Source organism: Erwinia typographi, from assembly GCF_000773975.1.
Classification (GTDB): Bacteria; Pseudomonadota; Gammaproteobacteria; order Enterobacterales; family Enterobacteriaceae; genus Erwinia; species Erwinia typographi.
In genome coordinates this window covers 1-56544 of sequence record NZ_JRUQ01000038.1, presented here as the reverse complement: position 1 = coordinate 56544, position 56544 = coordinate 1, and the positions used below count along the sequence as shown (strand labels likewise).

At 55.0% G+C, this 56544-nt stretch carries 55 protein-coding genes and 1 riboswitch; of the genes, 30 read left to right on the top strand and 25 right to left on the bottom strand.

The annotated features are described in order from the left end of the window. Nucleotides 1–152 precede the first annotated feature (152 nt). The 4 genes from NG99_RS12470 to NG99_RS12455 all read right to left on the bottom strand — a co-directional run bounded on the left by NG99_RS12470 (nucleotide 153) and on the right by NG99_RS12455 (nucleotide 3560). On the bottom strand, nucleotides 153–1088 hold the full coding sequence (locus NG99_RS12470; RefSeq protein WP_034893026.1) for an ABC transporter substrate-binding protein: 936 nt from the start codon (nucleotides 1086–1088) through the stop codon (nucleotides 153–155). Between the two features lie 25 nt (nucleotides 1089–1113). Continuing rightward, nucleotides 1114–1881: an ABC transporter permease gene (locus NG99_RS12465; RefSeq protein ID WP_034893023.1), complete on the bottom strand. Its 768-nt coding sequence runs from the start codon at nucleotides 1879–1881 to the stop codon at nucleotides 1114–1116. After that, complete coding sequence (locus NG99_RS12460; RefSeq protein WP_084110512.1) at nucleotides 1878–2627, bottom strand: ABC transporter ATP-binding protein; 750 nt, start codon at nucleotides 2625–2627, stop codon at nucleotides 1878–1880. The genes NG99_RS12465 and NG99_RS12460 overlap by 4 nt, the downstream gene beginning before the upstream one ends. A gap of 163 nt (nucleotides 2628–2790) precedes the next feature. After that, nucleotides 2791–2895, bottom strand: a riboswitch (TPP riboswitch). Nucleotides 2896–2942: 47 nt separating this feature from the next. After that, entirely contained in the window at nucleotides 2943–3560 is a 618-nt protein-coding gene (locus NG99_RS12455) for a TetR/AcrR family transcriptional regulator (protein ID WP_034893021.1), read from the bottom strand. Nucleotides 3561–3720: 160 nt separating this feature from the next. Between NG99_RS12455 and NG99_RS12450 the strand changes: the two genes are divergently transcribed. Both NG99_RS12450 and NG99_RS12445 read left to right on the top strand, forming a co-directional pair. Further along, entirely contained in the window at nucleotides 3721–4926 is a 1206-nt protein-coding gene (locus NG99_RS12450; RefSeq protein ID WP_034893018.1) for an MFS transporter, read from the top strand. Nucleotides 4927–4985: 59 nt separating this feature from the next. Further along, nucleotides 4986–5948 carry an alpha/beta fold hydrolase gene (locus NG99_RS12445; RefSeq protein WP_034893015.1) on the top strand — a complete coding sequence of 321 codons (963 nt, stop codon included), beginning with the start codon at nucleotides 4986–4988 and terminating at the stop codon, nucleotides 5946–5948. A gap of 18 nt (nucleotides 5949–5966) precedes the next feature. Here the strand turns inward: NG99_RS12445 and NG99_RS29950 are convergent, their stop codons facing one another. Continuing rightward, entirely contained in the window at nucleotides 5967–6719 is a 753-nt protein-coding gene (locus tag NG99_RS29950; RefSeq protein WP_232298290.1) for an SgrR family transcriptional regulator, read from the bottom strand. A gap of 18 nt (nucleotides 6720–6737) precedes the next feature. Further along, nucleotides 6738–7643 (bottom strand): SgrR family transcriptional regulator, encoded by a 906-nt coding sequence (locus tag NG99_RS29945; RefSeq protein WP_232298288.1) that lies wholly within the window; start codon nucleotides 7641–7643, stop codon nucleotides 6738–6740. A 253-nt stretch (nucleotides 7644–7896) separates the two neighbouring features. Here NG99_RS29945 and ptsG point away from each other — a divergent pair, with 253 nt between their 5' ends. Continuing rightward, entirely contained in the window at nucleotides 7897–9447 is a 1551-nt protein-coding gene (ptsG, locus tag NG99_RS12435) for a glucose-specific PTS transporter subunit IIBC (RefSeq protein WP_052130684.1), read from the top strand. Nucleotides 9448–9542: 95 nt separating this feature from the next. Here ptsG and tkt read toward each other — a convergent pair whose 3' ends face one another. Both tkt and NG99_RS12425 read right to left on the bottom strand, forming a co-directional pair. Next, entirely contained in the window at nucleotides 9543–11540 is a 1998-nt protein-coding gene (tkt, locus tag NG99_RS12430; protein WP_034893012.1) for a transketolase, read from the bottom strand. Between the two features lie 26 nt (nucleotides 11541–11566). Further along, nucleotides 11567–12007 (bottom strand): PTS sugar transporter subunit IIA, encoded by a 441-nt coding sequence (locus NG99_RS12425; protein WP_034893009.1) that lies wholly within the window; start codon nucleotides 12005–12007, stop codon nucleotides 11567–11569. A 222-nt stretch (nucleotides 12008–12229) separates the two neighbouring features. Here NG99_RS12425 and NG99_RS12420 point away from each other — a divergent pair, with 222 nt between their 5' ends. Next, the gene (locus NG99_RS12420) at nucleotides 12230–12967 is read left to right on the top strand and encodes a GntR family transcriptional regulator (RefSeq protein WP_034893006.1); all 738 of its coding nucleotides are present in this window, start codon (nucleotides 12230–12232) and stop codon (nucleotides 12965–12967) included. A gap of 60 nt (nucleotides 12968–13027) precedes the next feature. On the opposite strand, the gene NG99_RS12415 is transcribed toward NG99_RS12420, so the two are convergent. From NG99_RS12415 to NG99_RS12390, 7 genes are all read right to left on the bottom strand, one after another. Continuing rightward, the gene (locus NG99_RS12415) at nucleotides 13028–14059 is read right to left on the bottom strand and encodes a zinc-dependent alcohol dehydrogenase (protein ID WP_034893004.1); all 1032 of its coding nucleotides are present in this window, start codon (nucleotides 14057–14059) and stop codon (nucleotides 13028–13030) included. Nucleotides 14060–14102: 43 nt separating this feature from the next. Then, nucleotides 14103–15584: a PTS mannitol transporter subunit IICB gene (locus NG99_RS12410; RefSeq protein WP_034893001.1), complete on the bottom strand. Its 1482-nt coding sequence runs from the start codon at nucleotides 15582–15584 to the stop codon at nucleotides 14103–14105. 501 nt (nucleotides 15585–16085) lie between these two features. Further along, entirely contained in the window at nucleotides 16086–16880 is a 795-nt protein-coding gene (locus NG99_RS27615) for an alpha/beta hydrolase (RefSeq protein WP_052130683.1), read from the bottom strand. Nucleotides 16881–16889: 9 nt separating this feature from the next. Then, nucleotides 16890–17720 carry a sugar phosphate isomerase/epimerase family protein gene (locus NG99_RS12400; RefSeq protein WP_198138767.1) on the bottom strand — a complete coding sequence of 277 codons (831 nt, stop codon included), beginning with the start codon at nucleotides 17718–17720 and terminating at the stop codon, nucleotides 16890–16892. Next, the gene (locus NG99_RS12395; protein WP_034892995.1) at nucleotides 17717–18793 is read right to left on the bottom strand and encodes a Gfo/Idh/MocA family protein; all 1077 of its coding nucleotides are present in this window, start codon (nucleotides 18791–18793) and stop codon (nucleotides 17717–17719) included. Before NG99_RS12395 ends, NG99_RS12400 begins: the two co-directional genes overlap by 4 nt. A 10-nt stretch (nucleotides 18794–18803) precedes the next feature. Continuing rightward, nucleotides 18804–19004, bottom strand: a complete 201-nt coding sequence (locus NG99_RS29235; RefSeq protein ID WP_157032623.1) for a hypothetical protein — start codon at nucleotides 19002–19004, stop codon at nucleotides 18804–18806. 120 nt (nucleotides 19005–19124) lie between these two features. Continuing rightward, nucleotides 19125–19880: an SDR family oxidoreductase gene (locus tag NG99_RS12390; RefSeq protein WP_034892993.1), complete on the bottom strand. Its 756-nt coding sequence runs from the start codon at nucleotides 19878–19880 to the stop codon at nucleotides 19125–19127. A 68-nt stretch (nucleotides 19881–19948) separates the two neighbouring features. On the opposite strand from NG99_RS12390, the gene NG99_RS12385 reads away from it, so the two are divergent. Together NG99_RS12385 and NG99_RS12380 are read left to right on the top strand one after the other, a co-directional pair. After that, the gene (locus NG99_RS12385; RefSeq protein WP_034892990.1) at nucleotides 19949–20131 is read left to right on the top strand and encodes a hypothetical protein; all 183 of its coding nucleotides are present in this window, start codon (nucleotides 19949–19951) and stop codon (nucleotides 20129–20131) included. Nucleotides 20132–20201: 70 nt separating this feature from the next. Then, nucleotides 20202–20795: a TetR/AcrR family transcriptional regulator gene (locus NG99_RS12380; protein WP_034892987.1), complete on the top strand. Its 594-nt coding sequence runs from the start codon at nucleotides 20202–20204 to the stop codon at nucleotides 20793–20795. 72 nt (nucleotides 20796–20867) lie between these two features. Here the strand turns inward: NG99_RS12380 and NG99_RS12375 are convergent, their stop codons facing one another. Beyond that, nucleotides 20868–21500: a nuclear transport factor 2 family protein gene (locus NG99_RS12375; protein ID WP_072017589.1), complete on the bottom strand. Its 633-nt coding sequence runs from the start codon at nucleotides 21498–21500 to the stop codon at nucleotides 20868–20870. 113 nt (nucleotides 21501–21613) lie between these two features. Here NG99_RS12375 and NG99_RS12370 point away from each other — a divergent pair, with 113 nt between their 5' ends. Further along, nucleotides 21614–22522, top strand: a complete 909-nt coding sequence (locus NG99_RS12370; protein WP_034892985.1) for a LysR family transcriptional regulator — start codon at nucleotides 21614–21616, stop codon at nucleotides 22520–22522. 248 nt (nucleotides 22523–22770) lie between these two features. Then, on the top strand, nucleotides 22771–23403 hold the full coding sequence (locus NG99_RS12365) for a TetR/AcrR family transcriptional regulator (protein ID WP_034892983.1): 633 nt from the start codon (nucleotides 22771–22773) through the stop codon (nucleotides 23401–23403). A gap of 398 nt (nucleotides 23404–23801) precedes the next feature. Here the strand turns inward: NG99_RS12365 and NG99_RS12360 are convergent, their stop codons facing one another. The 5 genes from NG99_RS12360 to NG99_RS12340 form a co-directional block, all read right to left on the bottom strand. Continuing rightward, on the bottom strand, nucleotides 23802–24407 hold the full coding sequence (locus NG99_RS12360) for a PqiC family protein (protein ID WP_034892980.1): 606 nt from the start codon (nucleotides 24405–24407) through the stop codon (nucleotides 23802–23804). Continuing rightward, nucleotides 24407–26053 (bottom strand): PqiB family protein, encoded by a 1647-nt coding sequence (locus NG99_RS12355; protein ID WP_034892977.1) that lies wholly within the window; start codon nucleotides 26051–26053, stop codon nucleotides 24407–24409. The genes NG99_RS12360 and NG99_RS12355 overlap by 1 nt, the downstream gene beginning before the upstream one ends. After that, a complete protein-coding gene (locus tag NG99_RS12350) occupies nucleotides 26050–26670 on the bottom strand; it encodes a paraquat-inducible protein A (protein ID WP_034892974.1) in 621 nt (206 codons plus the stop codon). Before NG99_RS12350 ends, NG99_RS12355 begins: the two co-directional genes overlap by 4 nt. Next, on the bottom strand, nucleotides 26663–27289 hold the full coding sequence (locus tag NG99_RS12345; RefSeq protein WP_034892971.1) for a paraquat-inducible protein A: 627 nt from the start codon (nucleotides 27287–27289) through the stop codon (nucleotides 26663–26665). The genes NG99_RS12350 and NG99_RS12345 overlap by 8 nt, the downstream gene beginning before the upstream one ends. Before the next feature lie 140 nt (nucleotides 27290–27429). Then, on the bottom strand, nucleotides 27430–28092 hold the full coding sequence (locus NG99_RS12340) for a DUF3313 domain-containing protein (RefSeq protein WP_034892968.1): 663 nt from the start codon (nucleotides 28090–28092) through the stop codon (nucleotides 27430–27432). Between the two features lie 237 nt (nucleotides 28093–28329). Between NG99_RS12340 and NG99_RS12335 the strand changes: the two genes are divergently transcribed. After that, the gene (locus NG99_RS12335) at nucleotides 28330–28974 is read left to right on the top strand and encodes a TetR/AcrR family transcriptional regulator C-terminal domain-containing protein (RefSeq protein WP_052130682.1); all 645 of its coding nucleotides are present in this window, start codon (nucleotides 28330–28332) and stop codon (nucleotides 28972–28974) included. Between the two features lie 8 nt (nucleotides 28975–28982). On the opposite strand, the gene NG99_RS12330 is transcribed toward NG99_RS12335, so the two are convergent. Beyond that, the gene (locus NG99_RS12330) at nucleotides 28983–29603 is read right to left on the bottom strand and encodes a GntR family transcriptional regulator (protein WP_232298280.1); all 621 of its coding nucleotides are present in this window, start codon (nucleotides 29601–29603) and stop codon (nucleotides 28983–28985) included. Nucleotides 29604–29891: 288 nt separating this feature from the next. Here NG99_RS12330 and NG99_RS12325 point away from each other — a divergent pair, with 288 nt between their 5' ends. The 15 genes from NG99_RS12325 to NG99_RS12255 all read left to right on the top strand — a co-directional run bounded on the left by NG99_RS12325 (nucleotide 29892) and on the right by NG99_RS12255 (nucleotide 47101). Beyond that, entirely contained in the window at nucleotides 29892–31262 is a 1371-nt protein-coding gene (locus NG99_RS12325) for an MmgE/PrpD family protein (protein WP_034892963.1), read from the top strand. A gap of 23 nt (nucleotides 31263–31285) precedes the next feature. Next, nucleotides 31286–32608: an MmgE/PrpD family protein gene (locus NG99_RS12320; RefSeq protein WP_034892960.1), complete on the top strand. Its 1323-nt coding sequence runs from the start codon at nucleotides 31286–31288 to the stop codon at nucleotides 32606–32608. Between the two features lie 11 nt (nucleotides 32609–32619). Continuing rightward, nucleotides 32620–33381 (top strand): sulfite exporter TauE/SafE family protein, encoded by a 762-nt coding sequence (locus tag NG99_RS12315; protein ID WP_034892957.1) that lies wholly within the window; start codon nucleotides 32620–32622, stop codon nucleotides 33379–33381. Nucleotides 33382–33417: 36 nt separating this feature from the next. Further along, a complete protein-coding gene (locus tag NG99_RS12310) occupies nucleotides 33418–34467 on the top strand; it encodes an amino acid ABC transporter substrate-binding protein (protein WP_034892954.1) in 1050 nt (349 codons plus the stop codon). 60 nt (nucleotides 34468–34527) lie between these two features. Continuing rightward, nucleotides 34528–35748, top strand: coding sequence for an amino acid ABC transporter permease (locus NG99_RS12305; RefSeq protein ID WP_034892951.1), 1221 nt, complete (start codon nucleotides 34528–34530; stop codon nucleotides 35746–35748). 9 nt (nucleotides 35749–35757) lie between these two features. Then, nucleotides 35758–36822, top strand: a complete 1065-nt coding sequence (locus NG99_RS12300; RefSeq protein ID WP_034892948.1) for an amino acid ABC transporter permease — start codon at nucleotides 35758–35760, stop codon at nucleotides 36820–36822. Further along, complete coding sequence (locus NG99_RS12295) at nucleotides 36822–37565, top strand: amino acid ABC transporter ATP-binding protein (RefSeq protein ID WP_052130681.1); 744 nt, start codon at nucleotides 36822–36824, stop codon at nucleotides 37563–37565. The genes NG99_RS12300 and NG99_RS12295 overlap by 1 nt, the downstream gene beginning before the upstream one ends. Nucleotides 37566–38110: 545 nt before the next feature. Beyond that, a complete protein-coding gene (locus tag NG99_RS12290; RefSeq protein WP_052130680.1) occupies nucleotides 38111–39319 on the top strand; it encodes an acyl-CoA dehydrogenase family protein in 1209 nt (402 codons plus the stop codon). Continuing rightward, entirely contained in the window at nucleotides 39319–40704 is a 1386-nt protein-coding gene (locus NG99_RS12285; protein WP_034892942.1) for an NtaA/DmoA family FMN-dependent monooxygenase, read from the top strand. Before NG99_RS12290 ends, NG99_RS12285 begins: the two co-directional genes overlap by 1 nt. A 26-nt stretch (nucleotides 40705–40730) precedes the next feature. Further along, entirely contained in the window at nucleotides 40731–42035 is a 1305-nt protein-coding gene (locus tag NG99_RS12280; RefSeq protein ID WP_034892939.1) for an extracellular solute-binding protein, read from the top strand. Further along, complete coding sequence (locus tag NG99_RS12275) at nucleotides 42032–42916, top strand: carbohydrate ABC transporter permease (RefSeq protein WP_198138766.1); 885 nt, start codon at nucleotides 42032–42034, stop codon at nucleotides 42914–42916. The genes NG99_RS12280 and NG99_RS12275 overlap by 4 nt, the downstream gene beginning before the upstream one ends. Then, a complete protein-coding gene (locus tag NG99_RS12270; RefSeq protein WP_052130679.1) occupies nucleotides 42871–43758 on the top strand; it encodes a carbohydrate ABC transporter permease in 888 nt (295 codons plus the stop codon). The genes NG99_RS12275 and NG99_RS12270 overlap by 46 nt, the downstream gene beginning before the upstream one ends. A 26-nt stretch (nucleotides 43759–43784) precedes the next feature. Next, nucleotides 43785–44855 carry an aldo/keto reductase gene (locus NG99_RS12265; RefSeq protein ID WP_034892933.1) on the top strand — a complete coding sequence of 357 codons (1071 nt, stop codon included), beginning with the start codon at nucleotides 43785–43787 and terminating at the stop codon, nucleotides 44853–44855. 12 nt (nucleotides 44856–44867) lie between these two features. Further along, nucleotides 44868–45995 (top strand): N-methyl-L-tryptophan oxidase, encoded by a 1128-nt coding sequence (gene solA, locus NG99_RS12260; protein WP_034892930.1) that lies wholly within the window; start codon nucleotides 44868–44870, stop codon nucleotides 45993–45995. A gap of 14 nt (nucleotides 45996–46009) precedes the next feature. Beyond that, nucleotides 46010–47101: an ABC transporter ATP-binding protein gene (locus NG99_RS12255; RefSeq protein ID WP_034892927.1), complete on the top strand. Its 1092-nt coding sequence runs from the start codon at nucleotides 46010–46012 to the stop codon at nucleotides 47099–47101. A 189-nt stretch (nucleotides 47102–47290) separates the two neighbouring features. On the opposite strand, the gene NG99_RS12250 is transcribed toward NG99_RS12255, so the two are convergent. Next, nucleotides 47291–47692 (bottom strand): RidA family protein, encoded by a 402-nt coding sequence (locus NG99_RS12250; RefSeq protein ID WP_034892924.1) that lies wholly within the window; start codon nucleotides 47690–47692, stop codon nucleotides 47291–47293. A 144-nt stretch (nucleotides 47693–47836) separates the two neighbouring features. On the opposite strand from NG99_RS12250, the gene NG99_RS12245 reads away from it, so the two are divergent. The 3 genes from NG99_RS12245 (at nucleotide 47837) to NG99_RS12235 (ending at nucleotide 50923) form a co-directional block, all read left to right on the top strand. Then, nucleotides 47837–48442, top strand: a complete 606-nt coding sequence (locus NG99_RS12245) for a TetR/AcrR family transcriptional regulator (RefSeq protein ID WP_034892922.1) — start codon at nucleotides 47837–47839, stop codon at nucleotides 48440–48442. 297 nt (nucleotides 48443–48739) lie between these two features. Beyond that, nucleotides 48740–49822: a mechanosensitive ion channel family protein gene (locus NG99_RS12240; protein WP_034892919.1), complete on the top strand. Its 1083-nt coding sequence runs from the start codon at nucleotides 48740–48742 to the stop codon at nucleotides 49820–49822. 360 nt (nucleotides 49823–50182) lie between these two features. Further along, complete coding sequence (locus tag NG99_RS12235) at nucleotides 50183–50923, top strand: SDR family oxidoreductase (RefSeq protein WP_034893166.1); 741 nt, start codon at nucleotides 50183–50185, stop codon at nucleotides 50921–50923. Nucleotides 50924–51130: 207 nt separating this feature from the next. Here NG99_RS12235 and NG99_RS12230 read toward each other — a convergent pair whose 3' ends face one another. Next, complete coding sequence (locus NG99_RS12230) at nucleotides 51131–52372, bottom strand: LVIVD repeat-containing protein (RefSeq protein WP_034892916.1); 1242 nt, start codon at nucleotides 52370–52372, stop codon at nucleotides 51131–51133. 8 nt (nucleotides 52373–52380) lie between these two features. Beyond that, nucleotides 52381–53445, bottom strand: coding sequence for a sugar ABC transporter substrate-binding protein (locus NG99_RS12225; protein WP_034892914.1), 1065 nt, complete (start codon nucleotides 53443–53445; stop codon nucleotides 52381–52383). A 201-nt stretch (nucleotides 53446–53646) separates the two neighbouring features. Between NG99_RS12225 and NG99_RS12220 the strand changes: the two genes are divergently transcribed. The 3 genes from NG99_RS12220 to NG99_RS12215 all read left to right on the top strand — a co-directional run bounded on the left by NG99_RS12220 (nucleotide 53647) and on the right by NG99_RS12215 (nucleotide 56216). After that, nucleotides 53647–54735, top strand: a complete 1089-nt coding sequence (locus NG99_RS12220; protein ID WP_034892913.1) for an oxidoreductase — start codon at nucleotides 53647–53649, stop codon at nucleotides 54733–54735. 284 nt (nucleotides 54736–55019) lie between these two features. Continuing rightward, complete coding sequence (locus tag NG99_RS29710; RefSeq protein WP_198138765.1) at nucleotides 55020–55175, top strand: hypothetical protein; 156 nt, start codon at nucleotides 55020–55022, stop codon at nucleotides 55173–55175. 48 nt (nucleotides 55176–55223) lie between these two features. After that, nucleotides 55224–56216: a hypothetical protein gene (locus NG99_RS12215; RefSeq protein WP_084110511.1), complete on the top strand. Its 993-nt coding sequence runs from the start codon at nucleotides 55224–55226 to the stop codon at nucleotides 56214–56216. The last annotated feature ends 328 nt before the right edge of the window (nucleotides 56217–56544 follow it).

Sequence of the window (56544 nt, the reverse complement as noted above, 5' to 3'; positions counted from 1 at the left end):
CTGCGATGGACCTGTACAGAGGGATCCAGTATGGCATAAGTTGCTGGCAAGTCAGCAGAGCGGGGCCGCTTTTCAGGATAATGCCATCTACGGTAGTCTAATCAGCACCTTAAAATGGCCTGGGGCACCGCCCTGCGCTGGGCCGATCTGTTTTAATTCAGCTCCGTCGCGTAGGCTTCAACCGGCGTTATCTTGTTAATCAGCTGGTGATCAAACATGAACTGTTCGTAAGCCTGATAGCGCGGCTTATCCAGATGGGCCGGATCGCGGGCGAACAGCGGCAGGGTCTTCAGCCAGGCGGCCTTATTTAACGGGGTATTCAGCTCTGGACGATCGCTGGCGAATTTATTCCAGCTCTCCTGCGGATGGGCGCGCAGCCAGGCGCTGCCTTCTTTCAACGCGGCGAGAAATTTCCTGATTTTGGGGTCGCCGACCTTATCGCGATTAGCGACGATAATCAGTTCGTCGTAGGCAGGAACGCCATAATCCTCGACGTTAAACACCACCGGGTCTTTGCCGCGCTGCTTCAGCTCCAGCGCTTCAATATTACGAAAGCCGCCGATCACCGCGTCCACCTGGCCCGTCATCAGCGCGCTGGTTAGCTGGAAATTGACGTTTACCAGCTTCACCCGATCCGCCTTGACGTTCTGGTGATTAAGCATGGTTGCCAGCGTTGCCTGCTCAATTCCGCTGACAGAATAGCCGATCTTTTTGCCTTTCAGATCGGCTGGCGAGGTGACGTTTTTATCCAGCGTCATCACCGTATTCAGCGGCGAATCGATCAGCGTGCCGACGCGCATCAGCGGCAGGCCCTGGTCGGCAAAGAAGTGTAGCTGCGGCTGATAGGTAATTGCCAGGTCGGCCTGCTTAGCGGCCACCAGTCTGGGCGGAAGCGCCGGATCGGAAGGCGCGACAATCTTCACATCCAGCCCCGCCGCTTTAAACGCGCCAATCTGCTGCGCGACCAGGATGGGCGCGTGATCGGGATTGATATACCAGTCCAGCACCAGCGTCAGCGGCTCGGAAGCTTGAACGGTGCTGGTGATTGCACTGCAAAACAGCAGTCCACAGAGGCTTTTTTTGAACATGTTGGTCCCTTAATTGAAGGCGGTGTTATTGAGGTTCCGGCGACCAGTCGATCAGACGCCGCACCAGGGCATCTACCGTTAGCCAGAGCAGTACGGTCATCACGACCAGAATAAAAAGCGCCGCAAAGCAGACGTCGGTCTGCATACGCGCATTGGCATTAAGCATCACGTAGCCCAGACCTTCGCCCGAGCCAACCCATTCACCGATAATTGCGCCAATAGGAGCAACGGCTGCCGCCATGCGCAGCCCTGAGCCAAAAGATGGAAGGGCTGCCATTAACCTGACGTGGCGCAGCAGCGACCAGCGGGAGGCACCCATCGTGCGGGCCAGATCGAGATACTCGTTGCCGCTTCGCCGCAGGCCATCGAACAGGGTTGAGGTCACCGGGAAAAAAATAATCAGCACGGCCATCGCGACCCTGGCGCTAATACCAAAGCCGAACCACAGCACCAGCAGCGGGGCCAGAGCAAAGACGGGAATGGCCTGGCTGGTCAGCACCACCGGCATCAGCCAGCGCTGCAAGCGGGGTGAAAACATCATGCTCAGGGCCAGCAGAGCGCCAAGCAGCACACCGGTAACCAGCCCAAGGCCGATCTCTGCCGCGGTGACCAGCGTATGCGTCGCGAGGTAAGCGCGGCCATCCCACAGGGCTTCTGCCACCGACAGAGGAGAAGGCAGTAAAAAAGCGGGGATGCCGCTGCGGGTGATAAGCCACCAGACGGCGATCGCTCCAGCGAAAATTGTCACAGCGCGACGGCAGCGTGAGAACGAGTTTTCCGTTGAAATCTTCATCCGGCCGCCCTGACCAGCTGCCGTAACAGCTCACCCTGACTCTGCAATAACAGCCGATCGTCGGGGGCTCTGGGCGGTAACCCGGCAATCTGGTGTGAGTCATCTATGGCGGTAGAGGAGAGCACCAGCAGCCGGTGGCTCAGGCGGCAGGCCTCCATCGGATCGTGAGTGATCAGCAAAACGGTGCAGCCGGCCAGCAGCTCTGCCGCTAAAGTCTGAATGCGGGTACGGGTGAGGGTGTCCAGTGCGGAAAAGGGCTCATCCATCAGCACTATTGGCTGGCGTTGGTAGAGCGTGCGGGCAAGGGCCGCGCGCTGACGCATCCCGCCGGAAAGGGCCGCAGGGCGAGCGTGGACATGCTCCGCTAACCCCACCCGTTTCAGCAGGTCGCCCGCCCATGCCCGATCTGGCTTCTCGCCACGCAGCCGCGAGGAGAGGGTGACGTTCTCGCCAACGGTCAGCCAGGGGAACAGCAGATCCTTTTGCCCCATCCAGGCAATGCGTTGCCCGACGGGCTGCCCATCGCTACCGGTCACGCTGCCCGAGTCCGGCCTGGCGAGTCCGGCGACGATCTTCAGCAGGCTGGTTTTGCCGACGCCGCTGGCGCCCAGCAGGGCGGTGAATTCGCCGCCAGCAAGGGTAAAACTCAGGTTTTCGAAAACCGTGCGCGGGCCGTAACGCAGCGTCAAATCCCGTATCTGAATTCCCGGAGCCGGCTCGCCCAAAGCAAAATCCCGATCGCTCACGCTGCACGCTCCCTGCTCAGCGGCGTCGGCAAAGCGCAGCCAGCTTTCGCCTGTTGGCGGCGCGGCGGGTTACATCGGCGGAAAAAAAAGAAATCAGACATGGGACCTCCAGAAAGTGAGTGGAGATCCGGGCGTGCAGAGGTATGAACAGGCAATCACTGAGGCGTTATTGCCAACCCGTCCCTTCGCTGGCATGACCCAGATCAGGTTCAAAGGGTTCGGCAAACCGCGCCATCTCAGCCCATACAGGACACCCCTCGGAGCAGCCTGTTATACGATATTTACTTTTTGATTACAACCCGCGCCCGCAAGGGCTTACGGCGTCACGCGCGAAACATCCCATAGCCTCATCATTTGAGCAATAGCCCGTTCAGTGTCCGCCAGCGGAATCCCATCCCGCGCCAGCGTCGATATTCCCAGCAGGAAACTGTCAAAGCTGACCGCCAGGGCAGGCGTGTGCGCAGTATCCTGCAATTCGCCTGATGCGATGCCCCGCTTAACGCAGTGTCCTATTCCCTCACGGGTACGGCGGCGGGACTCTTCGAGCGGTTTCAGGATAGGCCTGGTTTCCTCAGAGCAGGCAGACATCACGCTGAGCGCAACCATGCAGCCACGCGGATGACCGGCGCCATACTGCATCCGGGCTGAGTTGAGCAGTGCCGTCTCCAGCGCCTGTCTGGGGGGTAACGCTGGGTCCCACAGTGGCTCTGTAACCCTGGCATGTGTTTTCAGATAACAGCTCACCGCTTCGTTAAAAAGCGCTTCCTTCGAGCCAAAGGCGGCATAAAAGCTGGGGGCGGTGATCCCTTTGCCTATCGACGCTTTTAGCTGTGCGAGCGAAGTGGCGTCGTAGCCTTTTTCCCAGAAAAGGTGCATTGCTCCGATCACCGCTTCATCCCGGTCAAATTGTCTTGGTCGGCCTGTTCTCATCATCTGTTCCTCCGTCTTTTATACTAATCGATACATAATTAATTGACAAGCTGGAGAGCGGCAATGCAACATATGTATCGATCGGTATATAAGTGCGTAAATCGGGTGACATCGTACCTGTAGCACTCCCCACAGACTCTTAAACTGACTGACAGGCTGAATTATGCAAGCACAGCACCAACACGGAGAAGCTCAACGACTGCCGGTATTTGCCCTGCTGGCACTGGCGATGACGGGCTTTATCTGCATACTGACCGAAACCATTCCCGCCGGATTGCTGCCGGAAATCAGCAGCGGGCTCGCGGTTTCACCCTCTCTGGCCGGGCAACTGGTGACGGCCTATGCCGCCGGTTCGCTGCTGGCGGCGATCCCCCTCACTCTGCTGACCCGAACCTGGTCACGGCGGGCTGTTCTGCTGAGCACCGTGTGCGGATTCCTGGTTTTTAATACGCTGACCGCCGTGTCCTCAAACATAGCCATTACATTAGTCGCGCGATTTCTTGCCGGCGCTTCAGCAGGTCTGGCGTGGAGTCTGCTGGCCGGATATGCGCGGCGAATGGTCGTTCCATCACTGCAGGGGCGGGCTCTGGCGCTTGCCATGGTTGGCACCCCCATCGCTCTGTCTCTTGGCGTACCGGCTGGCACATGGCTGGGGGCGCTGCTGGGATGGCGCCTCACTTTCGCGCTAATGTCGGGGCTGTCAGTGATCCTTATTGGCTGGATAATGCTGGCCGTGCCGAATTACCCAGGCCAGTCTGCTGGGCAAGAAATGCCGCTCCGGTCGGTGTTACTGATCCCCGGCGTACGGTCAGTGCTCGGCGTCGTTCTGACATGGATGCTGGCACACAACATCCTCTACACCTACATCGCACCGTTTATCGCGCCTGCCGGGCTTGCCGCCAGGGTTGACCTGGTGCTGCTGGTCTTTGGTCTGGCAGCCCTGTGCGGAATTTTTATCACCGGCAGGATCATTGATACCCATCTGCGCCAGGCGGTGCTGCTGTCACTGTCCGTTTTCGCCGTCGTGTCGCTCGTTTTTGGCCTGGGCGCGACGTCCCCGCTGGTGATTTATCTGGGGATAGCCGTCTGGGGGCTGACCTTTGGCGGCGCGGCAACTCTGCTCCAGACGGCGCTGGCGGACGCCGCTGGCGAGTATGCCGATGTGGCGCTGTCGATGAACGTGGTGACCTGGAATGGCGCGATCGCTCTTGGCGGCCTGACCGGGGGATTACTGCTGGAACACGCCGGGACCTGGTCCTTCCCGTGGGCGCTCCTCGTCCTGCTATTGGCCGCAGTTGCGATTGTTGTGCGAGGCGAGCAGGGCTTTCCGGCAGCCAGCAGCCGTTCTGGTCAGTCGACGAGCAACTAACTATCTTCCCAGGCTACGGCATCCGCTCGTAGTCTTTATCTCTCTGAATGGAGTAAAAAATGACACTTGTGAAAAAAATGCTCTGCGGCGCGCTGCTCAGCACTGCGATGGTTTCTGCCGCCTCGATAGCTGCGGCCCCGGCGGATGAATTCCCTGTTCCTGCGGGCTTCAGCAGTGAGTACAAAAGGGTGGACGGCGTGAAACTGCACTATGTTAAAGGCGGTAAGGGGCCGTTAGTGTATCTGGTGCATGGATTTGGGCAGTCGTGGTACGAATGGCACCAGTTGATGCCCGAACTGGCCGCCAGGCACACGGTGGTGGCCGTCGACCTGCCAGGGTTGGGACTGTCGCAGCCTCCCGCCACCTCTTACAGCGGTGAGGACGTAGCAAACACTCTTTATAAGCTTGCCGATTCCCTGCGTGGAGACCAAAAGTTCACGCTGGTCGCTCATGATATTGGCATCTGGAATACTTATCCTATGGCGGTTAAGCACCAGGATAAAATTGACCGGCTTATCTACATGGAGGCCCCGATCCCCGATCGGCGCATGTATGATTTCCCCGCATTTTCTCCAGAAGGAGAGTCGCTGGTCTGGCACTTCAGCTTTTTTGCCGCAAAAAATCAGCTCGCTGAAACGCTGATTAAAGGGCATGAGAAGTTTTTCCTCACGCATTTCATCCTGGAGCACGCCACGAATAAGGCCGCTTTCACGCCCGCGCTGCTGGACAGGTATGCCAAATCCTATGCAAAACCCCACACGCTCACCGCCTCATTTGAATATTACCGGGCGCTGAACACCTCGATTGAGCAAAACAGGAAGCTGGCGCAAACCAAACTTACTCTGCCGGTGATGGCGATTGGCGGCGGCGGACACGGTGGCATGGGGCAATTTCAGGTTGATCAAATGAAGGATTACGCAACTAAGGTAGAAGGTCACGTATTGGCAGGCTGCGGGCACTGGCTGCCGGAAGAATGTCCACGAGAGCTCAACCCGCTGGTGGTCAATTTTATCAACAAATAGCGTGCCGATTGCCTTCTTCTACAGCCACAGCTGGCTGAAGTCGGGCCATCCTAACATGCTGAGATCTCGCCAGGTGAATGAGTTCTCACCGGCATACTCTATCCAGTGATGAAAAAGCGGGATGATCCAGCGCTGATGAGTTAATTGATGAAAGTAGTCAGCAATATGCTCACGCGCGCTATCATCGCTTTCATTTAATAACTGTACGATCATCTGCTGCCGCAGCTGTGACTCATGCGGCGGCAGGTGGTTAAATGTCGAGGTCGAGGTTAGCCAGTCAAGAACGGCAGGGATAGTAAGGGTTTCCAGCATGAAATTTGTCAGCCAGATATCCGCTGGCTCCAGTTTCTGCATGGCAAATTCTTCGAACGAATAGACTCGTACCGTGCACTGATAATAGTAATCTCCCACTGTAGCGGCTATGGCATGTGCCAGCTCCACTAATTCAGGCTGTCCATAGGTGGCGATAGTCACCTGACGGCGACTGATGAACGGAGCGGTGATATTGCCAAAATCCACTCTGCGGTGGTTCCATGCGGGAAGCAAACCCTGGGCGATGGAGAGGGCGCTGCCATACTCTTCTGGTAACTGACTGCGATTGAGCAGCGTCATTGGTTGTATTATCTGATTGAGAAAACGTCTTCCCTCCTCGCTGGCGAAAATACCGTTGCTGTCAGTAACGATAAAGCAGCTCCCATTTTCCAGCTTGCGTTCCCGAAGCGGCCGCGTATCGGTAGACAGCTCGCCGTGCAGGATGGGAATAAAATTCATGCTGATATTTTCAGGCACCTAGGTAAAAATATTTATTTCGTTAAGCATTGGTCGTGCCTGATGATAATATTCATTGCGGCGTAAGGTCAGATAGCTGCCCTGATGTCGCTGGATGCAAAAGGGACCGCTACAGCGCATTTGTCCCTCATGCAGATCAAAAATTAAAGCTGGCTGCGTTGCCAGTAAACAGTCCAGCCTTTTCATGGGGACGGAAGTTTCAATCACCAGACGGTAAATATCTTCGTCATAAATTTGAGTCAAATTGCTGAACAGATCGGAAAACCACGGACTCTGGATGGCGGCGTTAAGGCTCCGCGCTATTAATGGCGCCGTCATCGGGGTGCCATCTGAGAAGTAGGCCGTCGGTTTTATATAGAATACCCAGCGGGTCGCTTGCTCGTTATGCGTCCAGTAGTGCGCGATGTCAGGAACGATCTTTCCCTGAGCGGTATCATAATGCGTGAGTCCACTAAGACATTGGCGAATAAGATGCCGTTCCGTTCTTCGCAGTGGATGAAGGGGATTCAGAATATCAATATCCCGATAAAAAGGGATGCGAACGCGTTTCTGACTGTTGTTTTCCTGAACCCCAAAGCGATACTGAATAATACGGTTAAGGGCCTGCTTTTCGTTGCCGATAAATTTTATTGCCTCCCCATTATCCAGCAGGGCCATCCTCTCCTCAATATGTTGGTTAATCAACCGGTCAGGGGCGTTGAGTAAGCGTAAATTGGAGTGTTTTCCTCTGCCTCGCTGCGGCTGCCAGTCGATCCATCTTTCATCGTGCATTCGTTGCAACAGGATACGTGCATTTCTTACTGAGCAATTAAATATGCCCGCAATAGCGTTCACCTGAACGGAGGTGTTCTGGTCGAGACCAAATCTTGCGTACAGTTTGCGAAAATGCTCTTCAATATTGGACATCTGATGACTACCCTGAAATGTGTAGTTTTTCCTATTTTATCGATGATTTCGCTAATATGCTGTGATTCTGTTCAAATAATTTCCGGTTTTAAACGTAAACAGGAAGCGCTGTGCCGCGATTTTTGCTCTTTTTTAACTCTGGTTCGCAACAGACAATTAACCTGGCCGCTAACTTGAATGATGACCTCAAGCTAAGGCGGATAACCGATAAATAATATCGAGGCTATTACTAACGTGTACCAGGGGTTAAAGCATGTCAAAATTAAATATTTTGCAGAAGCTACAAGGTATAGGTCGCTCATTGATGATTCCGATCGCCATGCTGCCTGCTGCAGGGATTTTACTTGCTTTTGGCACCAGCCTGCAGGACCCAAATGTTGTGGCGCAAATTCCTTTTTTGGGAACAGCCTGGTTAGTGCACATTTTAACGTTACTCTCTGAAGCCGGCGGGATCATATTTGCCAATCTTCCGTTATTGTTTGCCGTCGGTGTAGCGGTTGGCCTGTCAAACGATCAGGGAATTGCTGGCCTGTCAGCCATTGTTGGCTTTCTCATTATGAATGTGACCATTGGCCAGTATCTTGGTATAACCGCGGATGCCGTGGCAAATAACCATGATTATACTCTGGCACTGGGCATACCCTCATTACAAACGGGTGTGTTTGGCGGCATTGTTATTGGGATAATATCCTCTGTTCTTTACAAAAGATATTTTACTATTAATTTACCTTCGTGGCTGGAGTTTTTCTCCGGTAAACGATTTGTGCCGATCATTACCTCATTTGCGGCGGTATTTGTTGGGATTGCCATGGCGCTAATCTGGCCGCCCATCCAGCACGCGATTAATGGGCTGTCCAACAGTATGATGAACTCAGGTCTTGGGCTTTCGGCTTTCCTGTTCGGCTTTATCGAGCGTTTACTGATTCCCTTTGGTCTGAATCACGTCTGGTGGCCCACCTTCTGGCTACAGTTTGGGGAGTATGTCAATAAAGCCGGGCAGGCCGTTCACGGCGATCAGCTTATTTTCTTTGCACAGTTAAAAGATCAGGTTCCCATTACTGCTGGCGCGTTTATGGCTGGTCTGACGCCGTTGAAAATGTTTTGCATACCGGCCGTCGCTTTAGCCATTTATCGCTGCGCCAACGAGGAAAATAAAAGCCGGGTGAAGGGGATTATGCTGTCCGGCGCCATTACCTCAATTGTTTGTGGGATTACTGAACCGATTGAATTTTCCTTTCTGTTTGTGGCGCCCGTGCTTTTTGGTATCCATGCAGTATTGGCCGGGGTGGTTTTCCTGCTGATGGAATTACTCAGCGTTCATATTGGACTGTCATTCTCCGGCGGATTGATAGATTACATCTTCTTCGGCATTTTACCGAGAGGGCATAACTGGTATATGGTCTTCCCTGTTGGCATTCTGATGGGCTCTATTTACTACCTATTATTTACCCTGGCAATAAAACGCTGGAATTTACTGACTCCCGGTCGGGAAAAGCCTGAAGTCGGTGACGATAAGGTTTCCTCCTCCCAGTCTGATGATTTAATTACAGGGATCATTATCGCCTATGGCGGCCTTGATAATATGCGGAGTATTGAAGCCTGTATGTCACGACTGCGCATTGATGTTATTGATAAAAGTATCATCGATAAAAATACACTAAAACGATTGGGGGCGGCTGGCATTGTCGAAGTAGGAAACAATATACAGAGTGTGTTTGGCATGAAGTCAGACCGCCTGAAAGAAAGTATTCGTGCGGTAAAAAACCAGCAGGAAAACTCCGTGAGTGGAATAGTGAATTATTAATGGGGTGTATAGGGAATAAGACAAACAGAAAAGGGGTTTATAACCCCTTTTCACTGAATAGCATTTTTACTCTTAACTCACCGACTGCACTGTCGCTATGAGGCAAGAAGCGCTTTTGCCCGTTCAAGTACGTGCTCTTTGCTGAAGCCAAAGTGCTCAAACAGCACCGCGGCAGGCGCTGATTCGCCGAAGGTCTGCATGCCGATAACCTCCCCGTCGAGTCCGGTATAACGCTGCCAGAAGCCTTCGATACTGGCTTCCACAGCCAGGCGCTTACGAAGGTGCTGCGGTAAAACCGCATCCTTATACGCCTGTTCCTGCTGGTCAAAGCGTTCAGTGCACGGCATTGACACGACCCGTACCCGGCGGCCTTCACGATTCAGTTCGCCAGCAGCATATACCGCCAGCTCGATTTCCGATCCCGCTGACAGAATAATCAGTTCTGGCTCTCCCTCCGGCTCAAGCAAAATATAGCCGCCGCGGCGGACATCCTTTAATTGCTGCTCGCTGCGCGGCTGCTGGGCAAGAGGTTGACGGGTCATAATCAGTGCCGAGGGGCCATCAGATCGCTCAATCGCCTGCTGCCAGCCGATAGCCGCTTCTACCTGATCGCATCCGCGCCACGTTTCCATATTGGGCGTCAGGCGTAATGAGGCCAGCTGCTCGACCGGCTGATGAGTCGGGCCATCTTCGCCGAGCCCGACAGAATCATGAGTATAAACAAAGATCGAGTGCGCTTTCATTAAGGCCGCCATGCGCACGGCATTGCGGGCGTACTCCATAAACATCAGGAAAGTGCCGCCATACGGTAACAAGCCTCCATGCAGCGCTATCCCATTCATTATCGCCGACATGCCAAATTCGCGTACGCCATAGGAGAGATAATTGCCCGCTGGATTTTGATCGGAGAAATCGACCGACAGCTGATGGCGGGTCAGATTGGACGGAGACAGGTCTGCCGAACCGCCAAATAACTCCGGCAGCGAGCGGGCAAAGTAGCTGAGACATTTCTGGCTGACCTGGCGGGTGGCCAGGCTGGCCGGATGAGCCTGAAGGTCCTTTATCCAGGCATTGACCTCTTCGTGCCAGCCCTGAGGCAGCTTTCCTTCCATGCGGCGGGTAAATTCTTTCGCCAGCTCTGGATAATCACGCGCATAAGCAGCAAATTTTTCGTTCCATTCTGCCTCTACTTTCACGCCGGTCTGTTTTGCATCCCACGCCCGGTAGATTTCATCTGGAATAACAAAGGGTTCGTAGGGCCAGCGCAATTCTTTACGCACCAGGGCGACTTCATCCGCACCGAGCGCCGACCCGTGGCAGTCATGGCTGTTGGCCTTATTGGGGGAACCAAAACCAATAATTGTCTTACAGCACAGAAGGGATGGTTTATCCGTAACGGCGCGGGCTTCTGTCACCGCTTTATTCACCGCCTCGGCGTTATGACCATCAATGCCTTCGATCACATGCCAGCCATATGCCCGGAAGCGGGCAGGGGTATCGTCGGAGAACCAGGCATCCACATGACCATCGATCGATATGCCATTGTCGTCCCATACGGCGATCAGCTTGCCGAGTTTCAACGTACCGGCCAGGCTACAGGCTTCATGAGAGATCCCCTCCATCAGGCAGCCATCCCCCAGAAACAGCCAGGTATGATGGTCAACGATCTCCCTGCCGGGCTTATTGAACTGAGCCGCCAGCGTTTTTTCCGCAATAGCCATGCCGACTGCGTTCGCCACGCCTTGTCCCAATGGGCCGGTAGTGGTTTCAACGCCGGGGGTGTAACCGTATTCCGGGTGGCCGGGCGTGCGGGAATGTAGCTGGCGGAAATTTTTCAAATCATTGATGGTCAGGTCGTAACCAGTCAGATGCAGCAGTGAGTATTGCAGCATGGAACCGTGCCCGTTTGACTGGACGTAACGATCGCGATTGAACCATCCGGGGTTAGCCGGGTTGTGACGCAGATGGCCTCGCCAAACCACTTCAGCCACGTCCGCCATTCCCATCGGCGCGCCGGGATGGCCCGAGTTTGCTTTTTGAATGGCATCGATGCTCAGAATACGGATCGCATTAGCGAGTTGTTTATGGTCCATTTTTTTCTCCTGACATTTCACAATAATTAATAACGAGAAATAACCTTCAGCACTTCTGCGACATCGTTAGCGTTAAACAGAGCGTCCAGATCCGTTTCGCTACAGAACAGTTCTGAGAGCTGAGTGATGAGATCAATATGCTGGTGTGGGGCACGGGCCGCCAGCAGGAAGTGCAGCTTCACTGGGTCAGCCTGATCCGGGAAATTTACCCCGTTTTTAACCAGCAGGAATGCCAGGCCATTTTGATTGACCCCAGTCTCTGGGCGGGCGTGCGGCATGGCGATACCGGGCGCCAGCACATAGTAAGGGCCATTGCTAAAGGTGTTCTCAATAATGGCCTGCAGGTAGCTTTCCCGGACGGTGCCGTCTGCAATCAGTGGGGCGACAGCTAAGGCAATCGCGCTCTGCCAGTCGCTGACGTCGTCAACGACCGCGATTCTTTCTTCAGTGAGTAATTCTGTGATCATTAACACCCCGTACAGACAAGTTAAAGATGTATAGTCATCTTTAGGATGCTCCTCGACGTGTCCAGACACAAGCGATAAACTCAGCAACATGCTCAGTCAGGTTGGGCTAAATGAAGAGTTGTTAACCAGGTCACAATTATCGTGATGGCGGGGAACAGCCTGAACTGCAAAATAACCTTTAAAACCAGCTGACAAGCGCGCAGGCAGACAGGGATACCATTGATGGCCGATAACATTACTGAGAAGCAACAAGAGGTAATTGACTACATCTTTAAGAAAATTAAAGATGACGAGTTGCTGCCTGGCGATAAGCTCGACACGGAAATTGCGATTGCGAAAGCGTTAAAGCTGACCAGAGCCACGGTAAGGGAAGCCACGCGAATCCTTATTGAACAGGAAAGAATCTATCGCATTAAAGGGTCTGGTCTGTACATCGGTTCGATTGGCAAGAGCAACCATTCCGGTAAATTTCATGCACTTTCACCTTTTGACTATCAGGCGCAAAAAAGCGGTCATAAAGGGGTAAGAAAGGTGATTTCAGCCAGCATTATCAAGGTGCCTGATGCGGCAATGGCGCAAGCGCTGCGCATCAAGAACAGTGATTCAGTTTACAAAATACTGCGCCTGATGTGTTTTGATGATATCCCCGTCTCGCTGGAGTACATCCATTTTCCGGCGACGCTTTTTAACTCAATGGAATTTAAAGAGCTGGAGATCTCCAAGTATTCCTATATTGAGAGGATTACCGGGAAGGGGGTACAGCGGCGTGCGCAAAATGTCCGCGCTTTCAATGCTACTGACGAAGAGATGATCAGGCTGCTGAACATCCAGCCTCATGATGCGATGATGGAACTGTATGAGGTGGTGTATCTGGATGACGGCACGCCTTTTGAGGTCAATATCTCGATTGTTAATACTAACATCCTGCATTTAAAACAGATTTCTGAGCGTTCCGAATAAAAAATGAGAGCCGTTAAATGCTCTCATTATCATCAGATGTCTGAACCGAGAGGGCGAGGATCAGGCATGGCTACCCAGTAACACTTTAAGCTTGCCGTCAAGGCTCCCTGAGGTGGCTTTCTGGAACGCCTCGGCTGCCTCAGCCAGATCGTAAACTTTCGGGTAAACAATCTGTTGCAGTGCGTCGGCAATCTCTTTTTGCCTGATAGCCGTCGCGCTTTTTTCAAGATCGTCGCTGTTATACATATGGCTGGAGGTGAGGGTGATCTCTGAAGACATGATCTCATGCAGGCCAATGGTAGAACCTGAGGTGTACTGACCAATGATCACGATATGCTCAGGCTTGCGGTTAGCCGCCACCAGCGCTTGCAACACCGGATAGTAGCCCGTGCATTCAAACGCAATCGGACGCTGGCGCAGGTTTACGGCATCCACGTCCTCAATCGAGGCATAGACGGTAAAGCCCAGGCGCTGTAACAATTCGATTCTCTTCGCGTCTTTCTCTACCACCAGCGGATTAGCATGATGAATATGCTTAAGTACCAAAGCGGTCATTACGCCGATAGTTCCGCTTCCGCTGACGATGACTGGCGTATTGACCAGATCGCGGTAATGGACAAGAGAAACGGCGTGATAGCCCACGGCAAAAGGTTCGATCATTGCCGCCAGCTTCATATCAATCTGGGCGTCTAATTTAATAAGTTGCTCCGTCCCCACGGCCAGTGATTCGCACATGGTGCCATCCAGCCTGAAGCCCATCACCTTCCGACTGACCCGACAGATATTCGGCTGATTATCCAGGCAGTTGAAACACTCGCCACAGCCAACCAGGGGATTAATCGCCACCTTATCACCGACGTTAAACTTTGGTGATGAGCCGTTAATTTCCCTGATAATCCCGACAGATTCATGGCCCTGAATGAAATTTGTTGGTGGCTTTAAGGAAGGATGATGCCCCAGATAAAAATGCATATCTGAACCACAAATTCCACTGTAGGCGATATCTACCAGCGCTTGCCCGGGGGCGGCTACTGGTGCGGGGAGATCAAAAATTTCGATCTCTTTGACAGCGGTGATTTTTACGCTTTTCATGACCCACTCCTGCGTTTAAACGGCCCCGAAGGGCCGGGATAACCTAGACATTTGACAGGCTGTTTTCTGAAGTATCCAGCGCCTGCTTTTTCATCTCTTGCAATAGTTCTTCAAGACGAGGATCTCCGAGATAATTTTTTATCTCAATAATCGGCACGTCCTTGCTCATTCGCACGCGTTCGGCAAGATTCTGATGCACTACCACCAGGTCTGCTTGGTCAGGGATACTCTCGATAGCAAAATGTTTGACCGTAATCTCATAGGGGAGGTCTAATTTTTGCAGTTTCTTACGGAAGGTGGTGGCGCCCATAGCGCTGGAACCCGCGCCGGCATCACAGGCAAAAGCAATAAACCGTAAGCGACTGACCGGAACCGCTCTTTCTTTGTCGCGGCTTGAGGTTGCCTGAATTTCTTGCTTCGCGTTGGCATAGGCTTCGCTCATCCCAGCGGCTTTGGTCGTTTGCATGACCGCCTGAGAGGAAGAGAAACTGTCGTTTTCCTCCGTTGAGCGATCAAACTTCAGCACGATGCTGGCGCCGATAAAGGTCACGATCGCTGCCGATCCAATGCCGCTGAGCGTGGCAAGGAATTTACCCGGAGGGGTCAGCGCCATAAAGGCAAAAATAGAGCCAGGGGTGGCACCGGCCACCAGTCCGGCATGCATCAGCGAGAAGACTTCAATCCCTGCGGCAGAGCCAATCATCAGGGGAATAATCATTAATGGCTTCATATAAACGTACGGGAAGTACATTTCATGAATGCCGCCAAAGATATGGATGATGGTGGCGGCCGGAGCGGATTTTTTCGCCATCCCTTTACCGAATAAACAGAATGCCAGCAGCAGTCCAAGGCCAGGACCAGGGCTGGCAAACACCATGAAGAAGATAGAGCTGCCGTTGACCGCGGCATCTTTCATCCCCAGTTGGTAGAAGATGGCCTGATCGATGGCATTATTGAGGAACAGCACTCTGGTTGGTTCGATGAGTAGGGCCAGCGTCGGCAGATAGCCTGTTTTTAACAGGCCATCAATGGCATAAGCGATAACGTTGGTGATCGCCAGCATAAACGGGCCAATAAATTCATAACCCAACAGCGCCAGCACCATGCCGGCAAGGCCCATGGCAAAGTTCTGCACCACGTTTTCCAGCCCCGCCGGAATGCGATTCTCAAGCAGACGATCGATATATTTGCTAACCAGCCCTCCCAGCGGTCCCATCGCCATTGCGCCAAGCAGCATGGGGACATTGGTCCCGACAATCACGCCCATGGTGCCAACGGTGCCAATGACGGCACCGCGTTTACCGCCCACCATGTTACCGCCGGTATAGCCAACCAGCATCGGCAGCATGTAGCGGATCATCGGTTCGACAAGAGAACCAAATTCTTTGTTCGGCAGCCAACCGGCTGGAATGAACAGCGCGGTGATAAACCCCCAGGCCATAAACGCGCCTATATTGGGGATGACCATAGCGGTGAGAAAGCCGCCGAAGCTTTGCATTCTCGCGCGTAGTGATGTCTTGCTCATAGTGATTATCCTGTTCTGGTGTCATCAAAGCTGACTCGTAACCTGGTGTCGGCATGGGTAGGGTCGCGGCATGTTATCTGGTCAGAGTAAGATTTTGTTAATAAGACTGTACAACATAAAGATGTCTAGTCATCTTTGAAGATACGCCTTACGTAACGGCTTTCAATAGCAATCTGAACGCTTTAGGATCTTTTTTCTGAAGATGCTGGAATGGTCACATTTTGCGTCTTGCACTGAAGAAGAGTTCGATGCCGGGAGACGGCATGGCAACGGCGAGCCTTGCCGTATTGTCGCTGGCGGCAGCGTATTGATGAAACTTAAGCGGGGGCGCGACAGTTAGTGCAGGGATGAGGTCAGGCTCAGGCGAGACCTGTTAGAAGGCAAACGGGTTTATGCCTCTGGCAAGCGATCGAGGTCAAGCGGAGGCGCGTTTCAGGCCATCAGCGCAAGAGCATTCACCGCAGGAAAAACGTGCGGTGAATGAACAATAGCGGGGACGCTTCAGACCAGGTTGCTTTTAATCACCGCGGTAACATCCTGATTGTAGCGATCGCGGTTCAGTATTTTGGGATAGGCAATATCAACCGACGCTATGCCTAAATCCAGACGAATAATTTCCGCCTTACGGACGGGATGGATTTCATCATAAAATGTCCCAATTACCCGCAGCGGAATGCCCGCCTGGCGAATGGCTTTGGCGTCAAAACAGGGATCGCCCATCCCGATCATTTTCAGTAAAGGAACCACTCGCGCCGGGTCCATAGCAAACATGGCGACCAGTGAATTCACGTTATCGGCCGATTTGCGCGCGAGGGTTTCATAACTCTCCGTCTCTTTAAAATGCTTGAGGCCAACTTCCGGGCCGTAAAATTCAATATAGTTTGCGACGAGACAGTGCACCTGCTGAATTTCCGGCGCTCTTTTACGATGAAACGCTGGCCGCACCAGCGTCGCAGAGTTAATTCTGCCGGGATAGCGCGCGATCAGTACCGCACAGATCGCAGCTCCCATTGAAATCCCCGCGACTGAGGCAGAGCGCAGCTGCAAATGGTCCAGTAGCGCAATAACATCATCGGCGAAGGTACTGATGCTCAGCTCAGCGAGCGGGCCAAGGTCAGAATCGCCATGCCCTCTACAGTTGAGGGTGATCAGGCGGTAATTACCATCGGTAAAGGTGCCGCGCGTCTGCAGATGATTGCCGGTCAGGCCATGCTGAAAAACGATGACCGGACCCTCCTGCTGATTATCGTAATACTGTAAGCTCAGCCCGTTATGCTGAAAAGTGTGCAGCATCATTGCCTCCCGTCAGGCCATCTTCAGACAGGCATCAAGCAGGGCTGATACCTCGCCAGCTTCACTGGCCGCCAGACCATGCGTTACCACGCAGCCATCGAATCCGCTGGCGCGGAGCTGCTTCAAATAGAAACCATAATCCAGTACGCCACGCCCGGCGGTGGTGAACGTCCCGTCCGCCGTGCGATCCTTCGCATGGGCAATGGCGATGTCCTGCCCAAGTAACTCTAACGCCTCCTGCACAACGGTGTGCTGCTGATCAAGCGTGGCTTGCTCAAACAAATTTGCCGGGTCGAAGATAACTTTCAGACGTTGACTGCCCAGCTCATCAATCAGCCGCCGCGCTTTCTTCGCTGAGTTGATCACATTGGCCAGTTCAGGCTCGATACCCAGCGTTACGTCATATTTTTCCGCAATGCGCAGCGCCTGCCGCATTGAGGTAACCAGCGTTTCCCATGCACGCTGCGTATTATTATCCGGGTGAAAACGCCACTGATCTTCTGCGTCCAGGGTGCCGGTGCAGAGTGTAACCAGCGGGCAGGCCAGCTGCTGTGCCGCTGCGCAGATGGCCTCCAGGCACCTCATGCCGGAGGCGATGACGGCAGGGTCCGGGTGGGTCATGTTGAAGGTGGCGGAAATGGCTTCAAGCCTGACGTGATGTCTGCCGCTTGCCGCTGTGATGGCGGCAATGACCTGAGGTGAAATCGTTTCCGGCAGCGCTGGCAGGCCCGCGCTGGCAAAATTGAACTGCGTGGCCTGGTAACCTAAGCTGCCGATCAGGGCAAAATTCTGGTCGACGCTGTCGGTGCTGAAGGTCTTAGAAAAAATTCCCTTATCCATCATACCGATCCTTTTGCGTCAGCCACACGCACGGGTTGACCTGTACGGGTAGATTCCTGAATGGCTACCATCGTCTTCACGGTTTGCAGGCCTTCTGCGAGGGTGGCTGCGCGGGCAATCGGCTTATCATTGAGGATGCAGTCAGCAAATGCTTCCAGCTGACGACGATAGAACTGACCGTCTGCCGCCAGAGGGCGGGTGAAATTACCGGTGATTTTACTGAAGATTTCCACCTCACTGGATTTATACAGCCACGGGTTATAGGTTTTGCCCACCACGCTGCCGTTTTCACCGTAAATCTGGAAGCCTTCATGCCAGTCCATATGCACGCCCAGCGTCAGATCAAGCTGCCCGAGCGTACCGTCGGCAAATGTCGCGTTCATTAACCAGCACTGGTGTCCGGCTCGTTTCAGGTAGTGAGCTTCAATTTCGGTGATGTCGCCAGCCAGGTGCATGGCCGTGTCCAGCAGGTGGCTACCGTGGGACAATAAATTGTATTGTTGCAGATCGGCCTTGGGTGCAATTTTAGGTTTACGTTTGGCCTCGCTCAGCAGCACCTGAGGCTGGACGGCATTAATCGTCAGGTAACGCTGGCTGTTATCGCAGTACCAGCCTTTATAGGCGACGAGCTGTCCCATTCCGCTCTGAATAAAATCTCGTGCGGCCTGAATCCCGCCATCAAAGCGTTTCATATGTCCAATCTGGAACAGGAGTGAGGTTTTGCTGACAATATCGACCAGCTCCTCACTTTCCTCAATTGAGAGGCCCAGCGGCTTTTCACCGAGCACATGTTTACCGGCGTTAATCGCCATAATGGCCAGGGTAATATGAAAAGCGTCAGCGGTGGCGATAATCACCGCATCGACGTTTTCATCGTTCAGCATCTGCTGATAATCGGCATAGGCTTTGGCTGGCTGCCAGAGTTGTTTCATCCGCTCGCGCAGATCGTCAGCGGCGTCACAAATGGCATAAAGTTCGACATTGCAGGCCTTAGTACAGGCCTCAAAATGCCCCGCCTGCGAAATCGGGCCACAGCCCAGTACGCCGACGCGCAGTTTCTTTTCCTCAGCTGACATGGCTATCTCCTCAAAAGTTTGATGACGACTTACCGGTTAACGGCTCCTGATAGCTGTCATTATTTCTGCTGGGGGAAAGACGGAAAACTGAAGAAATCGCCGGATTAAGTTGCCAGTTTTCGGCTGTAATGGCGGTTATTTGTGATTTGAGTCGCAAATAACCGCCGGGCATTCCACCTAAAACCGGAAATGAAAGGCGGGAGTCGCTCACCGGGCTGGAACCCGCTGACGCTTAATGACGCGCGAGAGAAAATTGCGCCGCTGGGCTATCCGTCCTTGACCGGCATAGCCAATAAATTAAAAGCGAACAGGCCACGGCGCAGGCCGGAGATCAGTCTGGGTTCATGGCGTGGAACAGGGTATCAAAGGTGCCTTCTTTTTCAGCCCAGCGGCGCGCCTTATCGCCTGCTAGCAGAATCTCCCCGTTCGGGTGCTGATGGTGCTCAATCAGCGTCATCACCCTGGCGATATACTTCGCCAGCGGCATTGCTCGTGGGTCGGCTATCTGAGCGCTGCCGGTGAGTTCGGTCTGCACGTAAGGCGGCGAAAGCTCAAGGACTTCAACCGGAATATGGCGCAGCTGGTGACGCAGAGAAACCAGCCAGGAGTGCAGAAACGCTTTGCTGGCGCAGTACGTTGGGAAGTCTGCCCTGGGAACGAACGCCAGCGCGGAGCTGGTTGCCATAAAGGTGGCGTCCGGCTGCCGTTTAATAAGCGGCAGGAACGCCGCCGCCGTACGTAGAGTGCCAAGGATATTCGTTCTGACTACTTCGTCTGCGGCGTCGGCATTCCAGTCATCATCGACGAGATCCTCGGCCCGCGAAATCCCTGCGTTGGCAATCACCACGTTCAGTTCAGGAAAGCGCGATCTGATCTGTGCGCCAAGGGAAGCCAGCAGAGCGTCATTGTGTATATCGAGCCTGAAACCGGCCATGCCTGGATTGGCAGTGGTGATTTCGTCGAGCAGAGCCTGGCGGCGCCCGGTAATAATGACCTGGTTGCCGCGCGCGTGGAACGCTTCGGCCAGCGCGCGCCCAATACCGCTGGTGGCGCCCGTAATCAGCATGGTGTTATCGCTAATGTTCAAAACAATCTCCTCTCCGGCTATAGCAGGTGGAAAGGCGACGACAGCGGCTATCTGACCGGAGGTCTGTGATGATAGCCTGGATGGAAGAGATGAGGTCGCGCCTTACGATCCCCGTTTTCTCTGCTGAGACCCTGGGGTATCTGGGCGCGTTGGATGACGGTAACGCCTACGACATGCTGGACATGCCTGCTGATTATATTTACCGCAGCGTAGCCAGACAAGCAGAAAATCCCCGTCAGGCTACCTGTTAGTAGGTTTGTTGCCAACGCTCTGATATCCTCTGTCTTAGTAAGCCGCTTTTTAACCCCTGGATTCGTGACTATGACCACTGAGCGTTCACTGAAAGCAAACGAAATTATTTCATATACCAGACAGTTGCTGACCTCCGGCGGCTACCGGAGCTTCAGCTTTGCCGATATTTCTGAAAAGGTAAATATTCGCAAAGCGAGTGTTCACCATCATTTTCCGAGTAAAGCGGAACTGGTCAGGGTAGTGGTTACCGCCTATCGCGAAGAGGCCCGGATGGGAATGCAGGCGCTGAGTCGCCAGATAAATAACCCGGTGGCTGAGCTTCAGGCCTATGCCGATTACTGGTCAACCTGTATTCGGGACGGCTCCTCGCCATTTTGTATTTGCGTCATGCTTGCCGTCGAGTTACCTACCTTGCCGCCGGAAGTTGCCGCCGAAGTTTCCGGGCATTTCACCGATCTCTCCGACTGGCTGGCCTCTTTACTGATCAGAGGGGAAAGTGAACATCTCTTTCAATTCAGCGGCTCCCCCTCCTCCGAGGCCAGGTTACTGATGGCGACGGTACATGGTGCGATGCTGGCGGCGCGTGCTTTTAATGATGCTGACGTTTTCCAGCAAATTGTGCAGCCGGTCATCGATAACATCACGATCGCGCTTGCTGCCTGAGCGCGCCACAGAGGGCGCCAGTTGGGGCGAGAGGTACCTCGCAGAATGTTTCTGGCATCTCCACAGTGCTCCTTACTCAAAAGAGGGGCCACGATCAGCAGGTGAATTTTGACGAGGCGAAGAGGGGGAAACTGCATCATCTCGTGCCGCCACCGGTAGTGAATTCTGGCGCGTAGCGTTGAGAACATCGGAAAGACCGCGCGCTAACAGCTGACGTGGCGCCTCGCTGCCATCGACGGGAAGAAGGGTTCGGCTGCGTATTTTCCAGCGCCCGGCGTGGCGTTCAAGTTCCCAGCGGTTGACAACAACCCGATGGATGCGGTATCCGGTGGAAAAGCCATGATTCGCCATCTCGCGCCGCTCGCCCTGTTTATCCAGCTGTAAAAGCTGCAAATAGGAGGTGACAATGGCCGTGTCGCCGCGCAAGTCGATAAGCGGTAACCCGGCAAAATGCGCTAACCCACCCTGAATGGCTTCCTCATGAGCAGGCCTGAGAATAAATGCCGCGATAGCCTCCACGCCTGTGGCGCCATCCAGTCCCTCTCCGCGATAAAAAACGCCATCCTGCCGATAGACTGAAGCCGTATATTCGGCGAGGCCGGTATCGGCGCTGGGGGGATGAGCGGCGATAAGTTCGTAGATAGCCAGTTTGTCTTCGATTATCCGCAGCCGCTGTTCTACGGTGAAGCTGTTTTCATCTGCCATTGATGATTCTCCCCCAGATAAAGGTTTGAGTGTAGCGATTCCCTCACTATAACTGTTCTTCCTGATGACATAATCTGCTATTTATTTACTGAAGTGATTACCTGAAATTAATAATGGCAGAGCTGACAATGATTAACAGTTCGGACTTTTTGGCGCTGAAAATGTTTATTACCGTAGCGGAACAGCTGAATTTCAGAGCCGCTGCCGAGTTGCTGGGCGTGTCAGCGTCCGCAGTCAGCCAGCAGATAAGCGGGTTTGAGGGACGTCTGGGGTTGCGACTTTTCAACCGCACCACGCGCTCGGTAAATCTCACTGAGGATGGCAAAACGCTTTATCAGCAGGCCGCTCCCCTGTTAGAGAACCTTGCCGGGGCGCTCACTCACGCACATACCAACAGTAAAATTATAAAGGGAAAAATCCGCATTCATGCCTTCCGCTCGGCGGCCGAGATGTTTCTGGATCGCAAGCTACCCGGCTTTCTCGCCTCTTTTCCCGATGTGCATATTGATACGACGACTCATGATTCTCCTGTCGACCTTGTTACGGGAGGCTACGATCTTTCTCTCCGGCTTGGGGAAGTGCTCGATCCTGGACTCGTTGCGGTGCCCGTCGGCGGGCAACTGCATCAAATAGTGGTGGCTGCTCCGTCTTATCTGGAAAAGCATCCGGCGATTAAGCAGCCGGAGGATTTGCGCCAGCACAACTGTATTGGCTGGCGCTGGCCGGGAGCGCTGGCGGCGGAACCCTGGCAATTTATGGATAACGGGCAGCTAAAAAATATTCCGGTCACCGGCAATCTGCTGGTGGACGACCGTGAGCGGCAGTTTCAGGCCGCCATCGCCGGGACCGGCGTTGCTCAGGTGACGGCGGAAAGGGTCAGCGCGCATCTTATATCCGGCGCGCTGTGCCGCATTCTCGACGAGTGGGAAATGGCGTTTCCCGGATATTACCTTTGCTGGACGGCGGGGAAATCGATGTCTCCGGCGATGAGGGCGCTTATCGACTGGCTGCGTCAGCAGTGATTTATCTTTGCGGCAAGCGGCTAACTCCGTGAGCGTTTCTGGCGTGAGCAAACGGCTGGTGGGGCGTTATTATGCGCTCGCTGGCCGTCGGCGAGCATGATGTAAATGCGCTGCGCCTACCGTTTTATAATGTCAGCGTTACCATGACGCGGGGAAATGTGGCATAATTGCGTAAATTAACTGTACTGTTTAGTTATTTATCGTCATAACTGGCCTCCACGATCTCAGTAAAAACAGGGAGAGAATCTATGAGAACACTAACAGAAGAGCGGCGACAGGCCATAATCACCGCCGCTGCGGAGCTTTTTCAGGAAATAGGGTATGAGCGCGCGTCGATGGATGCCATCGCCAAACGTGTCGGGGGCTCGAAAGCCACCCTTTATAACTATTTTACGTCGAAAGAAGCGCTTTTTGAGACGATCGTACGCACTTACAGCGCCAATTTTATGACCGAGGCGGCGGCTTCTCTTACCGAGCCCGGAAGTGAGTCGCGCTCGCTGGAGCAAAAGCTTACCCGATTTGGCGAGCTTATGCTTCAGGTGCTTACCGGTGAGAATCCTGCGCTACAGATTTACCGTGTGGTGGTGGGAGAGGCCGGGCATTCCGATATCGGCACTTTGTTCCGCGAGTCAGGTATCCGGCAGAGTATGGAAAAACTGGCGCAGGTGATGGACGAAGCGATAAAAACCGGGGAGCTGCGGGAAGGTGATCCCATGTTCTTCGCCATGCAGTTTGGCACGCTGGTAAAAGCCGAGACCGAAATTTTACTCTTTCAACGGGAGTTGCCGCGCTTTACCCCGGCCCAGATCAAGCAAATGGTCAGGAACGGCGTCAAGATGTTCCTCTATGGCGCGCTGCCGCGGGACGGCGGTAAAAACTAGCTTCTTCATAATATCTCCGACAGTCGCGACCAACTGAACGTCATCGCCTTGTACAGGTCGCTATGAGGCTTGACAATTTTTACTCATTTAATAAACTATACCGTACAGTATTTTAACTGGCGTTATGGAGAGTAAGATGAACGTTGTTGTCATGATAGGTGTGATTTCGTCCGTGCTGCTTCTGACTGGCTGCGTGTCGCTGTTCTGATGAACAGGCGAATCTTTGTTAATCGGGAGGCGGAATGAAAATTCTGGGAGTGCTCGGCGTTATCGCCACGGTAGTGATGTTAAGCGGCTGCCTTTCTATCGGCAGCCATCTGTAAAAAATAGTCTGTATTCTGCCCGGGCCAGGTAACTGGCCCGGTCTTTTACCCCTTTCGAGATCGTGACTCATCTCACTAAGAAGGGCAGGTTCCCGTTCCGCTCGCTGACCACCGGATTGCGGTAGTTGTAATTTGAGCGGACATTCTCGCCAGCAGATCCTGCCAGGCGGCAAACAGCTGCGTATAATCTCCCGTCGTATTTTGTATTAAATGGCTGCTGCATACGATCCGGCGTCGTTCTTCTCCCTGTCGGGTTGAGAGGCTCCAGTGTGCGTCAAGACGCGCGAAATTCCCCGGCCAGCTGTCAAAGCGCCTGACCTGCACCAGTATTCGCACCACCGGTTTATCCTCTTCACGGGCCAGTCCCGCAACATCCTGCGTTCCCAGGCGCTGCGTAATTTGTGTCGACAGCGCCGTTTGCAGCTCATCGCCCAGCGGGCTGAGCCAGCGGTCATTATCGAGCACGGCAATGCTGCTGTTTCCCGATCTGATGATGACATTTTGCGTGTCCAACTGGGCTGGTACGCCGACGGGCAGCATCTCAATCACAAAAGGGACCGGGGAGGTGGGGCTGACCGGCAACGCCGGGCTGACCAGCGTGTGATAACGTACCGGCGGCGATGAGCAGGCGGCCAGGGACAGCAATACGCCGAAGGCCAGAGGCCGTAGTACTATTTTCATCAGTATTTTCCTTTGGTGGAACCCGAATGCGCCCCGGTACTTTCTGCTATAGCTGGGTCAGCGGGTCGTCCCTGCAATAATGACTCAGGATGGCGATCGAGCTGGTCGCTCAGGCTGCGTACGGTATGCAGCGTTCGGCTGACCTCCTGTAGCGTCTGCATGAAATAGAGCAGCAGCGGAGAGTCTTCTGCCAACAGATCCTGAGCGCGTTCCGTGGTCTTCTGCGTTTGCTTCATCAGGCTGTTCGCGGCTGGCAGCGTCTGGTTATTCACTGTTGCCAACGTTTTACCGAGCGCTGCCAGAGTGCCGTTGAGATTATTACCGATGGATTCCAGCGGCATTTTGTTGATTTTTGTGACTATCCCGGCCATCTGCTCCTGAATTTTGTCCAGGCCGCCGTTCAGGGTCGGCAGGCGTAGCGGATGCGCCGTCATGTCAAAGGCCACCTTCGGCGCGTCAGGGACAAAATCAATGGAGATATACAGCTGACCAGTCAGCAGGCTGCTGGAGGTTGCGCGCGCGCGCAGCCCGTGAGCGACCAGATCTCGGGTGAATACAGCCGTCTCATAAGCGACATTGTTTGCGCTGGCGCGCGGCAGTTTGTCCAGCACATGCCCCATACGGGAGGGATAAACCTCAATACCCACCACCGTCGGAAAACGATAGCCGTCAGGGTTGTAATCGAGGCTGACGGAAATCACCCGACCGATTTTTACGCTGGAGAACTCTACCGGAGCACCCACGGCGAGACCATGCACGGTACTTTCAAAACGCAACTGGAAAGGTATGGCTGGTCCATCGGCCGGAGCCATTGCGGTATCCTGGTCTGACGCCAGTGAAAAGCTGGCCGGTCTATCTTCTGCGGGGGCTGAACGGTGTTCCGGCGTGGCGAAAGCGATGCCGCCAGCAATGATCGCCGCAACGGTCTGGGTCTTTAAATGAAAACCGTCGCCGCTTACGGAAAGGTCAACCCCGCTGACATTCCAGAACCGGGAATCAGCGGTGACCAGCCGATCGTAAGGCGCCTCGATAAACACCCGTAGCGCCACACCCTTGCCGTCCTTGCGCAGATGATACGAGGCAATTCGTCCCACCTGAACCCGGCGATAGTAAACCGGTGAGCCGGCATCCAGCGAACCAAGATCGTCAGCCTCAATGATAAACTGACTGCCCGGCGTATCACTGATGATCGCTGGCGCAATTTCAAGACCGGTAAATTCAGTGCGGGTCCCGGTCGATTCCCCCCGATCCACGCCGATATAGGCCCCGGAAAGCAGGGTATCGATACCGCTGACGCCGCTAACGCCTATACGCGGCCGGACGACCCAGAATCGCGTGTCGGAACGGGTCAGGTTATGCGCGCTTTTTGCCAGCTGCACCCGGACCACTACCTGCGAATCGTCCGGGCTGAGGGTAATGTCTTTAACCACGCCCACCGTAACGTCTTTATATTTGACGGCGGTTTTGCCCGCTTCCAGCCCGGCTGCGCTGCGAAAGGTGATGGTGATCTCAGGCCCGGCGGCCAGCCGGACCTGAACCAGCATTGATATGGCGATCAGCAGCGCGCTAACCGGGACCAGCCAGATAAGGGCATTACGCCAGTGCCGCCGTTTGAGCAGCGGTTCGCCAGCTTGCCAATGGTTCATTCATCACCTTCCCAGATTAATTTTGGCTCAAAGCTCAGGGCTGAAAGCATGGTCAGTATGACTACCAGAGCAAAGAACAGGATGCCGGGGCGTGGCTCAGCTTCGCTCAGCGAGTGGAACCGGACCAGACCGCAGACTGCTGCCACCACCACTACATCCAGCATCGACCAGCAGCCGATCCACTCGGTGATACGATACAGCCGCGTGCGTTCACGCCTGGCCCAGCGGCTTTTTCGACCGGCAGCGACCAGCAGCACGCTCAGCGACAGAAATTTCATACAGGGGATCGCTACGCTGGCGATAAAAATAACGGCGGCAATAGCGTAAGAACCGCTGCGCCAGAACTCGATCACGCCGGACAAAATGGTACTTTCGCTGCCCCGACCAAACAGGCTGGTATACATCACCGGCAGGACGTTAGCGGGAAGGTAGAAAATCATCGCGGCCAGCAGCAATGCCCAGCAACCATAAAGATTCTGCGACTGGCTGGCTGCCAGCTCTGAATGGCAGCGTGGACAGCACCCGGCTGGCGATGGGGGCGGCAAATATTCACAGACTAATCCGCATAAACGGCAGCCGCGAACGCCGACTTCACGGGCAAAAGGCACGTTACTCATGGTGATTGTCCGGGGCAACGGGCATCAGCGCCCAGAGAGGGTGAAGATCGTGGCGGGTAATGATAATGATCAGCGTGCCAGCTGCGGCCAGTGCCCAGCCGCCCGGCCCGACGGCAACCTCGAGTAAAGAAGACAGCTTAACGGCGGCCACCACAAAGCCCAGCATTCCCACTTCCACCATGCTCCATGGGCGCAGCCATCGCAGCATTTTCATCAGGGTGATAAAACCTGGCGCAGGGCGACGATAGCGGGCAAACAGCAGCAGCCAGCTCAGCAGGCTAATCTGCAACGCAGGCGCGGCCATCAGTAAAAACAGGGCGCACAGCGCCAGCAGCGGCAGTGTCTCCCCTGATGAAAGCGCCCATGCCGCCTGCCAGAGCGTCACCTCATTGTTGACGCCATGAAAATCGACCTGCAACACCGGGCTGATGCAGGCGACAGAAAAAGTGACGGCGGCCGCTATCGTAAGGGGCAGAAGGTGATGGGCCGCGCTGCCGTCGCCCCGCCAGAGTACGGCCTGACAGCGTTGGCAAACTGCCGTTCTCCCCGGCGTATAAGGGCGATAGCGGTAAACGCTGTCACACTGCGGGCAGACGGTCAGGGAAGGATATATTTTCATGTTCAGTTGAGTGAAACCCGCTTGAGAGACAATGTAAGCGCAGACCGGCTCAACAACCGGTCTGCTATTTTATCCGTGGGGAGAGTTGATCTCCGTCGCCCTGGTGTGGCGTGACAAAGCTGCCTTAGGAGGCTCAGGCGTTATTTCAATTGCTCAGCAAGCTCTTCGGCCCCTTTATCAATACCCACTTCCGCAGCACTCAGCGAGCCAACGCTGGCGGAGACATTCATTGCGTTCGGATACTGTTTGGCGAGATAGGCATGCAGGAGATGATTGGTCGATGCGTCGTAAATTTCGACGGCATAATTCACCGAGCCGCTGAACATCCCCTGACCACCGCGGATGGACTGAACGATATTGTAGGGACCACCGGCCAGGTCGAACTTGGTGAAAGTGCCGACGAATGGGGTGGTGGTATCGGCACCGGTAAGCGTTAACTTCAGGCGCAGGGCATCGGGGGCGGGCGCAGAGACTTGTCGAAAACGCGGGCGCAGTTCCTCGCTAAACTTTTTCTGCATGTAGCTCGCCAACTGCTGGCGGTCTGCCTGTTCCATGTCGCCGAACTGATTGTCGCTACCCTGATAAAGCGTTACCGGCTCGATCACCATAGAATGGTATTTACTCCAGTCCACCGGAGGAGCATAGCGGTAAGGAATGCGGTCAGCATTATCGCCGGTATTGGCAGTGAGTTGTGCGGCAGAATCGATACCGGCATAGCGTACGGGCTGATTACTGGAGCAACCGCTAAGCAGAATGGCCAGCGAAATCAAAACTGGGCAGGTGGCCCGGGATAGCGTCATCATTTGAAATGTCCTGTAGTGTTTAGGGAGTGGAAACCCCATTATTTCTGGCTTTTAACGCCGCCCAATCCGGTTGAGATAAGGCGGCGTTTGTCCTTAAAAAAGCCGTCAGGCAAAGCGTGACAGCCAGGGGGTGATTACTGTATAACTGTACGGGCTAGTTTTGATTACAATCTTCAGACTGTCAACAAAATGTTTCGGCGGTGAACGTTGCCTCTGACGCAGGGGCGGGGGAGAAGCATGAAAACGACGCAGAATATTCCAGGGGAACGCATCATCGCTGAAGCAGCGGCACTGCTTGAGCACCCCGATACGCAGCTATTGTCCTTCAGGATACTGGCCGTGCGGCTTGGGTGTTCAGAGCGAGTGCTGTGTAATCATTTTGTCGATGTCAGGGCCCTGCTGACGGCGGTGATCCGCACGTATGCCACCCGGCATCTGACCCAGGCGGTAGCGGTTATGGTTGAACCCGGAGGGCGACCCCTGCGGGAAACACTGGTCTGTTTTGGCGTGCGGCTGCTGCTGGTCATGCAGGACGATCGGAACGCGCTGAATGTTTATCGCCGCGTCATTGCCGATGGCTCACGCAGTGACATCGGCCTGCTGTTCTATGAGGCCGGTCTGCGGGATGCGCTGGAAAAAATAACGCATGCGCTGGATAGCGCGATGATCCGCCAGGAACTGCGCATGGGTGACCCGCGAGTGATGGCCCAGCAGTTGCTCTCACTCCTTTGCGTCGCTTGTGAAATCAGGCTGTTAGAGCGGACACCGCAAACCGTCACCCTTTGCCAGATAAGAAAAAGGGTGCGAGAGGCGGTCAACGTATTTCTTTATGGGGTAACCGGCGAAGTAACCCGGAAAGCCGCCCGCCAGCAGGCTCAATGAGGAATGGCTCACTGGTCCAACTGACTGACGATCGCCAGGCGCGCGCGATAGCCGTTGCGGATATGCTGGCAGGCCGCTTCCTGCGCCGCCAGCGAGTCGTGGCGGGCGAGGGCGTCGACGATGGCCTGATGCTCGTTTTTCGCCTCTTCCGCCCGTTCGGGCAGGGCGTAAGTCGTGCCGCGCAGGAGAGAGAGGTGGATGCGCAGGTTATCAAGCATTTCGTTGAGATAAGGATTATGCGTGGAACGATAAATCTGGCGATGGAACAGGCGGTTATGATCGTGCAGGGCCTGGCTGTCGGTAAGGGTTTGCTCAGCGTCGACCATATTCTGTAGCAGGGCAATCTCCTCGTCGGAAGCGGCAGCAACCGCCAGCTGGATGGCGATTCTCTCCAGCCCTTCCCGCACCGCGAACAGCTGGCGCAGCCTTTCATAGCTGATATTGGCCACAATCAGCCCGCGCTTCGGACCAGGCTCCGCAAGCCCGAGCGTCTCCAGCCGGTGTAATGCTTCTCGGATCGGGGTTCTGCTCAGGCCAAACTGCTCTGCCAGCCGGGTTTCCTGTAAGCGCTCCCCCGGCAACAGCTCGCCTTTTTCGATAGCGGCGATCAGAATTTCAAAGGGTGACATTGTCACATCGCGATTGGTTGATTTTAAGTTCATGTTTTATAGGTTTATTTTTAAGTTTTTTACAACGCTAAGGGCCGAAAACGGGAGGCGTTGACGAGGCGATCATATTGCCACAGTAAATCATGATTTATCGCACATTTTGTTCTTAGCATATCGCAAAATCATCTTTTGACCTGCTCCTCAGCGCTGGTATGTTGAGTGCATGATTTACTGTATACAAATGAATTCAATAAATCATCACTTTGTTTTATAAGATTTATTTTACTGCCAGCCTCAGGGAAACCCGACATGACCATCGCAGACGCGACAGTGACAACCCCTTTAAGGGGAGCGCAGCTCAGCCACTTTATTCACCACGCGCACGAGCAGGCGATCCCTCCCGCCGTACGGCATGAAGCTAAACGCGCGCTGATTGATCACCTCGGCGTTGCGATTGGTGCGGTGAATGATGATGCGGTCCGTGCCGTTCGTCAGGTCGCTAAAATCTGGAATGCCTCAGGCGAGGCGCGAATTTTTCTTGGTAAAACCAGCACGCCAGCGCTGGCGGCGCTGATTAACGCCACCATGGCCCACGCGGCGGACTATGACGACACCCATCCGGCGGGGGCTGGTCATCCCGGTGGCCCATGCTGGGCAGCGGCGCTGGCGATGGCGCAGGCGCATCCGGTTAACGAAGAGCGCGTGTTAAGCGCCTTTATCGCCGGTTTTGAAGTGATGGCGAAACTGGGCGGCGGCTGGGTGCCGGGCGTGGGACGCAATTTGCAGCGCCGCGGCTTTCACCCCACCTCGGTTGTCGGACGCGCAGGTGCGGCGGCGGTGGCCTCCTCTATCCTCGGTCTGTCGGAAGAACAGATCCGCAACGCTCTTGGCGCGGCAGCCACCATGATGGGGGGATTACAGAAATCCTCCGGCACGCACGGAAAACCTTTCCACGCGGGTAAAGCCGCAATGGACGGTATCCTCGCCGCACAGCTGGCGGCAGAAGGGTTTGTCGGCGCGCAGCACTTCTACGAAACCGACGGTTGGGTTAAGAATTTTATTCAGGACGGCAGCGCGGAAATCCCGCCGCTCGATTTCGGCGATACGTGGGAACTGCTGACCAACGGCTACAAGCTGTATGCCAGCTGCCGGGGAACCCATGCGTCCATTGAAACCGCCCGCAAGATCTATCCACAGCTCAAAGGACGCGCAATGACCCGCATTGCGGCAAAGGTGCACCCGATGGGGATGGTCAACGCCGGGATTATGGAGCCGAAAACGCCGCTGGAAAGTAAATTCAGCATTCCACACTGCATTGCCCTGGCGCTGAGCGGCTATGCCCTGAACGATACCGATTTTACACAGCAAACGGTGGATGACCTGACTGCACGCGCGCTGCTGCCGCTGCTGGAGGTGGAAGCCGTCGAGGGGCAGTCCGCCAGCTCGGCGTTTATTGAGGTATGGCTGGACGATGGCGAGGTTCTTCGCGCTCATACCGAGGTCTACCGTGGTCATGCGCAGAATCCTCTGAGCGATGAGGAACTGCGGGCTAAATTTGATTCGCTGGTTATTCCCGCGCTGGGTGTCGGACGCAGCAATGCGCTCTATGAGGCCGCCGCGCATTTTGAGCGCCCGGGTTCGCTGGCGCAAATCACCGCGTTACTTGCCGGTGAGTACTGATTCTTTCGTAAGGAAACTCATTCATGACCCTTGCCCGACAATTTGCCGGAAACCTGTTGCAATTTTCCCGTCAGACATTCTCCGCCGCCGCGCGCGAGCAGGCCAGGACGGCCATTATTGATACGCTGGGCGTGACGCTGGCCGGCGGCGTGCAGGACGGCGCCGACAGGCTGCGGCGCGTTATTGTGCCTTCGGCTGCGATGGGTAAAAGCCGCGTTTTCGGCACTGACCTGCGGCTCAACGCGCTCGATGCCGCGCTGCTGAACGGCGTATCGTCCCATTTACTGGATTTCGACGATTCCAACTCCTGGCTTCACGGCCATATTTCGGTTGCCGTCCTGCCGGCGCTGCTGGCGCTGGCGGACGAACGGGATCTTAACGGCGATGCGGTGATTCGCGCTTACCTCGCCGGTTATGAAACTGCCGTGCGGATGGGAAAAGCGGTGAGTCCGTTCCAGTACCGGCACGGCTGGCACCCAACCACTACCGTGGGCATTTTTGCCGGAGCCGCGGCCTGCGCCGTGCTGCTGGAATTAACTGAACAGCAGACGGCGACGGCGCTGTCGATTTGCGCCTCGCTGGCATCGGGCATTAAGTCCAATTTCGGCAGTCAGACCAAGGCGCTTGCCGTCGGGCAGGCCGCGCGCAGCGCCGTAATGGCGGTGCGGCTGGCGCAGGAAGGATTCAGCGCCGGACAGATGGCCTTTGAACATCATCACGGCTATTTCAACGTGTTTAACGGCAGTGACAACGTTGCGCCTGAGGCACTGACCGATCCCTGGCAGGAGACGCCGTCTATTCTCGACGTGGAGAAGAGCAATAATTTTAAATACTTCTCCTGCTGCTACGCCATCTTATCGCCGGTAGACGGCGTGCTGGCGCTGCGTGAGCAGACCGGCCTGCGCCCAGACCAGGTGGAGAGTATTGAGGTGCAGGTTCACCCGATTCGCTTCCCGCACATCAATATTCCGCAGCCGGAAAACCCGCTGGCTGGCAAATTCAGCCTGCACTACTGCGTGGCGCGCGCTTTTGTCGCCGGTACGCTGACGCTGGATGACTTTATCGACAGCGCGCGATTTGCCGATCCGGCCACTCAGGCGTTAATGCACAGGGTGACGCTGGGCTGTCATAACGGTGAGACCACGCATACCGCAGAAGTGACGCTGATCGCCACGGACGGACGGCAGTTTCACCAGCACATTGCGGGCGCTCGCGGCTCTAACGCCGATAACCCGTTGCCAGAAGGGCTGCTGGCCGAAAAATTCCTCGACTGCGCCGGGCGCGTGCTGTCGCCTGAGATCGCGCGAGCGTTCTATGAACGGCTGCTGCAAGACGATTACAGCTGAGCGAAACGGTGATGACATTACAGTTAATCCCAGGGGAGATCACTCCCCTGTTCGCGGGCGTAATGGTGTGCTGTAGCTTTCTTACCTCGGCGCTGACGGCGGCGATGGGGCTGGGGGGAGGAACCGCACTGCTGGCGGTAATGGGGCTGGGGATGCCGGTGAGCAGCCTGATGCCGGTGCATGGCATGGTACAGCTGGGGTCGAACCTGAGCCGGACGCTTATCCAACGCGTCTACGTGGTCTGGCCGCTGGTGCTGTGGTTTTTACTGGGGAGCGCCGTTGGCATTGCGCTTGGCGCGCCGGTGGCAGCGGTGATACCGGACAGTGCGGCGCGTATCGCTCTCGGGCTATTTATCCTCTGGTCGGTGCTGCGTAAGCGCGGCGATGCAAAGCCGCTGAACCGAACGTTTTTCGTTATCGGCGGCGGTATCAGCAGTCTGGGGACGATGATTGTTGGCGCCACCGGCCCAATGGTCGCCGGACTTATCAGCTCCCAGGGGCTGAAAAAGCAGCCGCTGATCGCCACGCACGCCACCTGCATGGTGCTCCAGCACGGACTGAAAATTCTGGCGTTTGGTCTGATGGGGTTTGCCTGGGCCGCCTGGTTACCGCTGCTGGTCGCGATGATCGCCAGCGGGGCGTTTGGCACCTGGCTTGGCTCACGGATGCTCGATAATTTGCCGGAAAAGCTGTTCCGCGTGACGTTCCGGCTGACCATGCTGTTATTAAGCGCGCAGTTGATCTGGCAGGGCGCCCGTAGCTGGGTCGGTTAGTCTGTTTTCGCATTTTAGTAGAAAAAAGGAATCACCATGCTGAAAAGAACAAAAGCATTTGCAGCCGTTTTGCTGATAGCGCTAGGAAATTTTGCCTTTACCGCTTTTGCTGAGGATGCACCAGCGGCCAATGGCGAGATGCTAAAGAAAATTAAGGCCCGTGGAGAACTGGTTTGCGGCGTTCATCCCGCTCGCCACGGCTTTGCGGCCATTGACAGCAAAGGAAACTGGGTCGGTCTGGACGTGGATTTTTGCCGCGCGCTGGCGGCTGCGGTATTTGGCGACGCCAGCAAAGTCCGCTTCACGCCGCTTTCCACCGCGCAGCGCTTCCCGGCGATTCAGTCCGGCGAAGTTGACGTGCTGTCGCGCAATATCACCGCTTCTCTGACCCGCGATGTGTCGCTGGGGCTGAATTTTGCGCCGCCTGACTTTTACACCGGCACCGGTTTTATGGTGCGGGCCAATAGCGGCGTGAAGAAAATTGAGGATCTGGACGGCGCGACGGTGTGCATTACGCCGGGCAGCAGCACCGAGCAGAACGTGGCGCAAATCTTCGCTTCCCGCCATCTGCACTATACGCCGGTGGTGATTGAGAATAATAAAGAGTACGTTTCCGCCTATCTTTCCGGTCGCTGCGATGCGATTGCCCGCGACAAGGTTGCGCTGCCGGGGGTTAAAAACTTCGATGCCGAAAAACCGGAAGACCATATCATCCTGCCAGGCATCTATTCAAAAGAGCCGCTGGCGATGGCGGTACGTAAAGGCGATGACCAGTGGTTCGATATTGTGAAGTGGGTGGTTTACGCCACGTTTAATGCCGAAGAGTTACAGGTCGGACAGGCGAATGTCGACGAACAGCTTAAATCCGCTGACCCGGATATTCAGGGGCTGTTGGGCGTCAGCGGTGATTTTGGTCAGAAGCTGGGGCTGGATAATAAATGGGTTTACAACATCGTCAAGCAGGTGGGTAACTACGGCGACATTTATAACCGTCACTTTGGACCGCAAAGCACTGAACCGCTCGATCGCGATCTGAACAACCTGTGGACCAACGGCGGCCTGCTGTATGGATTACCGATTCGTTAACCGAGGCATCCCTGCTTAACGGGCGCGTTTTACTCAGCGCCCGTTACAGACCGTGAAAAAATGAAACAACCAGACCACGCCAGCCATAGCCTGGCACCATCAAAAACGTCTTGGCCGCCGAGCCCGTTTCGTCCTGCCAGCCTGCTGGGCAGCAAAACGGTTCGCGGCTGGTGCTACCAGCTGCTGCTTGCGCTACTGCTGGTCAGCTTTGGCTGGTGGCTTTACAGCAACGTCGTGGACAACCTGCAAACGCAGCGCATTACCACCGGCTTCGCCTTCCTTCATCAGAGCGCGCAGTTCGCCATTGGCGAGACGCTGATCGATTACACGCCGCGCGACAGCTACGCCCGCGCCGTGCTGGTCGGCCTGCTCAATACCCTCTACGTAACGATCTGCGGCATCGCGCTGGCAACCGTGCTGGGCTTTATCGTCGGCCTGGGGAGGACCTCGAAAAACTGGCTGCTGGCAAAGCTTGCCGAAGGGTATGTGGAGCTTCTGCGCAATGTGCCGGTGATTTTGCAGGTAATTTTCTGGTCGATGGTGATCCGCAACCTGCCGTCTCCCCGGGGAGCGATTGAGCTGGCAGGCGCCGGATTCCTCACCAATCGTGGGCTGACCATGACCATTCTACAGTCGCATCCCGGCTGGTTCTGGACGTTTTGCGCGCTGCTGGCGGCGCTGGGGCTGAGTCTTTCGCTGTCGGCGCTGGCGCGGCGACTGCGCGAACGGCAGGGTCGTATATTGCCGACGGCCCGACTGCGCGCCGCGTTGATTATTGGCCTGCCGCTGCTGGTCTGGTGGCTAAGCGGCGCGCCTCATGCGCTTAATCAGCCGGAGCTGCGCGGTTTTAACTTCCGCGGCGGGTTAACCATCAGCCCGGAATTTACCTCGCTGCTTCTGGGGATTACGCTCTATTCTTCGGCGTTTATCGCCGAGATCGTCCGCGCCGGGGTCCAGTCGGTGCCAAAGGGGCAAATTGAGGCGGCGCGCTCTTTATCGCTCTCTTCATGGCATGTGACTCGCCACATTGTGATTCCGCAGGCGATGCGCGTGATGGTTCCACCGCTGGCCAGCCAGTACGTCAGTCTCGCCAAGAACAGCTCCATAGCGGTGGTCGTGGGCTACCCGGAGCTGGCGAATATCAGCAACACGCTAATGAATCAGACCGGACAGGCGCTGGAGGCCATCGCCATCATGATGGTGGTCTATCTGATTATCAGCGGCACCACTTCTCTGCTGATGAACCTGTTTAACCGTTACGTTGCCATTAAAGAACGTTGAGGAGTGCCTGTGCGACATTCTGCTATTAACTGGCTGCGTCGTAATTTGTTCAGCAGCCTGGCGCAAACGGCGCTCACCCTGGCGTTGGCGCTGTTGATTCTGCTGGTGGGGTCGAAATTGCTGCGCTGGGGCGTGACCGATGCGGTCTTTTCTGGCGGCGTGACGGAGTGTCGGGCCGCTGCCGGAGCCTGCTGGGCGGTAATTGGCGAGAAGTATCGCCCGATCCTGTTTGGTCTCTATCCCTATGAGCAGCAGTGGCGTCCGGCGCTATGTATGCTGGTGTGGTTTGTCAGCGTGGCGCTCTCTCTGTCGCCCATGTGCTGGCACTCCCGGTTCCTCTGGCCGCTGTGGGGCGTGTCGCTGGCGGTGATGTCCATTTTGATGAGTGGCGGGGCGTTTGGCCTGGTGCCGGTTCAGTCCGCTGACTGGGGCGGTTTGCCGCTGACGCTGCTGCTTTTTTCCGGCACGGTAATTATCGGTATGCCGGTCTCGATAGCGTTGGCGCTGGGGCGTCGTTCGCCGCTGCCGTTCTTACGCGGCCTGTCGGTTATTTTTATTGAAGGGCTGCGCGGCGTGCCGCTGATCACCATTCTGTTTGTGGCGGTAAACGTATTGCCGCTCTTTTTGCCCACCAATATGGAGATCAATAAGCTGCTGCGCATTATTGTCGGCATTGCGCTGTTCTTCGCCTGCTATCAGGCGGAGGTGATTCGCGGCGGTTTGCAGTCTGTCCCGCGCGGCCAGTATGAAGCGGCGGCGGTGCTGAACCTGAGCTACTGGCATACCACGACGAAAATCGTTCTGCCGCAGGCGCTGCGTATCTGCCTGCCCGCGGTCACTAACCATATTATCGCCGCGATGAAAAATACCTCGTTCGTGATTATTATCGGCCTGTTTGACGTGCTGACCGCCACCAGCGCGGTGATGCAGGACCCGCTGTGGCGCCGCTATTATATTGAAACTTATCTCTTTATCTCCGCTATTTATCTCGTGTTCGGCTTTATGCTTTCCCGCTACGCCATCTGGGTAGAAAAACGCATTGACGCCAGCCGTAACGCAGAAGGAACCTCCTGATGTCGCAACGTCCAGTGATTGAAATAAACGCCGTTAGCAAGTGGTACGGAAAATTCCAGGTGCTAAACACTGTCTCTTTGAACGTGGCAAAAGGGGAGCGGGTGGTGATCTGCGGCCCATCGGGCTCCGGGAAATCAACGTTAATCCGCTGCATCAACCGGCTGGAGGAGCATCAGCAGGGGCAGATTTTGGTTAACGGCATCGAGATGAACGATAACGTGCGCAATATTAATCTTATTCGCCAAAACATCAGCATGCTGTTTCAGCAGTTCAACCTGTTTCCGCACCTGAGCGTGCTGGATAACCTCACGCTTGGCCCGACGCTGGTGCGCAAAATGACGCCTAAGCAGGCGACGGAACTCGCCATGCACTATCTGGAAAAAGTCCAGATTGCCAACCAGGCGTATAAGTTTCCACTCCAGCTTTCCGGCGGCCAGCAGCAGCGCGTGGCGATTGCCCGCGCGCTCTGCATGGAGCCGGAAATTATGCTCTTTGATGAGCCCACCTCGGCGTTGGACCCTGAGATGATTAAAGAGGTGCTCGACGTGATGCTGGATCTGGCCGAGGGCGGAATGACGATGATCGTGGTCACTCATGAGATGGGCTTTGCCCGAACCGTGGCGGATAACGTTATTCTGATGGCCGATGGGCGCATTGTGGAGTCCGCGCCGCCAGAGAAATTCTTTAGCCAGCCGGAACATCCTCGCACCAGAAAATTCCTTGAGCAAATATTAAGTCACTAAGTTTACTGCCACGGAAGGCTCTGCCCGACAGGAAAATAGTAAGGCCAGCTCATGTTGGCCTTAATAACCGTCAGGCGAAAAAGAGTTATCAGGGGGCCGGAAAGACCAGCGAACAGGCTATTTATATAATTCCCCCTTTAATCGTGAATGACTTCGTTCGCGGTTGAGCGATAATAAACCCGCCGAAAATATCTTTTTCCAGCAGCGCAACAGGCCGAACGCCGTGTCCCTGTGGATCGCCCCTACATGCAGGCTTATGATTTACAATAAATAGTTTAATTACGACATTATTAAATAATAAAGAAGTGAACTCTACTAAATAAATCAGTAATGCAATGCGTAAATGGGTATTACCTGAGCACATGAGCTTCTCTCGTCGTTTGATTTTTTTTGACTTTAAATAGCTGTAATACGCATAAAGGGCGGGATTGATTTTGTTAACCGTCAGTTATACTGTTTTTAAAATTAGCATACACAAAGTTGTATCTCTGCTTATTTGCGGAGCTTTTCTGGAACATCACGTTTCCGTTATTGCCAGGGGTATTATGCGTAATCAATCCGCTTCGTCGTCGCCTGCGGCTGACGGCAGTTGGTCTTTTTTCGATGTTTTCGCTGTTGCTCACGCTCTGAGAGAGGAACTGAGTACGCTGGCGGTGACATCCGATCTCCGCAGTGACTATCAGCAGGCGCGGGAAAAACTGCGCCAGTCTGGCCTGCTGGCGCTGCGCTTGCCCCGCGCCGCCGGGGGTTACGGCGGCAGTCAGACCGAGGCGATCGCCGTCAGCCGCATTCTGGCGCAGGCGGACGCCGGCATCGCTCAGTTACTCCAGCCTCATTATGGTTTTACCGATACCCTTTCCCTGCTGCCCTCGGATGAGGCGCAGCGCGTCCTGTTTCAGGACGTCCTGAACGGTGAGCGTATCGCCAATGCCGCCAGCGAGCGGGGCGGTAAACATTCTGCCGATTTTTCCACCACGCTGATCCGCGAAGGCGATCGCTACCGCATCAACGGACGTAAATATTACGCCACCGGCTCCATTGGCGCGCGCTGGATAACGGTGATTGGCAAAAACGAGCAGGGCGGCCAGGCGCTGGCCTATATCCGTACCGATGCGCCAGGCGTCACGCTGATTGACGACTGGAATGGTCTGGGACAGCGTGGCAGTTCCAGCGGATCGTTGATTCTCGAAAACGTGGAGGTGTCTGCGGATTATGTTATCCCGGTATGGGATGCGCAGCATCGCGGCGCGGCCTGGCATGAAAGCGGGCGCCTGATCCACGCGGCTATTGACCTGGGTATCGCCGAAGGCGTTATCCAGTGGGGATTACTGACGGTCGCAACGGATAAACGCATTCCGTTTGAATCGCCTTATCCCTCGCTGGCGGAAGACCCGGTGCTGCAATATCAGGTTGGCGTGCTGAGCGCGCGTACTTTGTCGGTTGCCGCGCTGCTGGAGAGCACGGCGCGATTGCTGGATGAGGTACAGCAGGGCGATGCCGCAAAACTACCGCAATTGCAGGCGCAGCTGGCCGCGACCAAGGCGCTTGCTGCTGAGGTCGGCCTGGCGGCCAGCAGCGAGGTTTTCTCCTGGAGCGGCGCGCGCGCCGCTGACCGCTCGCTACGTCTTGACCGCTACTGGCGCAACGTCCGCACCCACACCCTGCACGACCCGGTCCGCCTGCGCTATCAGGAACTGGGGCGCAGCCAGATATTCCGCTTTGTTGAATCCTCTGTCGATCGGGAGTCGCATTGATGAGCGCATCGCGCCCGCTAATTTTTAACGCCTTCGAAATGAACGGCGTGGGCTACTATGCCCAGGGAAGCTGGACTCACCCGGATTCGCAGCGTCACCGCTATAAAGATCTGGATTACTGGGTGGAACGCGCTCGTTTTCTCGATCGGGCCGGCTTTACCGCGCTGTTTTTTGCCGATGTGCTGGGCGTTTATGACGTTTACCGGCAGTCGCCGGTTCCCGCCATTGAAGGGGCGGTAGATTTTCCGCTGAATGACCCCTTTATGGTGATCCCGGCGATGCTGGCGGTAACTCAAAACCTCGCCTTCGCGGTGACGGCCTCCACGACCTATGAACACCCGTTTACCTTTGCCCGCCGTTTCGGCACGCTCGATCATCTGGCGAAAGGGCGGATCGGCTGGAACGTGGTGACCTCCTATCTGCCAAATGCGGCGCGCAATTACGGCCTGCCGGATCAGCTGCCGCATGAAGTGCGTTACGCGCGGGCCGAAGAGTTCCTGACGGTGTTCTACAAGCTGCTGGAAGGGAGCTGGGAAGACGATGCGGTGCTGTACGACAAGGCCGCGAAACGCTACGCGGATGCCGACAAGGTGCATCGCATCAATCATCAGGGTGAATATTTCTCGGTACAGGGGCCTTCGCTGACGGAACCGAGCGTGCAGCGCACGCCGGTGATTTTCCAGGCAGGGGCCTCGGCACGCGGGCTTGCCTTTGCGGCTCGTCACGCCGAAGTGGTGTTCGTCAATGGCATGAACCCGGATGCTTTGCGCATCAACGTGGATAAGCTGCGTGCCGCCGCTGTCGCGGCCGGGCGTGCGGCGGATTCCATTAAAGTGCTGACGGATCTTTCCGTGGTCATCGGTCGTAGCCAGGCGGAAGCGGAAAAAAAAGCGGACGCAATCCGCGCCGCGCAGTCGCCGGAAGCCCAGTATGCGGCGTTTGGCGGCGCCAGCGGCTTCGATCTCTCCCGCTATGGCGATGACGACACGCTGTCTGCCGAACCGCATAACTTCTCCCGATCTGAATCGGCACGCTTCACCAGCGAAAAGGCCCGTCCTGACAGCGTTGGCGCCATCAGGCAGCGGCTGGTGAATTTGAGCCCCTACGCCCCGACCCTGGTGGGCACGCCGGAAAGCATCGCCGGGGGTATCGAAAACATTGCTCGTATCACCGGCGTGGATGGCTTCAACCTGCATGAATTTGTCAGCCCGCATGATTTTACCGAATTCGCCGAACAGGTGTTGCCGGTGCTGACGGAGCGCGGGCTGTTCCTGCCGCCGGAAAAAGAGTCATCTTTGCGAAACCGACTGTTTGGAAAGGGTGACCGGCTGAGTGTGCCGCACCCGGCAGCGGATTTTCGCGGACGTTTTACAGCGCAAAAATAACAACAATGATTTGAAGGGGTAATGACATGACAGCACCAGCAAAAACATCGGCCGTCGTCCTGGCGGGCGCCATCCTGGCGGTGGGGGCAGCTTCCGCCGCGCCGATCCCGGCAGTAGAAAACCTGAAAGCACCGGAGAAAACCGTCACCCTCAATTACTTTGGGGGAGCGGTTCCGGCGGAGCGCGCCAATAAAATTATCGCAGCATTCGAGAAACGCTACCCGACGATTAAAATCAGCTACCACGCGGTGCCCTTCAACAGCTACAACGAAACGCTCGGTGCGCGCTTTGCCCAGGGTAACGTGGATATTTTCGACATCGACCAGCCGCAGAGCGCCAGCTACGCGATACGCGGCTGGGAAGCGGATTTAACGAATGCTTTCGCCTCGAAACGCCAGCTGATCGATCCGCCTGCGCTGAAAGAGTCGACCATCAACGGTAAGTTACTCAACCTGCCTTACCAGATTGGCACCACCTTCCTGTATTACAACAAAAAAGTACTGAAGCAAATCGGCGTGGCGTACCCGTCCAACAAGGCAGGTGAAGCGCCGACCTGGGAATGGGTGGAAGCCACGGCCCGCAAAGCGGTGGATGCGAAAGCCTCGTCTTACGGCGTGACGTTCTCCACCCCGGATATGTATTACTACCTCCAGCCGCTGGCGGAATCCCTTGGTGCCGGAACTGGCGTCAAAGGCGAGAATCAGCTTACGCCGGACGTTAATAATCCCGGATGGGCGAAGGCTCTGGGCTGGTATGGCAAACTGTACGCCGATGGCCTGGCGCCGCGTGGCGTGCGGGAAACGGCGCTGGCCTTCGCCAACGGCGACAGCGCGTTCTTTTATGGCGGCATCTGGAATTCGCCAACGATTACCAAAAATGCCAACTTAGATTTTGGCATCACCACCGCGCCTAAGTTTAAAGATGGCCAGGACGCCACCACCAGCGGCGGCTGGGCGTTAGGCGTCAGCGCGCTTTCCAGCCCGGAAAAGCAGCAGGCGGCCGCCTTATTCCTCAACTGGTATCTGTTTGGCGAGAACGGCGGTTTTATCTCTGCCGATCCGCAAACTGAAAACGTCCCGACCACCGAAGCAACCCGCGCGGTATTCTGGAAAAATCCGACCTACGCCGATCCGCGGCTGAGCGGCTTGCAGGATATTTTGACCTGGCAGGCGCAGCATTCCGCCCGCATTCGTCCGCAGACCGTGGGCGGCGCGGAGTTCACTCAGCTGATGGGCGCCGCCATTGGCGACATTATCAACGGTGCTGACGCGCAGAAAACGCTGGACGCGACTAATGCCAGACTGAAAGCCGCATGGAGAAAGTATCAGTGAGCAGCAGGGCTACCCGCCACGAAGCGCGCACCGCACTGTTACTGCTGACTCCGGCGCTGGCGCTGCTGTTGCTGCTGCGCATTATCCCGACCGGGGTAGCGATTGTGGAGTCGTTTTATACCTCGGTGCCGGGCAGCGTGATCCCGCCGAAGTGGGTTGGCTGGCAGAACTATCTCGATCTGTTCGAAGACCCCGGCTTCTGGGATTCCGTGTGGCGCACGCTGCTGTTCGCCGCGCTGGTCAATCCGCTGACCATGGTCTTCGCCCTGTTTCTCGCCTGGCTGCTGACGCGTAACGTGGCGCTAACCGGGGTGTGGCGCACGCTGGCTTTTCTGCCAACGGCTCTGCCGCTGATGGGGACCACGGTGGTGTTTGGCGTGCTGCTGCGCCCGGAAGGGGTGGTGAACAACCTGCTGACGCTGGCGCATCTGCCCACCAGCGGCTGGTTTACTGACGTCGACGGCGCGATGGCGGCGCTGGTGATCTTATCAACCTGGACGGCGGTAGGGTACTGGATGATTTTCCTGATTGCCGCCATCCGCGATGTACCGCAGGATTATTACGATGCGGCGATGCTGGACGGTGCCGGAGAATGGCGACAGTTTATCAATGTGACGCTGCCGCTGATCCAGCGGCAGCTGCTGTTTGTGCTGACGGCCAGCACGGTATGGAACTTTATCCTGTACGCCCCGATCAGCGCTCTGACCAAGGGCGGGCCTCAGGGCGCCAGTAACTTTCTTATGTACGACATCATTACCCGCTACTACGCCCTGAGTTCGCCGGGATCGGCACTGGCGGAGATGACCATCTTATTTGTATTAATGGGGATCACGGTATGGCTGCAATTCAGTCTGTTGAACCGGATGCGAAGCGTACCGTGAGGCATCATGTCGCCCTGCGGCGTCGCCAGCTGCGGCGGCTATTTGCCACCAGCGCGGCATTACTGATTTCGCTGCTGTTTGCCGTGCCCTTTATCTGGCTGGTGGCTTCGGCCTTCCGCCCGGTGACGGAGACCTTTCAGGCCCATGTGGATGTATGGACATTCCTACCACGCCGCTGGACGCTGGAAAATTTTACCTCGGCATTCAGCCGGGGCTTCGCCGCCAACTTATTTAACTCGCTGTGGGTGACGGGCGTTTCGGCGCTGGTGGGCACCGCGCTGGCGACCCTTGCGGCTTTTCCCCTGGCGGTGATGCGGTTTCCGGGGCGTGACTGGCTGTTTGTCGCCGTGGTATTCGCCTTCATGATCCCCTTTGAAGTCGTGGCGCTGCCGTTAACTACCGTGTTTACCCAGATGGGGCTGGCTAACACCCTGACAGCTCTGATAGTGCCGGGGCTGGTGCACGGTCTGGCGATTTTCAACCTGCGCCAGTTCTTTTTGAGCATTCCGCGTGAACAGCTGGAGGCCGCGCTGCTGGATGGCGCTTCCTGGTGGCGGATTCTGCTACAGATTTACCTGCCGCTGGTGCGTCCGGCGGTGATTGGTACGGCAATGATTCTGGCGATGGCGCAGTGGAATGCCTGGCTGTGGCCGTCGCTGATTATCACCGACAACAGTAAGCAAACCGGCGCCGTGGCGATGGGTCTGTCCGATTCGGCCTATACCCAGGACTACGGTCTGGCCTTTGCCGAAGTCTTCATCCTCGCGCTGATCCCGGCGCTGCTGATCTTTTTCGGTCAGCGTTCTTTTACCCGCTCGCTGAGCCACACCGGCGGCAAATAATATGCTGGATGCAGCAGGAGAATAGCATGACACAACGCGTTGAATTTCTTGATGAGCGACCGGACCCCAATACCCCGTGGACGCCGCCCGAAAACCGTTTCAAGCGGTATGCCTATAACCGGGTCGGCAACAGTGGTCTGGTGGTTTCGCCCCTCGCGCTCGGGACCTGGTACAACTTTGGCGACGACACGCCGTTCCAGAAGCAGCGCGACATCGTCCGTTTTGCCTTTGAGAACGGCATTAACCACATTGATATCGCCAACCAGTACGGGCCGCCGCTGGGCGCTGCCGAAGAGAACATTGGCCGCATACTGCGTAAAGACTTCCGCCCGTACCGCAATGAGCTGGTGATTGCCACCAAAGCGGGCTGGCCGCAGTGGCTTGGGCCAAACGGCCGTCTCGGCGGTAAAAAGCACCTGCTGGGCAGCATTGATGAATCGCTGGCACGTCTGGGCCTCGATCATGTGGATATTTTCTATTCCCATCGCTATGACCCGGACACGCCGCTGCATGAAACCATTGAAGCGCTGGACACCCTCGTCCGTCAGGGGAAAGCGCTGTATGTCGGTATTTCGTCCTATTCGGCGCAACGTTCCCGCGAGGCTCTCAGCATTGCTAAAGAGCTGGGCACGCCGCTGCTGGTCAATCAGTCATCTTACTCGCTGCTTAACCGCTGGATTGAAGACGAACTGCTGAGCGACCTCGCGCAGTCCGGCGCGGCGGCGATAGCCTTCACGCCGCTGGCGCAGGGGCTGCTGGCCGATCGTTATTTGCAGGGGTTTGAGGTGCAGCGTGCGCAGCGCCGTACTTATATCACCGCTGAGGCGCAATCCGAAGACAACCTTCGCCGTCTGCGCGGGCTGGCTGCTATCGCGGCGGAACGCGGCCAGACGCTGTCGCAGCTGGCGATAGCCTGGACGCTGCGCGACCCGCGCGTGGCTTCGACGCTGGTGGGCGTTTCCAGCAAAGAGCAGCTGGCTGAGAATCTGAAAGCGCTGGATAACCTGGCCTTCAGCAGCGAAGAACTGGCGCAGATTGACAACTTCGCGGTGCACGATGGCGGCGTAAATCCGTGGAAAGTGTCGTCCGAACTGTAAAAGGAATATGACGTGGCAGGTCAGCAATATGATGTGGCGGTGGTGGGGCTGGGCGCGATGGGGGCCGCAGCGCTGTGGCGTCTGGCGGAACGGGGGGTGAGGGCGATCGGCATTGATCGGTTTACTCCGCCTCACGATCTCGGCGCTACCCACGGTCAGACCCGGCTGTTCCGTACTTTCTGCCTGGAGCACCCTGCGCTGGGGGAGTATGCCCGCTTATCCCGTAACCTGTTTCAGCAACTGGAACAGCACACGGGAGAAAGCCTGCTGTCGGTGACGGGAGGAACCATTATCGGCCATCCCGATTCACTGGCGGTGAGCGGCACGCGTCGGGCCGCAGAACGGCTCGGCGTAACGCTGAACCTGTGGACCGCCGCAGAGCTTGCGGCGCGGCAGCCGCAGCATCTCGGGTTACGCGCTGATGATGTGGCGGTGTTTGATGCTGAAGCGGGAGTGGCGAACCCGGAAGGTTTTATTCGCGCGGCATTGCAGCGCGCCGGAGAGCTGTCGGCAAAGGTGCTGACGCAGGTGAGCGTCAGGGCGATTGAGGATGACGGCAACGGGGTGCGTATTGCTACCTCGGCAGGGGAAGTGCGGGCCGATCAGGTCGTGCTGGCGAGCGGGGCCTGGTTAGCGCGTTTTGCTCCTGATCTCCCGCTCGATCCTATTCGCACGGTGATGACCTGGTTTGACGCTGCGCCGGGCTACGGCCTGGCTGAGTTTCCGGTGTTTGTGCGTGAAATTCACCCGGCGCTGACCCTGTGGGGCCACGGCGCTTTACCCGGCGGAGCGGTGAAGCTTGGTCTTGGTGATATCGGCGTACCCCGTAGCTCGCTCGATCCTGACCATATTGACCGGCATATCACTCGCGAGGATACCGCCGAGCTGCGCCAGACCGTTAGCCAGTGGCTGGGGGGGATTGATGCGCAACCGGTTAGCGCCCATCCGTGCATGATCACCCGTACGCCTGATGCGCAGTTTATCGTCGGACGCTACCGCAGAAACGTGCTGGTGGCAGGCGGTGACAGCGGTCATGCCTTTAAACATGCCCCGGCTATCGGTGAGATCATCGCCGCAGAGGCGGTTGGCAAGACGGTTGAGCTCGACACGGCGTTTATCGCTCCGCAGCGGTTTTTATAACAACAGAGAACGACATGGGACAATTAGTATTACGGGGCGTGGGAAAAACTTTCCACGGTCAGAGCGTGGTACAGGACATCGATCTGACCATTGAGGAAGGCGAATTTGTGGTGATTGTCGGCCCGTCCGGCAGCGGTAAATCCACGCTGCTACGGATGATCGCGGGCCTGGAAGATATCAGTACCGGCGAGATGTTTCTGGATGGTCAACTGATAAACGATACGCTGCCTCAGGGGCGCAGTATCGGCATGGTATTCCAGTCTTATGCCCTCTACCCGCATATGACGGTTGCGGAGAATATGGCATATGGCCTGACGCTGGCGAAGCGGCCGAAACCAGAGATCGCCCGGCGGGTCAGTGAGGCGGCAAGTATTTTACAGCTCACGCCGCTGCTGGAGCGTAAACCGGCGATGCTGTCCGGCGGACAGCGTCAGCGGGTGGCCATTGGCCGCGCGCTGGTGAAAGAGCCAGCCCTGTTTCTGTTTGATGAACCCTTATCCAATCTCGATGCCGCTTTGCGCGTGGACATGCGCGTACAGATAGCGCGTCTGCATCAAAAGCTGCGCTCCACCATGATTTACGTCACTCACGATCAGGTGGAGGCGATGACCCTGGCGGATCGCATCGTCATGATGTCGTCGGGCAGTGTTGCCCAGGTGGGGACGCCGCTGGCGTTGTATCATCATCCGGCCACGCTGGAAGTGGCTACCTTTATCGGTTCGCCGCGAATGAATATTCTGCCGGTGAGGATCGAGGAGAACAGCGAGCAGGGCATTACAATCAGTTTGCCTGGCGATGTACCGCTGGTGGTGGCGGCGGATGGTCGTTATGCCGTCGCGGGTGAGCAGGCATGGCTGGGAGTGCGTCCGGAACATTTATCCTCAGAGGATGCCGTCGGGCCGCAGCTGGCCGCTACGCTGATGCTGAGTGAAAACCTTGGTCACGAAACGTTGCTCTATTACCAGGTTGAAGGGGTTGAGGAGCCGCTGATACAGCGTATTGCCGGGGAATCGCAGCGTAAAGTCGGCGTGGCGGTACAGTTGGGTATCAGCAGCCGCTATGTTCAACTGTTCTCTGCCAGCGGTAAGGCATTTCCCCGGCTGTGAGTTGGTTGGGAGCCGGGGTTAAGGGCGCGCCATGTTAAAACGGGCGCCTGGCGGCAGAAGGGGATATATGCGGGATTTCCCAGAAGTATCGCAATCTGTCAATCAGCCGGTCAAAAGTGCCGGGACAGCTCTTCCCCGGCACCATGACTTTGCCTGCAATTGTTCTGCGGTATCCACTGGGAATGGTTTTCATTCCTGATGTGCTGGGATGCGGGCAATGACCTTAATTTCAAAATCGAATCCAGCAAGCCAGTTAACGCCAACGGCAGTCCAGTTCGGATAAGGCGGCTGCGGAAAAATAGATTGTTTCACCTGCATAATCGTTGAAAACTGATTTTCCGGATCGGTATGAAAGGTGGTGACATCAATCAGATCGTCGAACGTACACCCTGCGGCAGCAAGCGTTGCCTCCAGGTTATCAAACGCAAGCCGCACCTGCGCGGCAAAATCAGGCTCCGGCGTACCGTCGGCGCGGCTACCTACCTGACCCGAAACAAACAGCAGATCGCCAGAGCGGATCGCGGCGGAATAACCGTGCTTTTCATAAAGTTCGTGGCGACTGGCAGGGAAGACAGGTTCACGGTGGATCATAGCGTTTCCTTTTCTTGAGTCAGCGTGTCATGCGGGATGCACGGCTCGCATAATTAATTTAATATACGCAGCGTATGCTAAATTAATCACACATACGCCTCGTATGTCAAATGACATACGCTATGTATGTCAAAAGGAGAGCGCATGGTTGCCAAACGCCGCACCGAAACGATGGAAGAGAACCGCGAGAAACTGATTACGGCAGCGCGAAAAGCATTTGCCGAAAAAGGGTTTGCCGCCGCATCAATGGATGAACTAACCGCCAGCGTCGGTCTGACACGCGGCGCGCTGTACCACAATTTTGGCGATAAAAAAGGGCTACTTGCCGCTGTTGTCGACCGGGTGGATGGTGAAATGGCACAGCGAGCGAAAGCTGCCGCCGCTACCGCCAGTGACGACTGGGAAAGGCTGCTGGCTGAAGGAATTGCCTACATCAAGCTGGCACTGGATGCAGAGGTGAGGCGCATCGTTCTGCTTGATGGTCCGGCTTTTCTTGGCGATCCCGCACAATGGCCGAGCCAGAATAGCTGCCTTGACGCTACCCGCCAGAGCGTTATAAAGATGATCGAACAGGGCATACTCAAACCTGTGGATGCGGATGCCGCCGCCTGTCTGTTAAATAGTGCCGCGCTGAATGCCGCGCTGTGGATAGCGAGCAGCGACGATCCACAGCAGGCGCTGCCAAAAGTTATTGAGGTGTTTACGCTACTGGCAAGCGGATTGCGTAATCGTCCTGATAAACCCCAATGAAGCCGCTGGTAGGGGGGAGGGAACGGGCGACAACTTGATCGCGTGGGCAAGGCCCTGCTAGCGGATTGAGTAAACGAAACGTCATCATTAATTTCAGTGAGTTGCATTTATGCTACGCTTAAATTATCGGTTTCCTCGCGAGGTTTTTTTTATGTTAAAAAATTCAGTTAACTTCATTTCTCATAAACTCATGTGCGTTCACCATTTACTCCGCAGATAACCGGTAAGACAACGGTTACTGAATTTTTATTACTGATCTGACAACCAGAGGTTGTTGACTGGATATAAGGGAAAAGAATGCTAACGATATTCGATGAGTTATCTGGTGCTCCAACTTGGGTGCCTGCGGTATTGCTCGTCACTCTCTCGCTCGCACTGGGATTTCTGGCCCGATTTATACTTCTCCGGTTCATCCGCTACTGGCAGAATCGAGACCGGAAGCTCTTCAAATCACTTGAAAAAAATCTTCGTGGATCAATGTTTCTTTTCATTCCCTTACTGTTAATAAATGTAGGGATTAATTATATTACCATTCAGCCAAACTCTCTCGGTTTTATTACGTCCACCCTTAATACCTTTATTATATTATCATTTTGCTCCATTTTTATTCGATTGATTAATGTTGCGCAGGATATGCTTTTTATCCGCTATGACATTAATCTTTCGAATAATCTTCGTGCCCGTAAAATTCGCACTCAGATAATGTATGTAAAAAAGGTCGCTATTGTCCTACTCGTGTCATTCTGTCTTACTCTGATACTTCTCAGTTTTCCCGGTTTTCGAAAATTCGGCACAACAATCTTAGCCGGCGCAGGGGTTGCCGGAATAATCATTGGGTTTGCCCTGCAGAAGTCGCTTGTCAACCTGTTTGCCGGAATTCAGATAGCTTTTACGCAACCTATAAAAATTGATGATGCTGTCGTCGTCGAAAATGAATGGGGCTGGATAGAGGAGATCAATCTGACTTATGTCGTTGTGCGTATCTGGGATCTGCGCCGACTGGTGCTGCCCATTACTTACTTTACAGAAAATCCTTTCCAGAACTGGACGCGTAATAACGCACAGATATTAGGCTCTGTTTTTCTTTACCTCGATTATTCCATGCCATTAGATCCTCTCCGCAAGCATTTTGAAAAAGTCCTCAGTGAAACAAAACTCTGGGATCAACAGACCCAGGTGCTCCAGGTAACCGATACTACTGACAAAACCATGACTATCAGATTATTGATGACGGCACAGAATTCCCCAACGGCCTGGGATTTACGCTGCTACGTGCGGGAAAAAATGATTGAGTTTATTCAGCAAAATTATCCGCAGAGCCTTCCTCGCGTGAGGGCTACGCTGACCGATTCGGTAGCCGATAGTCCTAAAGGTCAGTAGTTAATCATTTTCATTTTTCGGTTTACCGTGGAAGGCACAGCGTGCTGCGTGAGCACCAGGACAACTGAACTTCCGCTCCTCGCTCTAAGTTGGCACATTGAGCCTTTTACAGGCTGTTTTGTGCCAGGAGCGGACGTTGCTGACATTAGTTTGTGTTGATTAACGGGGAGCAGGTCAGTTGGAGTTGCGAACTTCCGGTTTTCGCTCTTAGCCGACCTGGCAGCTCGGCTAGTCTGTCCGCTATGTGGCAATTGCGGAGTTTGAAGCAGAAATGTCATCGTTACGTGATGAAACAGATGACGGCTGATGTTTATTTTTCGTAAGGTAACAGATGATTTTAAAGCCAAAGAGGGAGTAATCATGAGCAGGTTTCAGGGAAAACGCATACTAATCACTGGCGGTACCAGTGGCATGGGACTGGCAGGTGCACAGCGCATTGTTAGTGAGGGCGGTCATGTAGCCATTACCGGGCTCAATGATGAAAGGCTGGAGCGCGCCCGTAGCCTGCTGCCTGAGTCATCTCTTATTCTGAAAAACGATGCTGCCAGCGAAGCAGATATAAGTGATCTTCAGGTAGCTATAAGCGGCTGGGGTTCACTTGACGGATTATGGCTTAATGCCGGCTTCGCAGAGGTAGGCTCTCCTGAGTCTGTAACGGCAAATGCATTTACTCGTATGATGAATGCTAATGTCCGTGGTCCGATGCTACAGCTTGCAGCCCTCTCTGGATCACTCAATTCCGGTGCGTCAGTTCTTGTCACCTCATCTTCTTCTGTTTATGAAGGTGCGGCAATGACCAGCCTCTATGCAGCAACGAAAGGCGCCATTATCGCTATGGTTAAAAGCTGGGCCTCTGCACTGGCTGAACGCCGTATCCGCGCCAATACATTGGTACCGGGCCCGATTGAAACTAACTTCAGGCATTTTATGCCTGAAGAGTCGCGTCAGCAGTTTGAGGATTTTGTGGTCAGCCAGGTTCCTCTCGGCCGGGCAGGAACAGCAGAAGAAGCTGCCGCAGTTGCGCTTTTCCTCCTTTCCGATGACGCCTCCTATGTTACCGGCAGCCAGTACGCCGTAGATGGTGGACTAGTACATTACTGAAGATCGCTCCGACTTAACTGCACACTGCATCGGGCGCCATTTATGAATATGTTTAACGCCAGTGTATTGACTCCATGACGCTCGGCGTATTGACCCTAAGTGACAGTTATTCTGATGTCACGATTTGTTATGGCTGGCCGACAAAAAGCGTAATTTCTTTGCCAGCCTGCTGTCTGTTGCGTAATGTCGGGTTTTTGTTAAGTGGTGTTATCCGAGATACTCAATGATTGACAACCCGCCGTTGTAATCGGTGCTGTAAATAATGCCCTGCGCATCGACAAAAACATCACAACTTTGAATGACCTGAGGACGATCCGGGCGCTTATCCATCATGCGTGCGGGGGCAGCGGGTACCAGCGCTCCGGCTTCTTTCGGTTGAAAGGGATTGGAGATGTCATAGGCGCGCACACCGGCATTCTGATAGGTAGCGAAAATCAGAGTATCGCTTATAAAGCTGCCGGGACGGTTCTCATGCAGGTTATGAGGACCGAAATGGGCGCCTTTGGCAACGTAATCAAGTTCATTCGGCTGCGGAAAGGTGGCAATGCTAATCGGGTTCGCGGGTTCACGAATATCAAAGAGCCAAATTAACTTCTCACCATCCTGCTGCTCGTCCAGCACGGCTTCATCCAGCACCACCAGAAGATCCCGCGTTGGTAAAGGCAGAGCTGTATGCGTACCCCCACCAAACGGTGGGCTCCAGTTGCGATGGCTAATTAACTGCGGCGCCGCCCGATCGGTAACATCCAGCAATGTCAGGCCGCCATCGCGCCAGCAACCGTATGCCGTATAGCCACTGATAATCGCATGATGCAGCGCGTAGCGTTTGTTTTGTTCCCAATCGGTTTTTTCACCGCCTGCCGTATGCATGCCCGGTAACCACCATCGGCCCACTACCTGTGGCTGGCGCGGGTTGGCCAGATCGATCGTCAGCAGAATATAATCACTGAAACCGTCGATCAACGCAGAAACATAGGCCCAGCGTCCACCGACATACCAGATACGGTGAATGCCTATACCGTCGATATGTAGAAAAGCAATCTCTTGCGGCTGCTCAGGCGATGAGATATCAAAAATCCTCAGACCTGATTGCCAGCTCTTCTCCTGAATATCGGCGGTGGTGTTGCCGACTGATTGAGTGTAGTAAACCTTCTCATCAGCAAAACGCACATCGGCAAACAGATCGCGCGCGTTAATTACCAGCAGCAAGTCATCGTGAGCCTGAAGATGCACACTCCAGGTGCCGGGCGGCGCGGCAACATAATTAACGGTTTTTGGCTGACGCGGATCGCGCACGTCAACCACGCTAAATCCCTGCGATACCATATGACCAATATAGGCAAAGCCGCGATGTACCATGACCTGTACGCCATCAGGGCGGCCGCCCTGATGGCTGTGACCAATTAGCCGCATATTGCGGCTGTATTCCGGTTTGGAAAGCTGTGTCATACGTAACCTCACCTGGCTTTCGCGGCAAGGGTGGCAAACCACGGGGCAACGAAATCGCTGCTCTGGCCCCAGCCGGGGATTACTTTCTGCAATCCTGCCACGTTCGCCACGCCTGACTGACTATTTATCAATTCCTGGGTAATCACCGCACCTTTAAATTCATAGTGAGAAGGTGTGGGTTCACCGGCAATCTTGTACGCCAGCAGACGCATGTTCACTATACCAATCAGCCTGGGATCGACCGCCACGCTGACTTTCCATGGGCTGTTTTTCTCGCGCATCAGTTGTAAATCCTGATTTGACATATCAATGCTGTAGAGTTTTATCTCGGTGCGGCCATTCTCCTGTAATGCTTTGTATGCACCCTGGCTGAATGCATCCCAGGCGCCCCAGATCGCGTCGATTTTGCCTTTGGGATACTTTGCCAGAATCGCCCCAATCTTGTTGGCTGTATCGCCCTGTACATCCGCCGACACCGCGCCAACAGACTCCAGTTCATGAATGCCCGGATTGGCTTTGGCAATGCGCTGCCACTCGGCCTGACGGCGCTCCATTGGCGGGAAACCCGCCACCCACAGCTTGACGATGTTGGCTTTACCGTTGAAATCCTTGATCAACGGTTTCAGCGATTCCTGTGTTAACGAGGCATCGTCCTGCTGAGTCACCGTCACGCCATCTGGTACGTTATCCACTGCGGTATCAAATACTGATACCGCAATACCGTTGTCGTGAATGCGTTTCACCAAATTTTCGGAGTAGGGCGCGCGGCCCTGCGACAGAATAATGCCGTCGTATTTTTGGCTGATTGCCTGGTTTACGAAGTCCTGAAATCGTGCATCGTCACCCTGACTCAGAAACGTGCTGACTTTAAAGCCCAATTGCTTACCTTGCTGAATAGCACCGGCAACAAACTGTGTCGTGTTATCGTCAGATCCCAGGTTACGGATCACCGCAATCCGTACCGGACCCTGATGCGCTGCCAGTTTAGCGGGCAAGGGCGGTAATGAAACTGCGGCTGCGGCTGCGGTACTAAGCAGAGCCAGCGTAACCAGTGAAAAGGCCCAATTTTTCATATTTTCCCCGAAAAAAGATGAATAAGTTGCAGATGGCGATCCGCCAGATTTTGGTTGTAATAAATAAGAGATCTGAGCGGATTTTTTATCCTCTTTAGCAATTTGGCAATCAAGTAAAATGCATAAGTTAAGCCATATAAATCATTAGTTTTGCCGGTGCTGGCGGCAGACTATAGTGAATTATTTCTGCGGGGAAATCTCATGAGCGAGCACCATATTCAGGTCGTGCCAGGGCCGGCCAATTACTATTCCCATCCCGGTGCGATAGCCCGTTTAGCGGATTACTACAGTGAGGCCCAGCTGTGTAAGGCGTTTTGGGTCACCGGGCAACAGGCACTCGCTGCAGCCCGGCCGTGGTTACAGCCCTGGCTGGATTTGCCGGGCGCAAAGCTCTCTGTTTTTAGTGGGCATTGCAGCGAGTCTGAAGTAGCCGCATTGGCGCAGGTGGCGGGGGAGGATCGTCATGTGGTGATTGGCGTCGGGGGCGGCACGGTACTGGATACCGCGAAAGCGCTGGCACACCGATTGGGATTACCTGTGGTCACTCTTCCTACCATTGCTGCGACCTGCGCGGCCTGGACACCGTTGTCGGTCTGGTACAACGATGCGGGCGAGGCTCTCAAATTTGAGATATTCCCCAAGGCCAACCATTTATTGCTGCTCGAGCCGCAAATCATCCTGCAAGCCCCTTCGCGTTATTTACTGGCGGGCATTGGGGATACCCTGGCGAAATGGTATGAAGCGGTAGTGCTGGCAACCGACCCTGCCGCGTTACCCCTTACGGTCCGTCTTGGACTGGATGTGGCGAAAACCGTGCGCGATCTGCTGTTAAAAAAAAGCGAGTCAGCATTGGCTGACCAGCGGGCGCAGCAATTAACCCAGGCGTTTTGCGATGTGGTGGATGCTATTGTGGCGGGAGGGGGGATGGTCGGCGGATTGGGGGAACGCTATACGCGCATTGCAGCAGCGCATGCTGTACATAATGGTTTAACCGTTCTGCCACAAACGGCGCAGTTCCTGCACGGTACCAAAGTGGCGTACGGCATTTTGGTGCAGAGTGCGCTGCTGGGACAGGATGACGTCACCGCACAGCTGATTGAAGCCTATAAACGCTTCGAACTCCCCACTACGCTGGCTCAACTGGCGATTGACATTCAGCAACGAGATCAAGTTGACCGTATCATTCAACACACGTTACGTCCCGTGGAGTCGATTCATTATTTGCCAATTACGCTGACGCCTGCCACCTTACGGGCGGCGCTGGAAAAGGTGGAAGCGCTGGGGCAATAAGCGCCATCCGGTCAAGGGCACTGAGCAGAGCGCCACTCAGGATTCTTGCTCCAGCTACGCTTCTTCATGGCGATGCCCTCACGTTACTGATGAAGACGTTAATAACATCACGGTGTATTAATCAACGGAGAGCAGGTCAGTGCTTCAATCTGGAAGTTAGCTACTTACTTTGTACTTTGAAAGTACACCCTGGTTGCATCAATAGTATACTATTGCGAAACGAGGATTGGTGACGTATAGTTACTGCAACTTATTTGTTTATAACTACAGTCAGGTACAAGATTATGTCTCCCGCACAAGCTAAACAGAAGCAGCATGAACGCTACGATGCCTTAGCAGTGCAAGTTGCGCATGGTCGTGCCGGGTACAAACCCGCCGTGAAAAGTCGTTTCAGCAAGTCAGCCAGCAACAAGTTTGCCCACGCTATCGCCTTTGCCTGATCCCGAACTTTGAAGCACAATAAACCATCATTCGCTGATGGTTTTTTTATGCCTGTTCAAGACGTTATTCCCTCCTATGAGCAGATGTATCTGCAAAATCAGCAGCTGATCTGCAATGCTGACCAGTTCAAATATGCCGTTATTACAGTCGGCGGCCAGGCCGTGCAATACTGGATATCCTATTATCATGCACAATACGGAGACAGGTTGCCTGACGAACGCCTCGTCACTTCTGTTGACTGCGACTATAGCGCCCGGAAAGAGGACATTGCGGCCATAGCCAAAACACTCAATGTTAAGACGTGGCAGAACAAAGACGGCCAGCCACCATCCCTCGCGCAGTTCATGCTGATAGATCAGGACACGCACGATATCAAGCAGGATGATGGGCGTAAATTTGCCAACCCGAATGCGCCAGACGAAGCAAATACGGTGGATATTATCGACCGGCCCGGAGGTTTTGAGCGTTCTGATTTTCTGGGGGATAAACTTTACCTTCATACCACCCCGTTTTATGTGGAGGCAACCGGCCCCGGTATGCCGGAAATGAGCGAAAAGGTCAGGGTCTTGAATCCTATTGCCTGTATGCGCTCCCGCTTCAGTAACCTCATTGATTTACGACGTGCCCCTGAAATTGAGATCGCCCGAATCAACGCGCTTAAAATCCCATGTTACTTCTTTCTTATCGACCAGTTTGATGTTGAACCGTACAGGATTGCTCGGGAAATGTTTATGGAACTTTGGCAGTTGGCGAGCAATGAGAATTGTCTTCGTCAGCAGGCATTCTGGCACACCTGGCAGGGGCCGTTATTGGAGAAGCAGCAAAGTAACAACATAACACTGTTAGACGTACTGGAACGAGTGCATCAATTTCTGGTAGAGCATCCTGATGACTTTAATATCCCAGAAGCCTTAGTCACCAAAGATCTGCCACTGAGACTTGCGCAGTTGCGTGACCGATTTAAACGCTATATTACGCTCAACAATGAACAGGCGGTAAGAGGACGGAGAGGATATGAACGTAATCGCCGTGATGATTAGCTGCAGTGAATCGCCACGGTTTTAGTAGCCATCTTTCAGATTAATAGCTGAGTATTAATATCGGCTCCTCGCTCACAGTGGGCGATGTACAAACCCGGGGCTGCCCTGTCCCGGGAGCGGACGTTACAAACGTAATGTCTGTCAACGAGTTTAGAAAATCCTGACCTGGTAAATCATTCATAAAAAGCAGGGGAAAGACGTAACGAAGACCATTGCCCGGAGTCATGTCCGTAAACTACCAACGCCGCATTTTCGCTTTTAGCCAGGTCTGCAATTTTCTGCGTACTCAGCCTGATTCCTGGCTCATCATGTACTGGTCAAGTTAAAC

Bases quoted from the DNA above. Each gene is read 5' to 3' on its own strand.
- NG99_RS12470 (WP_034893026.1), bottom strand. From the start codon at position 1,088: ATGTTCAAAAAAAGCCTCTGTGGACTGCTGTTTTGCAGTGCAATCACC.
- NG99_RS12465 (WP_034893023.1), bottom strand. From the start codon at position 1,881: ATGAAGATTTCAACGGAAAACTCGTTCTCACGCTGCCGTCGCGCTGTG.
- NG99_RS12455 (WP_034893021.1), bottom strand. From the start codon at position 3,560: ATGATGAGAACAGGCCGACCAAGACAATTTGACCGGGATGAAGCGGTG.
- NG99_RS12450 (WP_034893018.1), top strand. From the start codon at position 3,721: ATGCAAGCACAGCACCAACACGGAGAAGCTCAACGACTGCCGGTATTT.
- NG99_RS12445 (WP_034893015.1), top strand. From the start codon at position 4,986: ATGACACTTGTGAAAAAAATGCTCTGCGGCGCGCTGCTCAGCACTGCG.
- NG99_RS29950 (WP_232298290.1), bottom strand. From the start codon at position 6,719: ATGAATTTTATTCCCATCCTGCACGGCGAGCTGTCTACCGATACGCGG.
- NG99_RS29945 (WP_232298288.1), bottom strand. From the start codon at position 7,643: ATGTCCAATATTGAAGAGCATTTTCGCAAACTGTACGCAAGATTTGGT.
- ptsG (WP_052130684.1), top strand. From the start codon at position 7,897: ATGTCAAAATTAAATATTTTGCAGAAGCTACAAGGTATAGGTCGCTCA.
- tkt (WP_034893012.1), bottom strand. From the start codon at position 11,540: ATGGACCATAAACAACTCGCTAATGCGATCCGTATTCTGAGCATCGAT.
- NG99_RS12425 (WP_034893009.1), bottom strand. From the start codon at position 12,007: ATGATCACAGAATTACTCACTGAAGAAAGAATCGCGGTCGTTGACGAC.
- NG99_RS12420 (WP_034893006.1), top strand. From the start codon at position 12,230: ATGGCCGATAACATTACTGAGAAGCAACAAGAGGTAATTGACTACATC.
- NG99_RS12415 (WP_034893004.1), bottom strand. From the start codon at position 14,059: ATGAAAAGCGTAAAAATCACCGCTGTCAAAGAGATCGAAATTTTTGAT.
- NG99_RS12410 (WP_034893001.1), bottom strand. From the start codon at position 15,584: ATGAGCAAGACATCACTACGCGCGAGAATGCAAAGCTTCGGCGGCTTT.
- NG99_RS27615 (WP_052130683.1), bottom strand. From the start codon at position 16,880: ATGATGCTGCACACTTTTCAGCATAACGGGCTGAGCTTACAGTATTAC.
- NG99_RS12400 (WP_198138767.1), bottom strand. From the start codon at position 17,720: ATGATGGATAAGGGAATTTTTTCTAAGACCTTCAGCACCGACAGCGTC.
- NG99_RS12395 (WP_034892995.1), bottom strand. From the start codon at position 18,793: ATGTCAGCTGAGGAAAAGAAACTGCGCGTCGGCGTACTGGGCTGTGGC.
- NG99_RS12385 (WP_034892990.1), top strand. From the start codon at position 19,949: ATGATAGCCTGGATGGAAGAGATGAGGTCGCGCCTTACGATCCCCGTT.
- NG99_RS12380 (WP_034892987.1), top strand. From the start codon at position 20,202: ATGACCACTGAGCGTTCACTGAAAGCAAACGAAATTATTTCATATACC.
- NG99_RS12375 (WP_072017589.1), bottom strand. From the start codon at position 21,500: ATGGCAGATGAAAACAGCTTCACCGTAGAACAGCGGCTGCGGATAATC.
- NG99_RS12370 (WP_034892985.1), top strand. From the start codon at position 21,614: ATGGCAGAGCTGACAATGATTAACAGTTCGGACTTTTTGGCGCTGAAA.
- NG99_RS12365 (WP_034892983.1), top strand. From the start codon at position 22,771: ATGAGAACACTAACAGAAGAGCGGCGACAGGCCATAATCACCGCCGCT.
- NG99_RS12360 (WP_034892980.1), bottom strand. From the start codon at position 24,407: ATGAAAATAGTACTACGGCCTCTGGCCTTCGGCGTATTGCTGTCCCTG.
- NG99_RS12355 (WP_034892977.1), bottom strand. From the start codon at position 26,053: ATGAACCATTGGCAAGCTGGCGAACCGCTGCTCAAACGGCGGCACTGG.
- NG99_RS12350 (WP_034892974.1), bottom strand. From the start codon at position 26,670: ATGAGTAACGTGCCTTTTGCCCGTGAAGTCGGCGTTCGCGGCTGCCGT.
- NG99_RS12345 (WP_034892971.1), bottom strand. From the start codon at position 27,289: ATGAAAATATATCCTTCCCTGACCGTCTGCCCGCAGTGTGACAGCGTT.
- NG99_RS12340 (WP_034892968.1), bottom strand. From the start codon at position 28,092: ATGATGACGCTATCCCGGGCCACCTGCCCAGTTTTGATTTCGCTGGCC.
- NG99_RS12335 (WP_052130682.1), top strand. From the start codon at position 28,330: ATGAAAACGACGCAGAATATTCCAGGGGAACGCATCATCGCTGAAGCA.
- NG99_RS12330 (WP_232298280.1), bottom strand. From the start codon at position 29,603: ATGTCACCCTTTGAAATTCTGATCGCCGCTATCGAAAAAGGCGAGCTG.
- NG99_RS12325 (WP_034892963.1), top strand. From the start codon at position 29,892: ATGACCATCGCAGACGCGACAGTGACAACCCCTTTAAGGGGAGCGCAG.
- NG99_RS12320 (WP_034892960.1), top strand. From the start codon at position 31,286: ATGACCCTTGCCCGACAATTTGCCGGAAACCTGTTGCAATTTTCCCGT.
- NG99_RS12315 (WP_034892957.1), top strand. From the start codon at position 32,620: ATGACATTACAGTTAATCCCAGGGGAGATCACTCCCCTGTTCGCGGGC.
- NG99_RS12310 (WP_034892954.1), top strand. From the start codon at position 33,418: ATGCTGAAAAGAACAAAAGCATTTGCAGCCGTTTTGCTGATAGCGCTA.
- NG99_RS12305 (WP_034892951.1), top strand. From the start codon at position 34,528: ATGAAACAACCAGACCACGCCAGCCATAGCCTGGCACCATCAAAAACG.
- NG99_RS12295 (WP_052130681.1), top strand. From the start codon at position 36,822: ATGTCGCAACGTCCAGTGATTGAAATAAACGCCGTTAGCAAGTGGTAC.
- NG99_RS12290 (WP_052130680.1), top strand. From the start codon at position 38,111: ATGCGTAATCAATCCGCTTCGTCGTCGCCTGCGGCTGACGGCAGTTGG.
- NG99_RS12285 (WP_034892942.1), top strand. From the start codon at position 39,319: ATGAGCGCATCGCGCCCGCTAATTTTTAACGCCTTCGAAATGAACGGC.
- NG99_RS12280 (WP_034892939.1), top strand. From the start codon at position 40,731: ATGACAGCACCAGCAAAAACATCGGCCGTCGTCCTGGCGGGCGCCATC.
- NG99_RS12270 (WP_052130679.1), top strand. From the start codon at position 42,871: ATGGCTGCAATTCAGTCTGTTGAACCGGATGCGAAGCGTACCGTGAGG.
- NG99_RS12265 (WP_034892933.1), top strand. From the start codon at position 43,785: ATGACACAACGCGTTGAATTTCTTGATGAGCGACCGGACCCCAATACC.
- NG99_RS12255 (WP_034892927.1), top strand. From the start codon at position 46,010: ATGGGACAATTAGTATTACGGGGCGTGGGAAAAACTTTCCACGGTCAG.
- NG99_RS12250 (WP_034892924.1), bottom strand. From the start codon at position 47,692: ATGATCCACCGTGAACCTGTCTTCCCTGCCAGTCGCCACGAACTTTAT.
- NG99_RS12245 (WP_034892922.1), top strand. From the start codon at position 47,837: ATGGTTGCCAAACGCCGCACCGAAACGATGGAAGAGAACCGCGAGAAA.
- NG99_RS12240 (WP_034892919.1), top strand. From the start codon at position 48,740: ATGCTAACGATATTCGATGAGTTATCTGGTGCTCCAACTTGGGTGCCT.
- NG99_RS12235 (WP_034893166.1), top strand. From the start codon at position 50,183: ATGAGCAGGTTTCAGGGAAAACGCATACTAATCACTGGCGGTACCAGT.
- NG99_RS12230 (WP_034892916.1), bottom strand. From the start codon at position 52,372: ATGACACAGCTTTCCAAACCGGAATACAGCCGCAATATGCGGCTAATT.
- NG99_RS12225 (WP_034892914.1), bottom strand. From the start codon at position 53,445: ATGAAAAATTGGGCCTTTTCACTGGTTACGCTGGCTCTGCTTAGTACC.
- NG99_RS12220 (WP_034892913.1), top strand. From the start codon at position 53,647: ATGAGCGAGCACCATATTCAGGTCGTGCCAGGGCCGGCCAATTACTAT.
- NG99_RS29710 (WP_198138765.1), top strand. From the start codon at position 55,020: ATGTCTCCCGCACAAGCTAAACAGAAGCAGCATGAACGCTACGATGCC.
- NG99_RS12215 (WP_084110511.1), top strand. From the start codon at position 55,224: ATGCCTGTTCAAGACGTTATTCCCTCCTATGAGCAGATGTATCTGCAA.